Genomic DNA, 55814 nt, shown 5'->3' with positions numbered 1-55814 from the left:
TTGTCCCTTCTCCTCGAACGTCACGGCCAGTGCCTGTGCGGCGCTGTCCAGCTCGATTGTCGCCTCGACAACAGCGACGTATCCGCCTGCCATTGCCAGACCTGTCGCCGCTGGGGCGGCGGTCCGCTACTCGCGGTGGAATGCGCCCAGCCGCCGGTGATCGGCGGTGGCGATGCCCTGGGTATCCACGCCTCGTCCGATTGGGCGGAGCGCGGCTTCTGCATCCACTGCGGGACCCATCTGTTCTACCGCCTCAAGGCCGAGCCGCACTACGCCATTCCGGTGGGCCTGCTCGAAGGCGAAGACTGGAGCCTGGCCAGCGAGGTGTTCATCGAAGAGAAGCCGGCCTGGTACTGCTTCGCCAACCAGACTCGCCAGTTGACCGGCGCGGAACTGTTCGCCGAGCATGGGCAGCCCGACGACGCCTAGTCCTCGGTGGTGTACCGAACATCCTTTTCCACGTGAATCCCCTCACCGGCAGCATCCGCGGTCACCACCGTTCGTCGGCACCGACCGGCCAGTCTCCTACCTCGCGCGCCTGGCGATAGCGACCGGCACGCGGCACCGGCGGTGAGGGAAATACCCCTCCTCTGACCGCAGGGTCACGGCCAACGCCGTGGCTTGCGGCCCTCCTTTGCCCAGTGTCGCGACCGAAGAGTCAGCAATAGACGCCCAAAACCCGCTCTTGGAGCGGTCTACGACTTTTGTAGTGACTATACGAAAGCACTACAAAACTCGGTTGACGACGCCTCAATCTCCTGCAAATCTCTAGCTGCACCGGACGCGAACCCCCTATCCATGCGGGTCGCGCCTGGGCTCCGGGTGACCCTCGGGCCGTCTTGCGTAGTGATGCTCAAGAGGCACTACAAGAGAAGACGACTGAAATGCCGCGCTGCTCGAGGCAGCGTCGCCAGAGGTGACGTCCGGATCCATGCAGGAACGCACGGCGACATGACTCGACAGCTGGCTGACCTTTCGCCTTCGCGACCGGCATCCGGGTGGCAACCGCCATCCCGCTGCCGGACGTTGGGAAAAGACTGGTACCCAAGCCAACCTCATCGAGAAGGATCGACTCATGTCCGCTTACGAGAACGACGTTCAGGCCATCGCCGCCCTCAAGACCACCGCCGGCAATCACTGGAGCGCCATCAACCCGGAATACGCCGCGCGGATGCGTCTGCAGAATCGCTTCAAGACCGGTCTCGACATCGCCCGCCACTGCGCGGCCATCATGCGCCGGGACATGGCCGCCTACGACGCCGACAGCAGCGCCTACACCCAGTCGCTGGGCTGCTGGCACGGCTTCATCGGGCAGCAGAAGCTGATCGCCATCAAGAAGCACCTGGGCAGCACGAAAGGTCGTTACCTCTATCTGTCGGGCTGGATGATCGCCGCGCTGCGCTCGGAATTCGGCCCGCTGCCCGATCAGTCCATGCACGAGAAGACCAGCGTGCCGGCGCTGATCGAAGAGCTCTACACCTTCCTGCGCCAGGCCGATGCCCGGGAACTGGGCATGCTGTTCCGCGAGCTGGACGCCGCCCGCGCCGCCGACGAGAACGCCAAGGCCGCCGCCCTCCAGGCGAAGATCGATGGCTACGAGACCCACGTGGTGCCGATCATCGCCGACATCGACGCCGGTTTCGGCAACGCCGAGGCCACCTACCTGCTGGCCAAGAAGATGATCGAAGCCGGGGCCTGCTGCATCCAGCTGGAAAATCAGGTCTCCGACGAGAAGCAGTGCGGCCACCAGGACGGCAAGGTCACGGTGCCCCACGAGGACTTCCTGGCCAAGATCAACGCGGTGCGCTACGCCTTCCTCGAACTGGGCGTGGACGAGGGCGTCATCGTCGCCCGCACCGACTCCCTGGGCGCCGGCCTGACCAAGCAGATCGCCGTGAGCAAGCAGCCGGGCGACCTGGGCGACCAGTACAACGGCTTCCTCGACTGCGACGAGGTGGACGCCAGCCAGCTGGGCAACGGCGAGGTGCTGATCAGCCGCGACGGCAAGCTGCTGCGGCCCAAGCGCCTGCCCAGCGGCCTGTTCCAGTTCCGCGCCGGCAGCGGCGTGGACCGGGTGGTGCTGGACTGCATCACTTCGCTGCAGAACGGCGCCGACCTGCTGTGGATCGAGACCGAGAAGCCCCACGTCGGCCAGATCAAGGCCATGGTCGACCGCATCCGCGAAGTCGTGCCCAACGCCAAGCTGGTCTACAACAACAGCCCCTCCTTCAACTGGACCCTGAGTTTCCGTCAGCAGGTGTTCGACGCCCTGCAGGCCGAAGGCAAGGACGTGTCCGCCTACGACCGCGCCAAGCTGATGAGCGTGGACTACGACGACACCGAACTGGGGCGTCTGGCCGATGCGCGGATCCAGAGCTTCCAGCGCGATGCAGCGCGGGAAGCGGGCATCTTCCACCACCTGATCACCCTGCCCACCTACCACACCGCGGCCCTGTCCACCGACAACCTGGCCAAGGGCTACTTCGCCGAGGAAGGCATGCTGGCCTACGTCAAAGGCGTGCAGCGCCAGGAGATCCGCCAGGGCATCGCCTGCGTCAAGCACCAGAACATGGCCGGCTCGGACATGGGCGACGACCACAAGGAGTACTTTGCCGGGGAGGCCGCGCTCAAGGCGGCGGGCAAGGACAACACCATGAACCAGTTCCATTGATCACGGCCACTGCGGAGGACACGCTCATGAACCTGAACGACAACCCCAGCCTGGACGATCTCAAGCAACTGTTCGGCCGGCTCAAGGACAAGAACCACACCCACATCCTCTGGGTCTGCGAGAGCGGCGCGGTGCACGTCGACCGCCTGCCCGGCGGCGAGACGCCCGAGCAGTTCGAGGAGCGCCATCCCAGCCTGCGCATCCGCTTCAAGACCTACAACAAGGGCGGCGGCTACGTCGGCAAGTCGGCCGCGGCGGACGACAATTTCATCAGGAGCGTCCACGCCGCCCTGCAGGAGCACTGGCGCCTGGCCGGTCGGCAGCAACGGCCGGCCTATGTGGATCGCTACTGCTAGCCATGAAAAAGGGCGCGTCGGGTGGTTGACCACCCGCCGCGCCCTGCCCCACCTTCGAGGCGACTCGCCTGATCCTGGATGGCCCTCCGGGATCGAGCGAGTCGCCTCTTCTGTTTACAACACGAACAGATCCACGAAGCGATGCACCGGGGTGGCTTCAAGGCCAGCCTGGTCCTTGCACAGCTGGAATATCTGGGCGCAGCGACCGGCCGGGAAGCGCGTCGCCAGGTTGCTCTGGAATTTGCGCTCCAGCAGCGGAATGCCCTCTTCGCGGCGCCGGCGATGACCGATGGGATATTCCACGGCGATCTTCTCGGTGCTGCTGCCGTCGGTGAAGAACACCTGCAGGGCGTTGGCGATGGACCTCTTGTCGGCTTCCAGGTACTCGCGGCTGTAGCGCTCGTCCTCGACGATCTCCATCTTCTCGCGCAGCTGGTCGATGCGCGGATGGGCCTGGTGGAAGGCATCCTCGTAATGCTCGGCGACCAGGTCGCCGAACAGCAGCGGTACGGCGATCATGTACTGCAGGCAGTGGTCGCGGTCGGCGGCATTGGCCATGGGGCCCTGCTTGGAGATGATACGGATGGCCGATTCGTGGGTGGTCACCACGATCTTCTCGATCTGATCGACGCGATCGCGCACCTGGGGATGCAGGATCACTGCGGCTTCGGCGGCGGTCTGGGCATGGAATTCCGCCGGGAAGCTGATCTTGAACAGCACGTGTTCCATCACGTAGCTGCCAAAGGCCTGGGGAAAGCTGAACTGGCGCTGGTCGGCCGGCTTGGTGGCCAGGTCCTTGTTGGTGTGGCTGAAGAGCACGTCGTAGAAGCCCCACTGGGGTGCGCTGAGCACGCCGGGAATGCCCATCTCGCCGCGCAGGGCGATGTCGGCCAGACGCACGCCGCGGCTGGAGGCGTCACCGGCGGCCCAGGACTTGCGGCTGCCGGCATTCGGCGCATGGCGATAGGTGCGCAGTGCCTGGCCATCGACGAAGGCGTGGGACAGCGCCGCCAGCAGTTGCTCGCGGTTGGCGCCCATCAGCTTGGCGCTGACCGCGGTGGAGGCCAGCTTGACCAGGAAGACGTGGTCGAGACCGACACGGTTGAAGGAGTTCTCCAGGGCGAAGACGCCCTGGATCTCGTGGGCCATGACCATGGCTTCCAGCACCTGGCGCATGGTCAGGGGTGCTTCGCCCTGGGCCACGCGGCGCTGGGAGAGATGGTCGGCCACCGCCAGGATGGCACCCAGGTTGTCGGAAGGATGGCCCCACTCGGCGGCCAGCCAGGTGTCGTTGTAGTCCAGCCAGCGAATGATGCAGCCGATGTCCCAGGCCGCCTTGACCGGATCCAGGCGATAGCTGGTGCCCGGCACCCGCGCGCCCTGGGGCACCACGGTGCCCTCCACCTGGGGGCCGAGCAGCTTGGTGCACTCGGGGAAGCGCAGGGACAGCAGGCCGCAGCCGAGGGTGTCCATCAGGCAGTTGCGGGCAGTGTCCAGGGCCTCGCGGGAGGTGACCTGGTAGGTCAGCACGTAATCGGCCAGGTCCTGGATGACCTGGTCGTAATCGGGTCGGTTGTTGAAATCGACGTTGGCGCTCATGAATTTTCCTTTTTATCGTGTCTATCGCGGCCATGGGCCGCTCCTACAAGTTTGGTCATGGATCGCTCCTGTAGGAGCGGCCCATGGCCGCGATCAAACGATCAACGATTGGCGATGGGCGTGAAGGCACGCTGCTCGACGCCGATGTAATCCGCGCTGGGGCGGATGATGCGGTTGTCGGCGCGCTGCTCGAAGACGTGGGCACACCAGCCGGCCGTGCGCGAGCAGACGAAGATCGGGGTGAACAGCGGCGTCGGGATACCGAGGAAGTGATAGGCCGAGGCGTGGTAGAAGTCGGCGTTGGGGAACAGCCCCTTCTCTTCCTTCATGGTGCGGTCGATGGCTTCCGAGACCGGGAACAGCACGCTGTCGCCCACCTCCGCCGCCAGTTGCCGGGCGTAGTCCTTGATCACCTCGTTGCGCGGATCGCTGTCGCGGTAGATGGCGTGGCCGAAGCCCATCACCTTTTCCTTGCGTTCGAGCATCTGCTTGAGGCCGGTGACCGCTTCCTCGGGCGAGGCGAAGCGCTCGATCAGCGCCATGGCCGCCTCGTTGGCGCCGCCATGCAGTGGGCCGCGCAGGGAGCCGATGGCGCCGGTGACGCAGGAATAGAGGTCGGACAGCGTCGAGGCGCAGACCCGGGCGGTAAAGGTGGAGGCGTTGAATTCGTGCTCGGCATAGAGGATCAGCGAGACGTTCATCACCCGGGCATGCAGGTCGCTGGGCGCCTTGCCGTGCAGCAGGGTCAGGAAGTGGCTGGCGATGTCCGGGGCCTCGCTGCTGCAGTCGATGCGGGTGCCGCTCTGGCTGAAGTGATGCCAGTAGAGCAGGATCGCCGGAAAGGCGCCGAGCAGGCGGTCGGCCACCTGCTGCTGGTCGGCGAAGCTGCGCTCCGGCTCCAGGGTACCCAACAAGGAGGCGCCGGTGCGCATCACATCCATGGGGTGGGCACTGGCGGGAATGCGCTCCAGGCCTTCCTTGAGCGGCTGCGGCAGGTCGCGCAGCGCCGCCAGGCGCTGGCGATAGGCGTCCAGTTGCGCCTGGGTGGGCAATTCGCCATAGAGCAACAGGTGGGCGACTTCCTCGAAGTCGGCTCCTGCCGCCAGTTCACGGATGTCATAGCCCCGGTAGGTGAGGCCGGCGCCGGTCTTGCCGACGGTGCAAAGCGCGGTGCGGCCGGCGACCTGGCCACGCAGGCCGGCGCCGCCGAGGGTTTTGCTGTCTGCCATCGTCTCGCTCCTCTTGGAGTTGTTGTGCGAAAAAGCGGGCGTTCAAAGCTTTCTTTACGATCTCGCGAGCTAGCGACAAACAAGGCGGAAGTGGCTGAGGAAGCGGAGTTTACGAGTGGTAAATGAGCATTCCGAAGCCACTTCCAACGCAGTTTGGCCGACGCGCAGCAGATCGTTAGGATTTCTGCTGCTGGAACAGGCGATCCAACTGGTCCTCATACCTGTGATAGTCGATGCGGTCATAGAGCTCGGCGCGGGTCTGCATGGTGTCGACCACCGCCTGCTGGCTGCCGTCGCGGCGGATCGCCGTGTAGACGTTTTCGGCGGCGCGATTGGCCGCGCGGAAGGCCGACAGCGGATAGAGCACCAGGCCGACATCGGCCCCGGCCAGCTCCTCGGTGGTGAACAGCGGCGTGGCGCCGAATTCGGTGATGTTGGCCAGGATCGGCACACCCACCGCCTGGGCGAACTGGCGGTACATGGGCAATTCGGTCATGGCTTCGGGAAAGATCATGTCGGCGCCGGCCTCGACGCAGGCGCAGGCGCGGTCGATGGCGGCCTGTAGACCTTCCACCGCCAGGGCGTCGGTGCGCGCCATGATGACGAAGTCGGGATCGGTGCGGGCATCCACCGCCGCCTTGATGCGATCGACCATCTCCTGCTGGCTGACGATCTCCTTGCCTGGCCGATGGCCGCAGCGCTTGGCGCCGACCTGATCCTCGATATGCATGGCCGCCGCGCCGGCCTTGATCAGCGACCGGGTGGTACGGGCCACGTTGAAGGCCGAGGCGCCGAAGCCGGTGTCGACGTCCACCAGCAGCGGCAGATCGCAGACGTCGGTGATGCGGCGGACGTCGATGAGCACGTCTTCCAGGCCGCTGATGCCCAGGTCCGGCAACCCCAGGGAGCCCGCCGCGACCCCGCCGCCGGACAGGTAGATGGCCTGGAAGCCGGCGCGCCTGGCCAGCAGCGCATGATTGGCATTGAGGGTGCCGACCACCTGCAGCGGGCGTTCGGCGGCGACGGCGGCGCGGAATTTCTGGCCGGGACTGACGGCAGGCATGGCGTTACCTCGACTGAACTTGGACTAGGGGATGGTGCTGCAGATTGCGCTTGGAAGCGGCGATGTGGCGGCGCATCAGCAGTTCGGCCAGCTCGCCATCGCCCTCGGCCAGGGCATCGAGGATGCGATGGTGCTCGGCGAAGGCCTGGCGCGGTCGATTGGGGGTGGCGGAGACCTTGAGCCGGTACATGCGCACCAGGTGATAGAGCTCGCCGCAGAGCAGCCGTACCAGCATGCCGTTGCCGCTGGCCTGGATGATGCGGTAGTGGAAGTCGTGATCGCCTTCCTGCAGGTAGTAGCCGGTGCCGGCCTGGAACGCCGGATCGCGCTCGTGGGTGTCCAGCAGCTGGCGCAACTCGTCGATGCCCTGGGGCGTGAGGCGCTCGGCCGCCAGGCGGCAGGCCATGCCTTCGAGGGATTCGCGGATTTCGTAGAGTTCGACCAGCTCGGCCAGGCTCAGGGCGGCGACCCGGGCGCCGGCATGGGGCACCCGCACCACCAGGCGCTGGCCTTCCAGCCGGTGGATGGCTTCGCGCAGCGGACCCCGGCTGATGCCGTAGGTCCGGGCCAGCTCCGGCTCGGAGATCTTGCTCCCGGGCGCCACATCACCGCGGACGATGGCTTCGCGAATACGCCGGAACACCTGCTCGGAGAGGGTCCCGCTGTCGATCTCGGGCGCTGCGGCCTGGAGGGGGCTATCGATCATTGTCGACACCTTTTGTGTTTATGGGCTGAATAACTACGCCTGAACGCCTTTCCCGTCAATCTTTGTCGACAATCCAGCTGTGACAGCCCGTATCTCGCCCCGCCAGGAGCGGTTCGCTACACTAGCGCGCCGTCCCTCCCAGCCGATTTCGCCATGCCCCTCTGCCACCTGCATCCCCTGCCCTACCACGCCGATCCCACGGCGCGTTTCGCCCTGCTGCAGGGCGAGCCCGGCGCGGTGCTGCTGGACTCCGGGCGGCCAGTGGCCGAGCGGGGTCGCTACGACCTTATGGCAGCCTGGCCGCTGCAGGTGCTGCAACCCGCTTCCGGGGAGACGGGCCAGGCCTTCTTCACGCGGACGCGCGCGGCCCTGGCCAGCCTGGGTCGCGCCGACCTACCGGCTGGTGCGGACCTGCCCTTCGCCGGCGGCCTGCTGGGTTATCTCGGTTATGACTTCGGTCGGCGCCTGGAGCGCCTGCCCGCGGGCGCCCGCGCCGACCTGGCGCTGCCCGATGCCCGCCTGGGTCTCCATGCCTGGGCGCTGGTCAGCGATCACCAGGCGCGGACCAGCCAACTGGTCTGCCATCCGGCGCTGGACGCCGGGGAACGCCAGCGCCTGATCGCCCTGTTCGATGCCGGGGAAACGCCCAAGGCCGAAGGCTTCCGGCTGACCGCCCCCTTCGCCGCCGACATCGACGAGCCCACCTATCGCCAGCGCATCGAGGCCATCCAGGCCTATATCGCCGCCGGCGACTGCTATCAGGTCAACTTCGCCCAGCGCTTTCGCGCGCCCTTCCAGGGTTCGCCCTGGACCGCCTACCAGGCCCTGCGCGCGGCCTGTCCGACGCCCTTCTCCGGCTACCTGGCGCTGGACAATGGCGCCCTGCTCAGCCATTCGCCGGAGCGCTTCCTGCGGGTGAGCCGCGGCCAGGTGGAAACCCGGCCGATCAAGGGCACCCGGCCACGCCGCACCGATCCCGCCGCCGATGTCGCCGAAGCCAAGGCCCTGCTGGCCAGTTCCAAGGATCGCGCCGAGAACCTGATGATCGTCGATCTGCTGCGCAACGACCTGGGGCGCAGCTGCCGGATCGGCTCGGTGCGGGTGCCCGAACTCTTCGCCCTGGAAAGCTACCCCAACGTCCATCACCTGGTCAGCGCCGTCACCGGCGAACTGGCCACGGGCCTCGACGCCCTCGACCTGCTGGCCGGCAGTTTCCCTGGTGGCTCCATCACCGGCGCACCGAAGATCCGCGCCATGCAGATCATCGACGAGCTGGAAGAAACCCGCCGCGGCCCCTACTGCGGCTCGCTGCTCTATCTGGACGTGCGCGGCGAAAGCGACAGCTCCATCCTGATCCGCAGCCTGCTGGCGGAAGACGGCATGCTCAGTTGCTGGGGCGGCGGCGGCATCGTCATGGATTCCCACTGGGCCGACGAATACGCCGAATCCCTGGCCAAGGTGCGGGTGCTGCTGGAGACGCTGGAGACCCACAGCTGATCCGGCTTTGCTACCATGGCGGCATCTTCTCCCTGCCTGGAGCCCGCCATGTCTCTCGATCTCGCCCGCATCAACGCCGACCTCGGCCGCGATCCCGAAAAGCTCGTCGCCTGGGCTTTGGGCCTGGGTAAAAGCGCCATCGTCACCACCAACTTCCGCCCCTTCGAGGCGGTGATCCTGCACCTGGTCAGCCAGGTCAAGCCGGACATCCCGGTGGTGTGGATGGACAGTGGCTACAACACCCCGGCCACCTACCGCTGCGCCGACGAGATCGTGCGCAAGCTCAATCTCAACCTGGTGACCTACCTGCCCAGGCGCTCGCGCGCCCACCGCGAGGCCATCGACGGCCCGGTGCCGGGGCTGGACGATCCGCGCCACGCCGCCTTCACCGAAGAGGTCAAGCTGGAACCCTTCGCCCGCGCCCTGCGCGAGACGGCGCCCGAGGTCTGGTTCACCGCCCTGCGCGCCACCGACACCGCGGTGCGCGCCCAGATGGACCCGGTCAGCGTCAACCCGGACGGCCTGATCAAGGTGGCACCGCTGCTGCACTGGACCTCCAAGGACCTCTACCAGTACCTCACCGCCCACGACCTGCCCAACGAATTCGACTACTTCGACCCCACCAAGGGTGGCGAGAATCGCGAGTGCGGCCTGCACCTCGCTCACTGAGTCGACGACTCCTGCGCGCCCGGCCCCGGGCGCCTACCCTGCCCCGCTGAACCACCGCCCATGATCGCTTCCCGCCCAACCCATTCCCGCAAGGGCGTCTTCGCCGTGGTGCTCGGCAACGCCGTGGAGTTCTTCGACTTCGGCGTCTACGCCACCTTCGCCGTGCTCATCGGCCAGGTGTTCTTTCCCTCGGAGAACGCCTTCGCCAGCCTGATGGCCAGCGTCATCACCTTTGGCGTCGGCTTCGTCGTCCGCCCGCTGGGCGCCATCCTCATCGGCGCCTGGGCCGACCGCGTCGGGCGCAAGCCGGCGATGCTGCTGACCATGGTGTTGATGGCCCTGGGCACCGGTGGCATCGCCGTGCTGCCCGGCTACGAGCAGATCGGCATCGCCGCCCCCATCCTGCTGGTGCTGACCCGGCTGCTGCAGGGGCTGGCCTGGGGTGGTGAAGCGGGTCCGGCGACCACCTACATCCTCGAAGCCGCGCCCCTGCACAAGAGAGGCACCTACGCCTGCTGGCAGGTGGTGGCCCAGGGGCTGGCCGCGGTGGCGGCCGGTCTGATCGGCTATGGCCTGACCCTCTGGCTGACGCCGGAGCAGTTGCTCGCCTGGGGCTGGCGCCTGCCCTTCCTGCTGGGCCTGGCGATCCTGCCCATCGGCCTCTATATCCGGCGTGGCCTGGTGGATACCCACGTCGGCGAAACCCGGGGTACCGGAGCGGTGCTGGGCGAGGTGCTGGCCACCCAGCGGCGGCCACTGCTGCTGGGGCTGCTGATCCTCTCCGGCAGCACCATCACCCAGTATTTCCTCAACTACATGACCACCTTCGCCCTGGTGGAGCTGAAGCTGCCCGCCGGGATCGCCATGCTCGCCACCCTGGTGATGGGCGCCGCCATGGCGGTCTGCTCGATCCTGGGCGGGGTGCTCAGCGATCGCTACGGTCGACGCATCGTGCTGATCCTGCCGCGATTGCTGTTGCTGGTGCTGCTCTATCCGGCGCTGGAGCTCATCACCCGGGCACCCAGCCCGGGCATCTTCCTGCTCACCCTGGCGGTGCTCTCCGGCCTGCACGGCATGAGCGGCGCGGCCCTGATCGTGCTGCTGGTGGAAAGCTTTCCCCAACGGGTGCGGGCGACCGGCTTCTCGCTGGTCTATGCGCTAGGGGTGGCGGCCTTCGGCGGCACCGCCCAGATCGTGGTGACCTGGCTGCTCGGCGCCACCGGGGATCCCATGGCGCCGGCCGCCTATCTGCTGGTGGCCAACCTGGTCTGTCTCGGCGCCGCCTGGTTCGCCGCCGAGACCTGTCCGGGGCGTCAGCCGGCGGAACGCTCCGCGGCATAACCCTCTTCCCGCCGGTTCTTGCGCTCCAGGCAGGTGTAGACGATGCCGGTGAGCAAGAGGCCGAACAGCAGCACCGCGGCCAGCAGATAGAGCCCCGAGGCCAGGGTGCCGGTGGCCGCCTTGAGCGCACCGATGCCATAGGGGCCGAGATAACCGCCGAGATTGCCCACCGAGTTGATCAAGGCGATGCCGGCGGCAGCGCTGGCCCCGGCGAAGAAGCGACCCGGCAGGGTCCAGAACAGCGCGGTGAGGGAAAACAGACAGAAGGCTACCACCGACAGCGCCGCCAGCTGCAGCACCGCGGTGCCGAACCAGGCACTGCCGGCCATGGCCAGGGCACCCACCCCATAGAGCACCGCCAGATGACCGTAGCGGTCGCCCAGCCGATCCGAGCTGCGCGGCACGATGAGCAGTCCCAGGATGCCAAAGGCATAGGGAATGGCCGAAACGAAGCCGGTAGTCAGATCGCTGCCACCGAACTGGTGGATCAATGTCGGCAGCCACAGGCCCAGCCCATAGATGCTCAGGGTCACCGGCAGGTAGTAGAGCGCCAGCAACAGGACGCGGCGATCCTTGAGCGCATGCAGCGGATTGCCGTGGCGGGTCTGGTCGAACAGGTGCAGGTCCTTCTCCAGCTCCGTGGCCAGCCAGCGCTTTTCGTCGGCGTCCAGCCAGGCAACCTGCTGCGGGCCGTCCGGCAACCGGGTCAAGGTCGGCCAGGCCAAGAGCACCGCGGGCGCGCCGATGCAGAGGAACAGCCACTGCCAGCCGTGCAGGCCGAGCGCCCCGTCCAGTTGCAGCAGCATGCCCGACAGCGGCCCCGTCACCAGCATGGCGATGGGCTGGGAGAGGATGAACAGGCCCATGATCTTGCCGCGATGGCGGACCGGGAACCACTGGGTGAGGTAGTAGAGCACCCCGGGAAAGAAGCCGGCCTCGGCCACGCCCAGCAGGAAGCGCATGACATAGAAGCTGGTGGGTCCCTGGACGAAGGCCATGCCCATGGTGATGGCACCCCAGGTCACCAGGATGCGGGCGAACCAGCGGCGCGCGCCGAAGCGTTCCAGCAGCAGGTTGCTGGGCACCTCGAAGAGGAAGTAGCCGATGAAGAACAGACCGGCACCGAGGCCGTAGGCGGCATCGCCGATGCCGACATCGGCGCCCATGTGCAGCTTGGCGAAGCCGACGGCAGAGCGGTCGATGTAGGCGACGAGATAGAGCAGGACGAGGAAAGGGATCAGCTTCGAGGTGATCCGACGGATGAGGACGGACTCAGGGCGCATGGCGGTCTCCGACTTGTTGTTTTTATGCGGACAAGAGCGATAAGGGAAAAGACTAACGTAATATCATTAAGGTATGGAATTGCCTTTTATCGCCAATTTCCGCCAAATTTTTCAGCTTTGATACGACAAAAAAAGAGTTACGAATTAGGAAATCATACGTCTTTACATCCGCTAATCCCCATTCCAGAGCCGTCCAGCCCTCCACGCCAACGGTTATCGCGCTGATGGTGTTATAGTGATGGCACGATGATTCGGATGCCTTTCGATGAATTACCAGACCCCGTTGCCGCGTAAAAGCCGACACGCCCGCATCGTCAATGAGCTGGGAACCCAGATCGTCTCGGGCCGCTTCCAGCCCGAGCAGCGTCTGCCCCCCGAGGCTCAACTGTGCGCCGATTACGACGTCAGCCGCCCCGTCTTGCGGGAGGCCACCCGAGTGCTGGTCGCCAAGGGCTTGGTGAGATCCAAGCCCAAGGTCGGCACCGTGGTGAAGCCTCGCCACGAGTGGCACCTGCTCGACCCGGACGTCCTGCACTGGCTGCTGCAGAGCGATTCGCGGCACAGTTTCTACGAAACCCTGATCAAGGTGCGCAACATCGTCGAGCCGGAGGTCGCGGCCATGGCCGCCGCCAACGCCCGTCCGGAAGACATCGCGACCATCGAAGAGGCCTATGCCCGGATGGAGCTCGCGGAAGACCTGGTCGGCATGGCCGAACCGGACATGGACTTCCACATGGCCATCGCCAATGCGACGCACAACGAGCTGCTGATCCACCTTTATTGTGTCCTGCTGCTGCCGGTGCGCGACTACATCGAAAACTCAGCGACGATGTTCGACGAGGACGCCCTGAGTCTGCTGGTTCCGCGGCACAAGGCGATCCTCACGGCCATCCAGCACCGCGATCCGCTCTGCGCACGCCATGCCGCCATCGCCCAGCTGGCTGGGGTGGACAACCTGGTCACCGAGGTCATGCGGTCGGAGCCCTTGTCCAAGGACGAGATTTCGTATGATCATTGAGAAGAATCCTCTAGCGGTACGACCTCATGTCCAGCAGCTACCACGCCTCTACCGTCGAACAGCTCGGCCAGCGTCTCGCCGCCGGGCAGTTTCCTCCGGGTAGCGCGCTCAAGGTAGAGGCGGACCTCTGCCAGGAACTCGGCGTGAGCCGTACCATCCTGCGCGAAGCCATCAAGACCCTGGCGGCCAAGGGCATGCTGGAAGTGGGTCCCAAGGTCGGCACCCGCGTGCTGCCGCTGAGCCGCTGGAATCTGTTCGATACCCAGGTGGTGGGCTGGCTGGCCACCGGCGGCCTGCCCGCCCATTTCGTCAAGGACCTGCTGGACCTGCGCCACGCCATCGAACCGGCCGCCGTGCGCTGGGCCTGCGAGAGAGCCACGCCCGACCAGGTCCAGGCGATCCTCACCGCCTATGAGTACCTGGAAGCCTCTTTGGACGGCGGCGACTACAACGCCGCCGACCAGCATTTCCACGAATGCGTCCTGGCCGCCAGTCACAACCAGTTCATCGAGCAGATGGTGCCCGCGCTCGGCGCTCTGCTGGCCGCTTCCTTCACCCTGTCTTCCGCCGATCCTGCCGAATTGCGGCGCACCCTCCCGCTGCACAAGGACCTGGCCAATGGCATCGCCTCCCGCGATTCCGCCCGCGCCGTCTGGGCCTGCATGATGCTGATCGACAGCGCCGCCGTGACCCTGGCGCGCTACACCGATTGACGCCCCGCCTGCGCAACCTCCTCGCTCGTCCAGGTTCCTAGTGTGGTGTTCCAGACGTTCGCGCAAGAATTGGCGAGTGATTTTTTGTCGGTTCGGCGCTCCGACTGGGCTAGGCGCCGCGACGAGTCATAGCAGGGCTATGGCGAGGAATGGCAACGCAGTCCGGGCCGAAAAAGCACCGCCAAGATTGTGCAGTCAACTGCTGAAACACCACACTAGGCCTGGATTTCCCGTCACGCCACAACAAGAGAGGTGAACGATGGACTGGCAGCCGCTGCTTCCCCAGCGCTTCAAACTGGCGGAAGGCCCCTTCTGGGATCAGCAGACCCAGGCGCTCTACTGGGTAGACATCGCCGGCTTCAAGGCCTGCCGCCTGCACGGCGAGCAGTATCAGGAATGGCAACTGGATCGCCCCTGCTCCGCCTTCGTGCCCACGGTGCGCGGCGACGCCCTGGTGACCCTGCCAGACGGCGTCTTCCGTCTTGACCTGGATTCGCCACCGGACCGCCCCGCCCTGGAGCTCTTCTGCGTCGCCGATCCAGACCCGGGCAATCGTGGTAACGAAGCCCGTTGCGATGCCCAGGGCCGGCTCTGGCTGGGCACCATGCAGAACAACCTGGATGCCCAGGGCGGCGACGTGGCCATCGACCGGCATTCGGGCGGGCTGTTCCGCATCGATCCCGACGGCAGTGTCAGTCGCCACGCCAGCGATCTCGGCATCGCCAACACCCTGGTGTGGAGCGCGACGGACCACCACGTCATCAGCGCCGACACCCTGAAGGACACCCTCTATCGCTATCCGCTGGATGCCGCCGGCAACCTGGGTACGCCCACCGTCTGGGCCGGTCCCCACGAGCGCGGCTCGCCGGACGGCTCGGCCATCGACAGCGAAGGCTGCGTATGGAACGCGCGCTGGGATGGCAACTGCCTGCTGCGCTTCTCACCCGAAGGCGAGCTGCTGGAGATCGTCGAACTGCCGGTGCAACGCCCCACCAGTTGCGTCTTCGGTGGCCCGGACCTGCGCACCCTGTTCGTCACCAGCGCGGCGGCCAACGGCGCCCTCGACGGCGCCATCCTGAGTGCGGCTGCCCCTGTCGCCGGCATGCCCTGCCACCGCTTCGCCGGCTGATTCATCCTACCGACCAGGGCGCCTCTCTGCGGCGCCTTTTCACGCAAGAACCTATGTAACAGCTTGGTGACAGAGGTGACGAAAATCTCGTCACCTTTTTCTTGCGCCCGCACCCATCCAATCATAATATCAATACAGAGCGGTATCGTCTGACCTCCACCACGACGGCCCGCCGCCTCGCATTGCCTGGCCACACCAATAAAAACAAGGAGTTCCAGCTATGTTCCGCGTCCCGGGAGTTCGTTCCCTGTTGCGTGCCGCCCTCGCCGCCGGTGCCGTCAGCCTGTCTCTTTCCGCCTTCGCCGCCGATCCGGTCAAGATCGGTTTCCTGGTCAAGCAACCCGAGGAGCCCTGGTTCCAGACCGAGTGGGCCTTCGCCGAGAAAGCCGCCAAGGACAAGGGTTTCACCTTACTCAAGATCGCCGTGCCGGATGGCGAGAAGACCCTCGCCGCCATCGACAGCCTGGCCGCCAACGGCGCCAAGGGCTTCGTGATCTGCCCGCCCGACGTCTCCCTCGGCCCGGCCATCGTGGCCAAGGCCAAGCTCAACGACCTCAAGGTCATGGCCGTGGACGACCGCTTCGTCGACGCCAAGGGCAAGTTCATGGAAGACGTGCCCTACCTGGGCATGGCCGCCTTCGAGGTCGGCCAGCAACAGGGCGCCGCCATGGCCGCCGAAGCCGAGAAGCGTGGCTGGAAGTGGGATGACACCTATGCGGTGATCAACACCTACAACGAGCTGGATACCGGCAAGAAGCGCACCGACGGTTCGGTGGAAGCCCTGAAGAAGGCCGGCCTGCCCGCCGACCACATCATCTTCGCGCCGCAGAAGACCCTGGACGTGCCCGGCAGCATGGACTCCACGACCTCCGCCCTGGTCAAGCTGCCGTCGGGCGCCAAGCACCTGATCATCGGCGGCATGAACGACAACACCGTGCTGGGCGGCGTCCGCGCCACCGAAAGCGCCGGCTTCAAGGCCGAGCAGGTGATCGGCATCGGCATCAACGGCACCGATGCCATCGGCGAACTGAAGAAACCCAACAGCGGCTTCTTCGGCTCCATGCTGCCCAGCCCCCACGAAGAGGGCTACCAGACCGCCAGCATGATGTACGAGTGGGTGACTACCGGTAAGGAACCGCCCAAGTACACCGCGATGGACAAGGTCACCCTAATCACCCGCGCCAATTTCCAGCAAGAGCTGGAAAAGATCGGCCTCTGGAAGTGATGACCCCGGCGGCGCCCGTGCTGGCGCCGCTACCCCCTTCTTTCTGACAGGAGTGGCCTCCTCATGGCAGCCCTGGAACAAACCACCGCCCAGAGCGCCGACAGCCTCGGTTTCGTCGGCATCGGCAAGACCTTTCCCGGCGTCAAGGCGCTCGCCGACATCTCCTTCACCGTGCGGCCCGGCTCGGTGCACGCCCTCATGGGCGAGAACGGCGCCGGCAAGTCGACCCTGCTGAAGATCCTCAGCGGCTACCACGCCCCCACCACCGGCCACCTCAACATCGACGGCCAGGAACTGGTGTTCAAGAGCACCGCCGAAGCCATCCGCGCCGGCGTCGCCGTGATCCAGCAGGAACTGCAACTGGTGCCGGAGATGACCGTCGCCGAAAACCTCTTTCTCGGTCACCTGCCGGCGCGCTACGGCATCGTCAATCGCGGCCACCTGCGCCGCCAGGCGCTGGACCTGCTCAAGGGCCTGGCCGAAGAGATCGACCCCAACACCAAGGTCGGGCGCCTGTCGCTCGGTCAGCGCCAGCTGGTGGAGATCGCCAAGGCGCTTTCCCGCGGCGCCCGCGTCATCGCCTTCGACGAGCCCACCAGCTCGCTGTCCGCCCGCGAGACCGATCGGCTGATGACCATCATCGCCCGGCTGCGCGACGAAGGTCGGGTGGTGCTCTATGTCTCCCACCGCATGGAAGAGGTCTTCCGCATCTGCGACGCGGTGACGGTGTTCAAGGACGGTCGCCACGTGCGCACCATCGAGCGCCTGGCCGACATCACCCCCGACCAGCTGATCACCCTGATGGTCGGCCGCGACCTCGCCGACATCTACGACTACCGCCCGCGCGAGATCGGCGGCGGCTGCCTCAAGGTCGAGGGCCTGCTCGGTCAGGGCCTGCAGCAGCCGGTGGGCTTCGAGGTCTGCCAGGGCGAGATCCTCGGCCTGTTCGGCCTGGTCGGCGCCGGCCGCACCGAGCTGCTGCGCCTGCTGGCAGGCCTGGAAAAGCACAAGGCCGGCAGCCTGAGCCTCAAGGGCGCCCCGGTCAGCCTCAGGTCGCCGCGCGACGCCATCGCCGCCGGCATCCTGCTCTGCCCGGAAGATCGCAAGAAGGAAGGCATCGTGCCCCTGGCCAGCGTGGCCGAGAACATCAACATCAGCGCCCGTGCCCACCATGCCAGTCTCGGCTGCCTGATCCAGGGCCGCTGGGAAAAGGCCAACGCCGAAAAGCAGATTCGCGCACTGAACGTGAAGACGCCCCACGCCGGGCAGAAGATCAAGAATCTCTCCGGCGGCAACCAGCAGAAGGCCATCCTCGGTCGCTGGCTGTCGATGCCCATGCAGGTCCTCTTGCTCGACGAACCCACCCGCGGCATCGACGTGGGCGCCAAGTCGGAGATCTACGCCATCATCCATGACCTCGCCGCCCGCGGCATCGCCGTGGTGGTGGTGTCCAGCGACCTGATGGAAGTCATGGGCGTGGCCGATCGCATCCTGGTGATGAGCGAAGGCGCCATCACCGGCGAGGTGGCCCGCGCCGAGTTCAACGACGAGCGCCTGCTGCAGCTCGCCCTGCCCCGTACCCGTGCCTGAACGGCCTGACAACAAGACAAGAACAGAGGTCCAGCCCATGTCCGCCCAACCCCACAGCCTGACCCCGCCGCGCCGCGGCTTCGACATGCGTCGCTTCCTCGACGACTGGGCCATGATGCTGGCCGCCGTCGTCATCTTCACCCTCTGCGCGCTGTTCGTGCAGAACTTCCTCTCGCCGCTGAACATGCGCGGCCTGGGCCTGGCGATCTCCACCGTCGGCATCGCCGCCTGTACCATGCTGTTCTGCCTGGCTTCCGGCCACTTCGACCTCTCGGTGGGGTCGGTCATCGCCTGCGCCGGCGTGGTCGCCGCGGTGGTGATGCGCGACTTCGACAGCGTCTTCCTCGGCGTTGCCGCCGCCCTGGCCATGGGGCTGGTGGTGGGCCTGATCAACGGCCTGGTGATCGCCAAGCTCAAGATCAATGCCCTGATCACCACGCTGGCGACCATGCAGATCGTGCGCGGCCTGGGCTATATCTTCTCCGACGGCAAGGCCGTGGGCGTCTCCCAGGAGCAGTTCTTCGTGTTCGGCAACGGCCAGCTGTTCGGCCTGCCGGTGCCCATCGTCATCACCCTGCTGTGCATCCTGTTCTTTGGCTGGCTGCTCAACTACACCACCTTCGGCCGCAACACCATGGCCATCGGTGGCAACGAGGAAGCCGCGCTGCTGGCCGGCGTCCACGTCGATCGCACCAAGATCATCATCTTCGCCATGCACGGGGTGATCGGCGCCCTGGCCGGCGTGGTGCTGGCCTCGCGCATGACCTCCGGCCAGCCGATGATCGGCCAGGGCTTCGAACTCACGGTGATCTCCGCCTGCGTACTGGGCGGGGTATCCCTGGCCGGCGGCATCGGCATGATCCGCCACGTGATAGCCGGCGTGCTGATCCTGGCGATCATCGAGAACGCCATGAACCTGAAGAACATCGACACCTTCTACCAGTACGTCATCCGCGGAACCATCCTGCTGCTGGCCGTGGTGATCGACCGCTTCAAGCAGCGCTGAACCCAGACTCTGTTCCCCCGCGGCGCCCTTGGCGCCGTGCCGGGGACCGCTTTGCCCGTGAAATGCCCGAGGACCAAACAATGACCACGCCCAAACGCCCGCTCCGCTCCGCCCAGTGGTTCGGCAGCAACGACAAGAACGGCTTCATGTACCGCAGCTGGATGAAGAACCAGGGCATCCCGGACCACGAATTCCAGGGCAAGCCCGTCATCGGCATCTGCAACACCTGGTCCGAGCTGACCCCCTGCAACGCCCACTTCCGCAAGATCGCCGAGCACGTCAAGCGCGGCATCTACGAAGCCGGCGGCTTCCCGGTGGAATTCCCGGTGTTCTCCAACGGCGAATCCAACCTCAGGCCCACCGCCATGCTGACCCGCAACCTGGCCAGCATGGACGTGGAAGAAGCCATCCGCGGCAACCCGGTGGACGCCGTGGTGCTGCTCACCGGCTGCGACAAGACCACGCCGGCGCTGCTGATGGGCGCCGCCAGCTGCGACGTGCCGGCCATCGTCGTCACCGGCGGCCCCATGCTCAATGGCAAGCACCACGGGCGCGACATCGGCGCCGGCACCATCGTCTGGCAGATGCACGAGGCCTACAAGGCAGGCGCCATCGACCTCAACGAATTCCTCTCCGCCGAAGCCGGGATGTCGCGTTCGGCCGGTACCTGCAACACCATGGGCACCGCCTCCACCATGGCCTGCATGGCCGAAGCCCTGGGCACCTCGCTGCCGCACAACGCCGCCATTCCGGCGGTGGATTCGCGCCGCTACGTGCTGGCGCACCTGTCCGGCATGCGCATCGTCGAGATGGTGGAAGAAGACCTGCGACTGTCGAAGATCCTCACCAAGGAAGCCTTCGAGAACGCCATTCGCGTCAACGCCGCCATCGGCGGTTCCACCAACGCGGTGATCCACCTCAAGGCCATCGCCGGCCGCATCGGCGTGGACCTGGAGCTGGACGACTGGACCCGGGTCGGCCGCGGTACCCCTACAATCGTGGACCTGCAGCCCTCCGGCCGCTTCCTGATGGAAGAGTTCTACTATGCCGGCGGCCTGCCGGCGGTGATCCGCCGCCTGGGCGAGGCCAAGCTGCTGCCCCATCCCGAGGCCCTGACCGCCAACGGCAAGAGCCTCTGGGCCAACTGCGCCGAGGCCCCCATCTACGGCGACGACGAGGTCATCCGCGCCCTGGACAACCCGCTGCGCGCCGATGGTGGTATCTGCGTACTGCGTGGCAACCTGGCGCCCAAGGGCGCGGTGCTCAAGCCCTCGGCCGCGACCCCGGCGCTCATGCAGCACCGCGGTCGCGCCGTGGTGTTCGAGAACCTGGAAGACTACAAGGCGCGCATCGTCGATCCGGACCTGGACATCGACGAGACCTGCGTGATGGTGCTGAAGAACTGCGGCCCCAAGGGGTATCCGGGCATGGCCGAGGTGGGCAACATGGGCCTGCCGGCCAAGCTGCTGGCCAAGGGCATCACCGACATGGTGCGCATCTCCGACGCCCGCATGAGCGGCACCGCCTACGGTACCGTGGTGCTGCACGTGGCACCCGAGGCCTCGGCCGGCGGCCCGCTGGCGGTGGTCCGCGAAGGCGACATGATCGAACTGGACTGCGCTTCCGGGCGCCTGCACCTGGACATCTCCGACGAAGAACTGGCCGCGCGCCTGGCCGACTGGCAACCGCCGGCCGACCAACTGCTGGCCGGCGGGTATCGCCGCCTCTACGTCAACCATGTACTGCAGGCCGACGAAGGCTGCGACTTCGACTTCCTGGTCGGTTGCCGCGGCGCCGAGGTGCCTCGCCACTCCCATTGACCGGCTCTACCCCCTCTCCCACCGGGAGAGGGGTGGGATGAGGAGCTTCACCGCCTCTCCTCCCTTCCCGGGTCGCCTGACCCACTCTTGCACAACAACAAACCGAAAAGGTGGTCGAGATGAAACGCACGTTAGCCCTCACCGGACTTGGACTGTCACTCATGATCAGCACCCTTACCGCCCAGGCGGCCGGCCTCAGCAGCCAGCAGTCGAGCTTCGGCAAGCTGCCCGATGGCACCCCCATCGAGAAGTTCGTCCTGACCAACAGCCACGGCATGCAGGCCACCGTCATCACCTACGGCGGCGTGCTGCAGGCGCTCAAGGTGCCCGACCGCAAGGGCAAAAGCGAAGACGTGGTCCTGGGCTTCGATGACGTCCAGGGCTATCTCGACAACCCCACCGTGTTCTTTGGCGCCACCATCGGCCGCTTCGGCAACCGCATCGCCGAGGGCCGCTTCAGCCTCGACGGCAAGAGCTACCAGATCCCCCAGAACGACAAGACCAACGCCCTGCACGGCGGGCCCCAGGGCTTCAACACCAAGGTGTGGAAGGCCGAGCCGGCCAAGGGCGACGGCTGGGTCGGCGTGACCCTGAGCTATGTCTCCCCCGATGGCGAGATGGGCTTTCCCGGCACCCTGACCACCCAGGTGACCTACCAGCTGGACGAGCACAACCAGCTGACCCTCAAGTACCGCGCCACCACCGACAAGCCGACGGTGCTCAACCTGACCAACCACAGCTACTTCAACCTGGCGGGCGCCGGCAGTGGCACCGTGCTCAAGCAGGTGGCGATGCTCAATGCCGACAAATACACCCCGGTGACCGCCAAGCTGATCCCCACCGGCGAATTGCCGCCCGTGGCCGGCACGCCGATGGACTTCCGCAAGCCGACCGCCATCGGCAAGCACATCGCCGACGACAACCAGCAGCTGAAGTACGCCGAACCCAAGCAGGGTGGCTATGACTTCAACTGGGTGCTCAACACCGCTGGCGATCTGCAGAAGGCCGCCGCCGTGGTGACCGATCCGGGCTCCGGCCGCACCCTGACCCTCTATACCACCGAACCGGGCGTGCAGTTCTATACCGGCAACTTCCTGGAAGGGAACATCAAGGGTAAGGCGGGCAAGACCTACGGCCACTGGGGTGCCTTCACCCTGGAAACCCAACACTATCCGGACGCGCCCAACCAGCCGAACTTCCCCAGCACCCGCCTGGACCCGGGCCAGACCTACACCCAGACGACGATCTTCAAGTTCGCCGGCAAGTAGGACTTTCTCCGACTCAGGCAAAGGCCGCTCCCGGGAGCGGCCTTTGCTTTCCCAACCCTCTCCTGGAGGGAGAGGGGGCAGGAGCGGCGCACCTCTCGCCTCCGTGCTCCGTAGCGTGGAAAACCGCACTCCCTCCCCCACTCGAACCCTACCCCCGTAGCATGGAAAACGGCGCAGCCTTTTCCACAGTGCCCCCCGCCTTTCCACCACCCAATAAAAAACCCGGCGCCTTGCGACGCCGGGTCTCTTACCTACTCAGGACCGCGCGATCAGATCGCCGCCTTGGTGTTCTCGCCGTTCACCAGGCGCTGGATGCCCAGCGGGTTGGCGTTCTGCAGGGCTTCCGGGAGGAAGGCGTCCGGGTAGTTCTGGTAGCACACCGGGCGCAGGAAGCGGTCGATGGCCAGGGTGCCGACCGAGGTACCGCGGGCATCGGAGGTCGCAGGATAGGGACCGCCGTGGACCATGGCGTCGCAGACCTCCACGCCAGTGGGATAGCCGTTGAGCAGCAGGCGTCCGGCTTTCTGCTCCAGCAGGCCGATGATGGCCTCGAAGCGCTGCAGATCGGCCGGCTCGGCCAGCAGGGTGGCGGTCAGCTGGCCGTGCAGGCCTTGCAGCGCCTGGTGCAGCTGGGCTTCGTCAGCCACCTCGACCACCACGGTGGTGGGGCCGAAGACTTCTTCCTGCAGCAGCTCGTCGTTTTCCAGCAGCAGGCTCACGTCAGCCTTGAACAGCTGCGGGCGCGCCTGGTTGCCTTCCTGACTGGCACCGGCCAGGTGCTGCACGCCGGAATGGGCCAGCAGCGCCGCGACGCCCTTCTCGTAGCTCTTCAGGGTGCCCGGATTGAGCATGGTCTGGGGCGTCTGTTCGTTCATGAAACCGGCCAGGCGCTCCAGGAAAGCGCTGAACTCCGGCGAACGCACCCCGATGACCAGGCCCGGATTGGTGCAGAACTGACCGCAACCCAGCACTACCGAGGCGGTGAGTTCGTTGGCAATGGTCTCGCCGCGCGTCTTGAGCGCCTCGGGCAGGACCACTACCGGGTTGATGCTGGACATCTCGGCGAACACCGGGATCGGCTGCGGACGGGCCGCGGCCATGTCGCACAGGGCACGACCGCCACGCAGGGAGCCAGTGAAGCCCACTGCCTGGATGGCCGGGTGCTTGACCAGTTGCTCACCGACGCCACCGCCGTAGATCATGTTGAACACGCCCTTGGGCATGCCGGTCTTCTCGGCGGCGCGAATGACGGCATCGGCCACGTATTCGGCGGTCACCATGTGGCCGCTGTGGGCCTTGAACACCACCGGGCAACCGGCGGCCAGGGCCGCGGCGGTGTCGCCGCCGGCGGTGGAGAAGGCCAGCGGGAAGTTGCTGGCGCCGAACACGGCCACCGGACCCAGACCGACGCGGTACTGCCGCAGGTCAGGACGCGGCAACGGCTTGCGGTCGGGCAGCGCGGTGTCGATGCGCGCACCGTGGAAGTCGCCCCGGCGCAGCACCTTGGCGAACAGGCGCATCTGGCCGCTGGTACGGCCACGTTCACCCTGGATGCGGCCGGCCGGCAGTGCGGTTTCCTGGCACACCAGCTGGACGAAGTCATCGCCCAGGGCATCCAGTTCGTCGGCGATGGCGTCGAGGAAGGTGGCGCGCTTTTCCGCGCTCAACTTGCGGTACAGGGGCGCGGCCTGCTCGGCGGCGCGGGCGGCGGCGTCGACCTCGGCGGGCGATGCCTGGAAGAATTCGTAGGGCAGCTGTTCGCCGGTCGTAGCGTCGATGCTGTAGACCCGCACCTCGCCCTCGCCGCTGCGAGCGCCACCGATGTAGTTCTTGCCTTGGATCTGCATTGTTCTCGACTCCTTATACCTAGGGGTTCAGGGAAGACCACCCGCCGGGCAGCCTTCGAAAGGGTGGCACGCCCAGCCTCTGGGCGTCCGGACCAACCTGTGCGATACCCACTCTAGCATTCGCATAGTCAGCAGTCATCATACAACTATTAGAGCTGGCGGACCTGCCCGGGCTGGAAGGCTGCAGTGTTCGCCTTGACGCCATTGCTCAGTGGCTCGCCGAATTCCGGTACCGCGATCTCGAATCTGTCGCCTGGCTCGACGCGCACGCCATCGGCGAAGGACAGGGTCGCCGTGCCGAAGAAATGCACATGGACATCGCCCGGCCGCAGGAACTGCGCGTACTTGAAGTGGTGATACTCCAGGTTTTCCAGGCTATGGCACATGTTGTCCTCGCCCGAGAGGAATTCCTTCTCCCAGACCACCTGCTCACCGCGACGGATCCGGCTGGTGCCCGCCAGATGGCGCGGCAGCTCGCCGGTGCGCAGGGCCGGCCCGAAGCTGCAGTAGCGTAACTTGGAATGGGCCAGGTAGAGATAGTTCTTGCGTTCCATCACGTGGTCGGAGAATTCGTTGCCCACCGCATAACCCAGGCGATAGGGCTTGCCGTCGTCGCCGATCACATAGAGGCCGGTCAGCTCGGGCTCTTCGCCGGCATCCTCGGCGAATTCCGGCAGCGGGATGTCGCCACCCGGACGCACCAGGATGCCGCCGTCGCCCTTGTAGAACCATTCCGGCTGGGCACCGGCGGTGCCGGCCGCCGGACGTCCGCCCTCCACGCCCCATTTGAACATGCGCATGGAGTCGGTCAGCTTGGCCTCCTCCTGGCTATTCTGCTGGTGCATCTTGTCGCGGGTGGCGGCGCTGCCCAGGTGGGTCAGACCGGTCCCGGTAACCAGGCAGTGCGCGGGATCTTCGTGATCCAGCGGCGGCAGCAGGCGGCCGGCGTCGAGCAGCTCGGCATAGGCCGGTCCGGGCTCCAGGCCCAGGGTCTGCACCTGAGACTCCAGCGATACACCGGCGCGGATGGCCTGCAGCGCCAGGGCCCGGGTGCTGGTCGCTCCCCGGACCTGCTGGATTTCGCCGCGCTCGACCACGCCAACGCGGCGCTGGCCCTGTTGGTCTTCGAACTGAATCAGGTGCATGGCATTCTCCTTGTTGGTTATCGCCTGAAGGAGACTTTACTCGGCGCTACGGGGCCTGCCTAATGAGACCTCCCTATCCCGCGATAACCAACGGTTATTCCCATGCTGCCATCCCTGGGCTCCATCGCCTCCCGTCTGCGCCTGCGGCAACTACGCCTGCTGATCGCCCTCGACGAGGAAGGTTCGCTGCACAAGGCCGCCGAACGCATCGCCATTTCCCAGCCCGGTGCCACCAAGGCTCTGCACGAAATCGAAAGCACCCTGGGCGCCACCCTCTTCCTGCGTACCCACCAGGGGCTGCAGCCCAACGACCTGGGCCGCTGCGTGATCCGCTATGCGCGGCTGATCGAGAGCGACCTGGCCCATCTGCGCGAAGAGATGCTCGGCATTCTCCAGGGCGAAGGGGGCCGGCTGGCGGTGGGGGTGATCATGGGCGCCGTGCCCCGCCTGATCGCCGCGGTGTCGCGCCTGGGGGCAGCGCAACCCCAGCTGGGGATCGAGATCATCGAGGACACCAGTGTGCGCCTGCTCGACCTGCTCGACGCCGGGCGCATCGAAGTGGCCATCTGCCGCAGCAGCGTCAGCCGCCGGCCGGACGCCTATGACTGCCTGGAGGTGCGTGAAGAGCGGCTGGAGATCGTCTGCCATCCCCGCCATCCGCTGGCGGAGTCGAAGACACTGACCCTGGCCGAGCTGGTCGACAGTCGCTGGATCGTCTATCCGGCCAACCTGCCCATGCGCCTGACCCTGGAGCGGGAGTTTCGCGCGGCGGAACTGGAGTTCCCGCGCTATCCGGTAGAGACCGCCTCTACCTTCACCCTGCTCGGCCTGCTGCAGGAAGACGCCAACCAGGTGGCCATGCTGCCCAGCGACATCGCCTTGTTCGGCGAAAGACACGGCCTGCTGCGCCGCCTGCCGGTGGTACAGCGTACTCGCAACGAGCCCTATTCGATCCTGGTGCGCCAGGGCGCGGGGTTGTCGGCGGCCGCGCAGTTGCTGCTGCAGCAGTGGCGGCTTGAAGGGTGACGCAAGGTGGATAAAAGCATCGCGGCCGTGGGCCGCTCCTACAGGAAGAGGTACGCCGGTTTGACGTGATCTTTGCCGCGGCTGATGAAACTGAACGCCTGCTCGGATAGCCCCCTCTCCCCTCGGGAGAGGGTTGGGGTGAGGGCCTCCTCGCTACCAAGTCTCCAGTGGAAAAGGCTGCGCCGTTTTCCACGCTACGGGAGGTATCCCCACAGCGATAAGACAGTTGCTCCTACGAGTAAATAGAACTCCTGTAGGAGCGGCCCATGGCCGCGATACCAGCCAGGGAAAAACTCAATACGTCGGCAACGTCACCCCATGGAACAGGGTCTCCAGCTCCTGCCGCGACGGTGTCTGCATGGCCTCGGTGAGGACATCGCGGGTCAGGTGCGGCGCGAAGCGGCCGATGAAGTCGCACATGAAGCCGCGCAGGAAGGTGCCGCGGCGCAGGCCGATCTTGGTCACGCTGGCCTCGAAGAGGTGGCTGGCGTCCAGGCAGACCAGGTCGGCATCGGCCTTGAGATCCACCGCCATGTCGGCGACGATGCCCACGCCCAGGCCAAGCCGCACATAGGTCTTGATGACGTCGGCGTCCGCCGCGGTCAGCACCACGTTGGGCTCCAGGCCGTGGCGGGCGAAGGCCTCGTCGAGCTTGGAACGACCGGTGAAGCCGAAGACGTAGGTCACCAGCGGCTGCTCGGCAAGCTGCTCCAGGGTCAGGTTCTCCACCTTCGCCAGCGGATGGCCCTGCGGCACGATCACGCAACGGTTCCAGCGATAGCAGGGCATCATCACCAGGTCGTTGAAGCGCTCCAGGCCTTCGGTGGCGATGGCGAAGTCCACGGTGCCGTCGGCGGCCATCTCGGCGATCTGGGTCGGCGAACCCTGGTGCATGTGCAAGGCCACGTCCGGGTACTGCTTGATGAATTCGCTGATCACGTCCGGCAGGGCGTAACGCGCCTGGGTGTGGGTGGTGGCGATGGACAGGGTGCCCTTGCGCTCGTTGGAGAACTCCTGGGCGATCTGCTTGATGCTCTCGCACTTGCGCAGGATCTCACCGGCGGTCTGGATGATCCGCTCGCCCGCGGGCGTCACCCGCGTCAGGTGCTTGCCACTGCGGGCGAAGACCTCGACGCCCAGCTCGTCCTCGAGCAGGCGGATCTGCTTGCTGATGCCGGGCTGCGAGGTATAGAGACTCTGGGCGGTGGCGGAAACATTCAGATCGTGATGGGCGACTTCCCAGATGTATCGCAACTGTTGCAGCTTCATGCCGGCTCCTCGCTAACCCGTGCGCAAGCATATAACAGTAATGCAGCCATTCAGCTTTTTCTAGACGAAAATCGAATTAAGTCGCATACAGGCATGAGCGACCGTCCACCGCTCAGCCCTGACGCAGCGGCACCAAGTAGATGGGGATACGGGCCGTCTGCAGCAGGCGGCTGGCCGTCCGCCCCAGCGGCGCGATCTGATCGTCGCCCTGGCTGCGACTGCCGATCACCAGCAGATCGGCGGCGAAGTCCTGGGCCTGCTTGAGGATGATCACCGGCGGATCCCCCTGGAGTACCCGCACGGCCCGCACCAGGCCCAGGGTCGCCGGGGTCTCCAGGAGGTCCTGGCGCAGGGATTCGAAGACCTGCTGCTCGATGGTCTCCAGCACCAGATCCAGACCGCCATTGCGCAGGCGATCCAGGGACTCCCCGTCCAGGTGCTGTTGCAGCAGGGTGGAGGCCAGCAGGCCAAGGGGCTCTACCACATGGACGACATACAGCCGCGCCTGGTGGATGCGAGCCAGGTTCAACGCGTGCTGGAAGACATAGGACGAACACAGGCCCAGGTCCGTGGCGTAGAGCAGGGAACGGATCACGATTCCTCCTGGCGAGGTCACCCGACCTGACCGGTCCGACGCGGGATAGCTCTTTCAGCGTAGCAGCCTATTGCCAGTTTCGCCGGGAGCCACGCCCTAGAGGCCCTCGGACGTTCGTCGGTCAAGGGCTATCGCGGTCCGCCCCCCCAACCCAGGCAGCCGCTCAGGGCAACTCCTCCGGCTCGCGGTCTGCTGCCACCTCGATGGCAGCCACCAGCGCCGGCTCCCGCAGCGGCGCCTGCACCGGGCCGAGGAAGTCGCCGTCGCGCACCAGGAACAGCGCCGGCAGGTGAAAGACGCCATAGCGCTGCACCAGACCGCCGCTGCGTTCGGCATCCACCCAGTACAGTCGCTCCACCGGCAGCCGCGCGGCCGGCAGCACCTGGCGCGCCACACGGCAGCTGGCGCAGCCGACGCTGGTGAAGATCAGCAAGGAGCGCCCCGGCGCCGCCAGCAACTCGGCATCCGCCGTCCCATCATCCAGTTCCATCGCCAACCCCGGTGCGATCATCGCCAAAGCACGCCATTGACGCGGCCAATCGCGTCGTAGCCATTGTGAGTGGGCGGTACAAGCGTTAAGGTGCCCCACCCTTCCTTCTGCATTTTGCCTGCACGGGCCCCGACCTGTCGCAGCGCCGTGACCGACGAGTAGCACCATGGCCGCACAGCCCCGCCTTAACGACCTCAACATCGAAGCCAACGAGCCGCTGATCACCCCCGAGCAGCTCAAGCAGGAGATCCCGCTGAGCGATCTCGCCGCCGACACCGTCGCCCAGGGCCGCCAGGTCATCCGCGACATCCTCGACGGCAAGGACCATCGCCTCTTCGTGGTGATCGGCCCCTGCTCGATCCACGACATCAAGGCCGCCCATGAATACGCCGAGCGGCTGAAGACCCTGGCGGCCACGGTCAGCGACACCCTCTATCTGGTCATGCGCGTCTACTTCGAGAAGCCCCGCACCACCGTGGGCTGGAAGGGCCTGATCAACGACCCCTACCTGGACGACTCCTTCAAGATCCAGGACGGCCTGCACATCGGCCGCCAGCTGCTGCTGGACCTGGCGGAAAAGGGCCTGCCCACCGCCACCGAGGCCCTGGACCCGATCTCCCCCCAGTACCTGCAGGACCTGATCAGCTGGTCGGCCATCGGCGCCCGCACCACCGAATCCCAGACCCACCGCGAGATGGCCTCGGGCCTCTCCTCCGCGGTCGGCTTCAAGAACGGCACCGATGGCAGCCTCACGGTCGCCATCAACGCCCTGCAGTCGGTCTCCAGCCCGCACCGTTTCCTCGGCATCGACCAGCGCGGCCAGGTCTCGGTGGTGATGACCAAGGGCAACCCCTACGGCCACGTGGTGCTGCGCGGTGGCAACGGCAAGCCGAACTACGATTCGGTCAGCGTCACCCTCTGCGAACAGGCGCTGGTGAAGGCCAAGGTCAAGCCCAACATCATGGTCGACTGCAGCCACGCCAACTCCAACAAGGACGCCGCCCTGCAGCCGCTGGTGATGGACAACGTCGCCAACCAGATCGTCGAGGGCAACACTTCCATCGTCGGCCTGATGGTGGAAAGCCACCTGGGCTTCGGCAACCAGCCGATCCCGGCGGACCTGTCGCAGCTGGAGTACGGCGTCTCGGTGACCGATGCCTGCATCGACTGGGCCATGACCGAGAAGAGCATTCTCGACATGCACCGCAAGCTCAAGGACGTGTTGCCGCGTCGCGCGCGCGACTGACTGATCGACGGCACAGACGAAAACGCCGGGCCAAGCCCGGCGTTTTTTTGCGTTCCACTTCAGGCCAATGGCGTAACCTGGCCGCGACGCTCGAGATAGTGCTCGACGTAGGAGCAGGAGGGGATGACGCTGTAGCCGCGGCTCTCGGCGTAGTTCAGCGCATGCTCGGTCAGCCGCGCGGCCAGGCCGCGCCCGCGCAAGGCATCGGGGACGAAGGTACGGTAGAAATCCATGGTCTGCTTGCCCAGATCCATGTATGCAAGATAGGCGCGCTGGCCGTCGACAGAAAGGTGGAATTGATGATTGGCCTCATCGTGCTCCACGTGCAGGGACTCGTTCATGACTACTCCTTGGCGGTTTGGCTCCGCCTTATCCATTGTTATCGATGATACCCGAAGACGAGAACGCACCCTTCCTGTGCAGGACTGAGCCACAGCGCGTCAGACCCCTGCGGAAGAGGCAGGTTCTAGGGTCTGTACGAAAAATGCCTGCGCTCGGTGATGCTTCGTTGAAAAAGGCTTCGGAGTGCTCATTTACCACTCGTAAACTCCGCTTCCTCAGCCTTTTTCGCCTCGCCTAACCTTCGCTCGGCGACTTTTCGTACAGAACCTAACCAGCCGTCGCACCGTGAAAACCGACTATAACAGGCGCCATCGCCCACACGCAGCCTCAGCTGGCTTGACATCTTCCGCCCATCCTCTAACGTTTTGAAACGTTCGAGGCTTTCCGCCCTCAAAGCTGTGGCTGATAGCGGTCGCAAGCCTGCTTGGCGAGCGCGCGGAGACTGAGAGAAGACTTTCCGCAAAAATTCCTCCTTCAAACGGGCTCGCTCAGTTTACTTACGACCGGTAATGAGTAGTATGTAGCCGCAATTTTCCACTTGGAAAATTGACCTTAAAACAGGATGTCTACCTCAAGGGGTTTACGATGAACAATGCTCTGAAATTCGCCGCCCTGGCTCTGGCCGCTGCTCTGGCCACTGGTTGCAGCACCGCTAACAAGGAAAGCGAAGCTCGCCTGACCGCTACCGAAGACGCCGCTGCCCGCGCTCAGGCTCGTGCTGACGAAGCCTACCGTCACGCTGACGAGGCCCTGGCCGCCGCTCAGAAAGCTCAGCAAACCGCTGACGAAGCCAACGAGCGCGCCCTGCGTATGCTGGAAAAAGCCAGCCGCAAGTAAGCGCCCCGGCTGGGAAGGCGAGTGGCAACAGTCGCCTTTCACGGAGCAAACGAAAAGCCCGCCATTTCGATGGCGGGCTTTTTGTTTGGCTGCTCGGAGGCGCCTCGATTGGGCGCCTCCAGCCTGGATCACAGGGTCTTGGCAGGCGCCTTGGCCACCGTCCCCGGAGCCACGCCGGCGGGCAGGTCGGCGATTTCCACCGGCAGGCCGTCCTGGCCCTGCACCACGTCACGCACGGTATTCCAGTTCACCGCGCTGTTGGCCTGCAGCAGGTCGTCACGCTTGATCAGCGCATTGACCACCGCGGCCTGGCGGTCGATCTCGGTCGGGTCGCCCTTGAGATTCACCGGCTGGTGGGCTTCCAGGTAGAGCTTGCCCTGGCTGACGCCGAACTTGTAGGGCTCGTCGATGATCCGCACCGGGGTGCCGATCGGCAGCATCTGCACCAGCTCGGTGACGTTGAAGTTGTACATGCGGAAGCAGCCATGGCTGGTCTGGGTGCCGATACCGAACTTCCGGTCCGAACCATGGATCAGGTAACCCGGCATGGTCAGGCGGATCTTGTAGGGTCCCAGGGGATTGTCCGGACCGGGCGGCACCACCTTGGGCAGCGGATCGCCTTCGGCGGCGTGCTCGGCGCGAATCGACTCAGGCGGATACCAGGCCGGGTCCTTGATCTTGTCCACCACCTTGGCGACCCCGACCGGCGAGCCCCAGCCCTCACGGCCGATACCCAGCGGATAGGTGAACACCGTGTGCCCACCCTTGGGGTAGTAGTACATCCGGTATTCGGCGATGTTGATGACGATGCCTTCCCGCGGCCCCGGCGGCAGGATGAAGCGCGTCGGCAGCACGATCTCGGTGCCGGCGCCCGGCAGCCAGGCATCCACGCCCGGGTTGGCGGCGACCATCTCGTTGTAGCCCAGGTCGTACTTCTGGCCGAGGTCGGCGAAGGTGTCTTCGTAGGCGGCCTTGATGACCTGAACCTCACCGACCAGGTCTTCGCCGGGCGGCGGCAGCGGCAATTCCAATGCCTGCGCCGTACCCGCGCTCAACAGACCAAACAGCGAGAGGGAACCGACCAGGGTCGAAACGCGCGCGGGCATGGGATGAATCCTTGCAAGGAGCAGTGAGGTGAAGGCGCGAATTGTACACGCCCCGATCCACGTCCGGCAGAGCCTAGAGCCTGTTCAAAGGCTCGCGAGCTAGAGCCAAACAAGGCGAAAAGACCTGAGGAAGCGGAGTTTACGAGTGGTAAATGAGCATTCCGAAGGGCTTTTCAACGCCGTTTGGCCGACGCGCAGCAGACTTTGAGCAGGCTCTCAAAAAGCCTGTAACGGATTGGGCAGGCCGCGCTTGGCGCCCTGCAAACGCTCCATGCAGGCCGGGCACAGGGTCTTGAGGCCCAGCGCGCGACGATCCAGCGGATGCAGGCGCGGCCGCGCCGGCAGCAGGGTGCCGCACAGGGTGCGGTCGGTGGGCGAGCCCAGCTCCAGTTGGCGGGCGACGATATGGACCCGGCCCTCGCGGCAGGCGAACAGGTCGAGCTGGGCATCGGGCTGGATCAGCTGATAGCCATGCATGGACCGGGAAAGGCGGGACATCGGGATACTCCAGGGGCGGTTCCGCCGAGCGGTCGATCGGCCGGACCGGCGGGGGCGCGCAACCTTAGCGGAAAGGCCCGCCGGGGAAAAGTCCGGCGTTCAGTCGCGCAGCACGCGCTGTAGTTCCGGCCAGGCGTTGTCCAGCAGGCGCTGCTGGGCATTGGCCCGCGGATGGATGCCGTCCGGCTGCATGAAGGACGGATCGCCCCCTACCCCGTCGAGCAGGAAGGGCACCAGGGACACCCCTTCGGCCTTGGCCACGTCGACATAGACCTGGGCGAAGCCATCGGTGTAGCGCGGCCCGTAGTTGGGGGGCAGGCGCATGCCCAGCAGCAGCACCCGGGCACCGCTCTGCTTGGCCTGCTGCACCAGGGCGGTGAGGTTGCGCTGGAACTGGGCCAGCGGCTGGCCGCGCAGGCCGTCGTTGCCACCCAGTTCGATGGCCACCACGTCCGGCCGGTGCTCGGCCAGCAGCGGCGGCAAGCGGGCCAGGCCACCGGCGGTGGTATCGCCGCTGATGGAGGCATTCACCACCTGGTAGTCGCTCTTCTGTGCCTGCAGTCGCTGCTCCAGCAGCCGCACCCAACCCTGACCCTCGGCCAGGCCATAGCCGGCGCTGATGCTGTCGCCCACCACCAGCAGGGTGCGCGCCAGGGCCAGCGGCGTCATGACCAGGCAGAGCAGCGCCAGCAGCCAGGCAATGCCTTGCCGCAAAGGCGCGCTGGACTTCGCCCGGATTTTTGACTCTAACTCGCCACAACCGCCCGTCTGCGGGCCTTTCGGATACGGCATTGGAAACCTCATGAGCGAAGTCATCTTGATGGCGCGAAACCTTAGCAAGGTCGTCACGGGCGCGGAAGGCGCCCTGCCGATCCTCCAGGCGCTGGATCTGGAGATACGGGCCGGCGACAGTTTGGCCATCGTCGGCAGTTCGGGTTCCGGCAAGTCCACCCTGCTCGGCCTGCTGGCTGGCCTCGATCTGCCCAGCGCCGGCGAGGTGCATCTCGCCGGACAGCGCCTGGACGCCCTCGACGAAGATGCCCGCGCCCGGCTACGCGCGGAGCGAGTGGGCTTCGTCTTCCAGTCCTTCCAATTGCTCGACAGCCTCACCGCCCTGGAGAACGTGATGCTGCCGCTGGAGCTGGAAGGCGCACGCGAGGCCCGCGCGGAGGCCAGCGCCCTGCTGGAAAGAGTCGGCCTGGGCGAGCGGCTGCGCCACTATCCGCGCCAGCTCTCCGGGGGCGAGCAGCAGCGGGTGGCCCTGGCACGGGCTTTCGCGCCGCGACCGAGCATCCTCTTCGCCGACGAACCCACCGGCAATCTGGACAGCCGTACCGGCAACCACATCTGCGACCTGCTGTTCGAGCTCAACCACGAGCGCGGCACCACCCTGGTCCTGGTGACCCACGACGAACGCCTGGCCGCCCGTTGCGCCCGCCAACTGCGCCTGGAAGGCGGCCGGCAGGTCGCGGCATGAGGACGACCGGTCTACCGTTCGCGCGGCTGTTCGCGCTGGCCTGGCGACAGAGCCTGCGCGAGATCCGCGCCGGCGAAATCCGCCTGCTCTGCCTGGCCCTGGTGGTGGCCGTGGCCGCCAGCGTCGCCATCGGCTACTTCACCGCGCGCCTGGGCGCCGGCATGGAAAATCGCGCCAGCGAATTCCTCGCCGCCGACCTGGTGCTGCTCGGCAGCGAACCGGCGCGCCCCGAGCAGGTGGACGCCGGCCTGCGCCTGGGCCTCGCGCACAGCCGGACGCTCAATTTCAGCACCATGGCCGCGGGTGCCGAGGCCTTGCAGCTGGCCAGCGTCAAGGCGGTCCAGGCCAACTTTCCCCTGCGCGGCGAGGTGCGCAGTGCCGCGGCACCGGACGCGCCCGACCAGCCGGGCGGCGCTCCGGCAAGCGGCGAGGCCTGGGTGGAGCCCCGACTGCTGCTGGCGCTGGACGCCAAGGTCGGCGACCGCCTCGACATCGGCCGCAAGTCCCTGAGCATCACCCGGATACTCACCTACGAGCCGGATCGCGCCGGCGACTTCTACAGCCTGACGCCCCGGGTACTGATCAATCTCGACGACGTGACCGCCACCGGGGTCATCCAGCCCGGCAGCCGGGTGCGCTATCGCGAGCTCTGGCGCGGCGAACCGGCGGCCCTGGCGGCCTACCGTCAGGCCCTGACGCCGCAGCTGGCCGCCAACCAGCGCTTCGAAGGGCCGGGCGACGGCAATCGGCAGCTGGGCAACGCCCTGGAGCGCGCCCAACGCTATCTGGGCCTGGCGAGCCTGGTGGCGGTGCTGCTGGCCGGCGTGGCCGTGGCCCTGTCGGCCAATCGCTTCGCCACCCGGCGCTTCGATGCCAGCGCCCTGCTGCGTTGCCTCGGCCTGACCCGGCGCGATGCCCTGACGCTCTACGGCCTGCAACTGGGGCTGCTGGGCCTGGCAGCCAGCCTGCTCGGCGCCCTGTTCGGCTGGTTGGCGCAGCTGGTGCTGTTCGAACTGCTGCATGGCCTGCTGCCGACGCGACTGCCCCCGGCCGGGCTCGGCCCGGCACTGGCCGGCATGGGCACCGGGCTGGTCGCCCTGGTCGGCTTCGCCCTGCCACCGCTGGCCGCCCTGGGCCGGGTGCCGCCCTTGCGGGTGCTGCGCAGCGATCTGCAACCGGTGCCTCTGCGGACCTGGGCCGTCTATGGCTGCGCCCTGCTCGCCCTCGGGCTGATCATGTGGCGCCTGTCGCTGGATCTGCGCCTGACCCTGGCGCTGCTGGTCGGTGGCCTGATCGCCGGGCTGCTGTTCGGCAGCCTGCTCTACCTGGCCCTGCGCAGCCTGCGCCGGGTCATGCAGGGGGCGCCTTTGGCCTGGCGCCTGGGTCTGGGCCAACTGCTCCGTCATCCCCTGGCGGCGGTGGGCCAGACCCTGGCCTTCGGCCTGATCCTGCTGGCCATGAGTCTGGTGGTGCTGTTGCGCGGCGAATTGCTGGAGCGCTGGCAGGCGCAACTGCCGGCCGAGGCGCCCAACCACTTCGCCCTCAATGTTCTACCGGACGAACGCCAGGCCTTCGCCACGGCGGTGGCCGGTCTCTCGCCCCATGCCAGCCCGCTCTACCCCATCGTCCAGGGCCGCCTGGTCAGCGTGAAGGGCCATCCCGCCCAGGAAGGCCTGGAAGACGACTCCCGCGGCGGACGCGCCACCCGGCGCGACCTCAACCTGACCTGGTCGGCCGAGCTGCCGGCCGGCAATCGGCTGGAAGCCGGCCAGTGGTGGGATGCGGTGCCGACGGGCGACCTGCCCGGTGTCTCGCTGGAAAGCGAGCTGGCGCGCAGCCTGGGGGTGGGCCTCGGCGACACCCTGGGCTTCGTCATCGGCGACCGCCAGATCGAGGCGCGGATCACCAGCCTGCGCCAGGTCGGCTGGGACAACTTCCAGCCCAACTTCTTCGTCATCTTCGCCCCGGGGGCCTTGGAGGGCGTGCCGGTGACCTACCTGGGCAGCTTCTATCTGCCGCCCGGCCACGACCGCGAGCTGCTGGCGCTGGCGCGGCAATTCCCGGCGGTGACCCTGCTGCCCATCGACGCCCTGCTCGATCAGTTGCGCAGCATCCTGCGCCAGGTCAGCGTGGCGGTGGAGTTCGTGCTGCTCTTCGTGCTCGCCGCCGGCATCGCCGTGCTGCTGGCCGGCCTGCAGGCGACCCTCGACGAGCGCATCCGCCAGGGTGCCCTGCTGCGCGCCCTGGGTGCGCGGCGCGAGCTGCTGCAACGGGCGCGACGGACCGAATTCATCCTGCTCGGCGGCGCCAGCGGCTTGCTCGCCGCGCTCGGTTGCGAGATCGTCAGCGCCCTGCTCTATCGGCTGGCCTTCGACCTGGACTGGCAGCCCCACCCCTGGTTGCTCCTGCTGCCGGTGCTGGGCGCCCTGCTGGTGGGCACGGCCGGCCTGCTGGGCACGCGGCGGGCCATCACCGCCAGTCCGTTACTGATCCTGAGAGAAAGCTGATCCATGAGTCGTTACCGACCACCGCGCACCGCCGGCACCCCCCTGATCACCCCCGCTGGCGAGGCCCGGCTACGCGCCGAGCTCCATGAACTCTGGAACGTGCGCCGGCCCCAGGTCACCCAGGCGGTGAGCGAGGCGGCGGCGCTGGGCGATCGTTCGGAAAACGCCGAGTACATCTACGGCAAGAAGATGCTGCGCGAGATCGACAGCCGGGTACGCTTCCTGCGCAAGCGCCTGGAGAATCTCAAGGTGATCCGCGAGCGCCCGGCCGATCCGGGCAAGGTCTATTTCGGCGCCTGGGTCACCCTGGAGGACGACGAGGGCGTCGAGGCGCGCTATCGCATCGTCGGCCCGGACGAGCTGGACCTCAGGCAGAACCTCATCAGCATCGACTCGCCCCTGGCGCGGGCCCTGGTGGGCAAGGCAGTGGACGCGGAAGTGCGGTTGCAGACGCCGGCCGGCGAGCAGCGCTGGTATATCGTCGAGATCGACTACCTCGATGATTGATCGCTTCGACAGGTACTCCCGTCAGAAAAACGTGATGCAGATCACATAAATCAGGCAAATTTGCGGCATGAACGGCGGAGGACCGCCATCTCCAAGCAGGATTCGCTGCATGAGAGCGCCAACGCTCTACGCTTTGCCCACCAACCGCCGCTTGCGCTGGCTCGTTACCAATCGGGATCCGCTTGATGAAAACCTGCTGCGGCAACTGCTGGGCGGCCCGTTCTCTTCACGCAGCGCCCTCTTCGCCGGCGCCCTGAACAGCCTGCTGATCAGTTGGACCTGTGCCTTCCTGAATCCCACCCCGGTGTTCATTGGCTGGATGATTCTCGATACCCTGATCTGGCTCGCGCGCCTGGTACTGGTGCATTGCATCCAGCTGATGGGGGGGCTGGCGCCGCCGCTGCTCAGCGAAGTATCCCTGATACTCGGGCTGCTCTGGACGGCCACCCTGGGCATGGGTACGGCCGCCTGCATCCTCAGCGGCGATGCGGTGCTGCAGATGCTGGGCTGTACCTCGGCGGTGGCCATGAACGGCGCCATCACCATGCGCAACCAGGGTATCCCGCGCTACGCCTTCCTGCAGATCCTGCTGACCGACGTGCCGATGAAACTGGCCACCCTGTTCCAGCCCGAACCGATGCTGCGGTTGTTCCTGTTGCAGGCGCCGCTTTACCTGAGTGCCAACTGGATCCTGTTGAACAATCTCAACCGCAATCTGCTGCGGTCGCTGACCGCCGAGGCCGATAGCCGCTGGCACGCCACCCATGATGACCTGACCGGGCTCTACAACCGCGCCGGCATCCTCGCTCTGCTCGAGGGCGCCCTGCGCCGGCCCCGCTCATGGTCCGCTAGCGTGGCGGTCTTCTATCTCGATCTGGATGGCTTCAAGGGCGTGAACGACTCACAGGGCCATGCCGCGGGCGATCGCCTCCTGCGAGCCTGCGGCGCCCTGTTGGCCGGCAGCGTGCGGCAAAGCGATTTCGCCGGACGCCTGGGGGGCGATGAATTCCTGCTGGTGATGCAGGACGCCACCGAAGAGGGCGCTCGGGAGCTGGCACAGCGCATCCTCGAACGCCTGTCGGCGCAGGGTATGAACGCGAGCATCGGCATCGCCCTGCAGCAGCCCCTGGAAGACGGCCCGAGCCTGCTGGCACGGGCGGATCAGGCGCTCTACACCGCCAAACTGGCGGGCAAGGGCGGCTTCCGGGTGGCCCACCCCACGGTTAGCGCCGCCGAGTGATCACACCCTGGCGCGCCACCCGGGTCAGTTCCCGCACCAGGGGTTCGAGACCGGCCCGGCCGGGCGACTGCACCACGGCGAAGTCGAAGCTATCGTCGCCGAAGGCACGCAGCTGTTCGACCTGATCGGCGAAGCGGATCTGCAGGGTGCGGCTGTGGGGCCAGCGCTTGGGCCAGCCTTCGAGATAGCGCAGCAGCGTGGGCTGGTCGGGACCACCAAGGAGGATGGCGGGATGGCAGGCGAGCTTGCCCTGGGTCAGCGGGGTAAGGCGTAGCGGGAGAGGGAGCATGGGACGAAATTCCGCCTCGTAGATCCAGCTGGGCGGTAGTACGAGGCCTGTTCCGTCCAGCGCTTTAGCGGTATTTGGGAGCGCCCCGCAAGTTGCTGTTTAAATCGGCGCGGGATCATCCTAGGGAGGGCCCGGCGGCCCTGTCAAGCGGGCTTCAACCATCCTCGTGCCTGGCATCCTTGGTGCCCGTCGCCGCCACGGCCGGCGCCTCCAGGCGCGCGCGCTCCCGACTGAAGGCCACCCGGTACTTGTTGACGCTGGCCACGTAGTTGACCACCCCGATGCCCACCTCCTCCGCGGCGATGCGTTCGACCTGGAAGAACCAGCGGTCGCCGTCCAGCCCCTGCTGGCGCGCCTTGGCCCGCAGCGCCTGGACACGTTCCGGACCCAGGTTGTAGGCCGCCAGGGTGAAGGCGCGACGTTCCCGCTCGGTCAGCCGCGGACTGGCGAAGAATTCCCGCCGCAGCCGCGCCAGATAGCGGGTGGCGGCCTTGACGTTGTCGTCGGCGGAATGCAGGTTGCGCACCCCGACGCTGCGCGCTGCCCGCGGGGTGATCTGCAGTAGCCCCGCCGCACGCCCGGCGCCCCGCGCTTGGGGATCGAGACCGGATTCCTTGTAGGCCATGGCAGCCAGGGTCAGCCAGTCGAAGTCGTAAGCCTTGGCATAGCGCTGCAGGAGCGGCCGCACCTGGGCCAGTCGCTTGCGGTCATGGGCCTGCAGTGGATCGCGCACCTGGTAGCGACGGGCGGACGCCTGGCGAAAAGCCTTGTCGTCGTCGCGTGCCTGGGGTTGTCGGGCAAAGGCGCGCACCCGTTCGGCGAGTTGCTGCGCCGGGCCGCGCAGATACCAGAGCTGTACCTGGTCATGGGCAACTACAAGCCGATCAGCCACCCGCAGGCGCGGCAGTACCCGCGCCCAGCGATGGGCCAGGCCGGATTCGACCACCGTGAGCGGATAGATACCAGCCTGGGTCAGCTCCAGCACGTCTTCCACCGCCAGGGTGGGATCGGCCCACTCGATCTGCACCGGTTTCAGCTTGCGTCTTGCCAACTGGGTATTGAGCCGCGCCAAGGCCGAACCGGCCTCGCTGCCCTGGGGCAGGACCACCCGCCGCCCCGCCAATAGCTCCAAATGCCGCGGTAGGCGCTGGCCACGACCGCTGACCACCACCAGATTGGTGGGCGCCGCCACCGGCGCGGCGATCAGGGCCGAATGCGCTGGCGGCAGCAGGGTCTCCCCGGGTGCCACCAGATCGCCCTCGCCCCGTTGCAGCGCCGGCAGCAGGTCTTCCTTGGCCTTGGGTACGAACACCAGACGCAGCGGCCGGCCACCGGGTTGATGCTGGAGATAGCGAGCGAAGGCTTGCAGCCGCCGATACTCGATGCCCAGTGCCTGGCCGTTCCATTCACCGGAGCTGTGGCGGCTCTGGTTGACCAGCACACGCAATTCCCCAGCGCGCTCGATGGCGACCAGATCGCGCGCCGCGACGTGACGCGGGGCTTCGGGCGGCAAGGCACCCAGACGGGCCTGGACGGAACAGGCGAATAGGCAGCCGAGCACAGCCAGGGTGAATCGAAACGGCATCCAGGACTCCTGACCTGGCCGGGACAGCGCCGATAGCACCCGGACTATGGATAGAATGAAGAAATAAAGTCTGCAGAAGGCCAGCACCATGCAATTGATCGACATCGGCGTCAACCTTACCCACCCCAGCCTGCTCAAGGAGGTGGACGCGGTGATCGAGCGGGCCCACGCCGCCGGCGTGTTGCAGTTGGTGCTCACCGGCACCACGCTCGAAGACAGCGAAAACGCCCTCAATCTCTGCCTGCGCCTGGACGCCGGTGACGCCCTGTTCAGCACCGCCGGGGTCCATCCCCACGAGGCCTCGACCTGGGATGCCGCCGCCGCCAAGACCCTGCGCGACCTGGCCAGCCAGCCCAAGGTGCGCGCCCTGGGGGAATGCGGCCTGGACTTCAATCGCGACTTCACGCCCCGTCCACAGCAGGAACGCTGCTTCGAGGAACAATTGGCGCTGGCCGCCGAATTGCGCCGCCCGGTGTTCCTCCACGAGCGCGACGCCAGCGAGCGCATGCTGGCGATCCTGCGCGACTACCGCGACCACCTGCCAGCCGCGGTGGTGCACTGCTTCACCGGCGAGCGCAAGGCGCTCTATGGCTACCTTGATCTGGACCTGCACCTGGGCATCACCGGCTGGATCTGCGATGAGCGTCGCGGCCTGCACCTGCACGAACTGGTCGGGCAGATCCCGGTCGGTCGGCTGATGCTGGAGACCGACGCCCCCTACTTGCTGCCACGCACCCTCAGACCCAAGCCGCGCCATGGTCACAACGAGCCGGCCTTCCTGCCGGAGATCCTGCGCACCGTGGCCCGCCTGCGTCACGAAACACCCGAGCAGACCGCCCTGCACACAACGGCCACCGCCCGCGCGTTCTTCGCGCTGCCGGAAAGCGCCATACCAGAGCGGGCCGAGGAGTTCGAGTAAGGGCCCGGCGCCGTTACGCTAAAGTCGAGATCGCGCAGGCCGTTAACCTCAGGGCTTATTCCACGGCGTCGCCCTCCTCCCTGCAGGATGTTGACGCCAGTCAAGATTCGAGGCGCGCCGGCCTGTCAGGCTGTGCGGCCCCGCCGACTGGATGCCCCCTATGTTCGCCTGGCTGCGTGATCTCTCTCTCAAGTACAAGTTCTGGGCGGTGAATGCCGTCGCCTTCCTCACCAGCCTGTTGCTGGTGCTGTTCGCCATGCAGCTGGAAGTATCCGGCCGCGCCGAGCAGCTCAAGGCGGTCAAGGCCGCCCTGGGCGAGGCAGCCGCCTCGCTCAGCGCCCCGACCTTCGGCGACGTCTTCCTGGCCCGGGCGCCGGAATACGCGCTGGCCGTGGGGGTGCTGATGCTGGCGCTGCTGGTGGCCTCGCAATTGCTGATCCGCTTCATCCTGGGCAATCTGCAACGCCTCAAGGACACCATGCTGCGGGTGGAACGCGACGGTGATCTCACCGCCCGGGTCGAGGTGCGCGGGCGCGACGAGGTCGGGCAGATGACCCAGGCCTTCAACGCCATGCAGGACAGCTACACCCGCGTCGTCGGTACCGTCGCCGCCAGCGCCGCCCAACTGGACGAAGGCGCCGGGCGCCTGGTCAGCGGCATGCAGGGCGTACGGTGTGGCATGCAGGATCAGCAGCAGGAGACCGACCAGGCTGCCACGGCGATCAACGAGATGAGCGCCACGGTGCAGCAGATCGCCGAACACGCTGCCGGTACCCGTGACCAGTCCCAGGAAGCCGACCGCCTGGCCAATGCCGGCCAACAGGCGGTGGAGCGTGTCAGCCATTCCATCGCCGACCTCTCCCAGGGCGTGCAGCAGACCGCGGTGATGATCCAGGAGCTGGCCGAGAACAGCGAGCGCATCACCAGTGTGGTCAACGTCATCCACGGTATCGCCGAGCAGACCAACCTGCTGGCCCTCAACGCCGCCATCGAGGCGGCCCGCGCCGGCGAGGCCGGCCGCGGCTTCGCCGTGGTCGCCGACGAGGTCCGCAACCTGGCCAAGCGTGTCCAGGGCTCCACCGACGAGATCACCCGCATGGTCGACGGCCTCCAGGCCGGTACTCGCGACGCCGTGGAATTCATGCGCGACAGCTCGCTCAAGGCCGACGACTGCGTGATCCAGGCCGGCGCCGCAGGGCAAGCCCTGGCCGACATCACCGCCGCCGTGACCCTGATGCGCGACAGCAATACCCAGATCGCCGTCGCCGCGGAACAGCAAGCCCAGGTGGCGGAAGAGATGAGCAGGTCGGTCGTAGGCATCCGCGACGTCACCGAAAGGACCATGCTGCTCACGCAGGAGTCGGCCGCCACCAGCACCGAACTGGCCGGTCTTGCAGGAACCCTGAACCAGGCGATCCGCCAGTTGCGCCTATAGCCCCCATAGCGAGAGCGCATTCGCACGGTTGCCCGACAGGCGGCAAGATGCCCGCACCTTTTCGGAGACCCGTCATGCGCTCGGTCACTACCTTCACCTCCGCCGTCCTGCTGTTCCTGGGCCTGGGTTGCGTTGCCCAGGCCCTGGGCAGTGCCCATCCTCAATCCTCGATCCTGGCCGGTCTAGTCTGCCTGGTGGCCTTCGCGCTGCAGGAGCCGGACCGCCTGCCCGCGGGCGTATCGCTGCGCGCCTAGCGCCCGTACCTAGCCCGCACGCAGCTGCCGCCGCAGCCGTTTCAGCGCCCGCTCGAGCGCCGCCGGGTCTTGCGGCCGGCCGGCATAGCGCTGCGCCTGGAAGGCCTCGGTGAAGGCCGCGATCTCCGCCTGCGCCGCCGGCAAGGACTGCATCGCTCGCCGGGCGAAGGCCCCGGCCGCCTCGCCACCCTGGCGCGCCACCCCCTGGCGAGCCAGCAGCCGCTCGAACTGCCCGAAGCGCGCCAACAGCGGATCGGGGGAGCGTTGCCAGGGTCGCAACACCAGCAGCGCCATGAGTCCGAGCACCGCCAGTACCAGCAGCGCCAGCACCAGGCCTAGGCGCTGCAGGCCGCCTTCACCCAGTAGCCGCTTGAACAGGTCGCCCTGGGTCTCCCCTTCGTAGTTGAGTACCCAGCGCTGCCAGCCATAGTTGATCCGGTCCCAGCCCAGCCGCAGGCTGGTGAGCCAGGCCAGGTTGCGATAGCGATTGGCGGCGAAGGGATTGTCGGCGAGGAACTCGTTGGCGGCGCCCTGGGCGGCCAACGCTTCCTGCAAGCCGCGCTCGATTCGCGTGGGCGCCACCTGTGCAGTGGGATCGACACTCACCCAGCCGCGCTCCGGCAGCCAGAACTCCACCCAGGCATGGGCATCGAATTGCTGCACCAGCAGGTAGCCACCCGCAGCGTTGAATTCGCCACCCTGGTAGCCCGCCACCACCCGCGCCGGAATGCCTGCCACCCGCAGGGCAAAGGTCATGGCGCCGGCATAGTGGGCACAGAAGCCGCGGCGATTGTCGAACAGGAAGGCATCGATGGCATCGACACTGGCGGTCGGCGGCTGCAGGGTATAGACGAAGGGCTGCTGGCGGAAATAGGCGAGGATCGCCTCGGCCAGGGCCTCGGGCCGTGGATCGCGCGCCTTGAGCCGGGCCACCCAGGCGCGGGTACGGGGTTCGCCGCCAGCGGGTAATTGCAGCGCTCGCCGCTGGCTGGAGGCGGACAGCCGCCCCGCCTCGCGCACCGCCTGCGGCCAACTGGTCACCTGGTAGCGCAGGGCCTGGTCCACCGGCCGCCGGCGTTGCAGATGGAAGTCGCTGGCCAGCCGCACGTCCCGCTGATCGCTGCGCGCCACGTCCAGGCCATAGAGCCAGGGTCGCCCACTCGGCTCCATGATGATCTGGTAGCCGAGAGTGGGCCCCTTGGGGGTCCAGGTCGGCTCCGGGCCCCAGGCCGTATCGGGATCGACCGACCAGCGGGCCCCGTCGAAACGCTCGTAGGTGGTGGCGCGCCAATAGAGGTCGCGCTGGGCGGGGCGCTCGCCGTCGAAGCTGACGCGGAACACCCGCTCGGCGGACTGCGAGAGCTGGGCGATCTCCCCCGGTGCCATGCTGTCGCCCAGCCCGGTACGCGCCTGGTCGCCCGGCTGTGGCAGCGACCAGAGCGGGCCGAGCCGAGGGAACACCAGGAACAGCAGTATCATCAGCGGCACCGCCTGCAACAGCAGCTTGGCGGCCACCCCCAGGGTCGCCAGCGGACGCGTGGCCAGGACGCTCTGCTGCAGACCGATCAAGGCCGCCACCAGGGCGGTTACCGGCAGCAGGCTGTAGAGCGCGGCGAGCAGGCCGTCTTCGAAGAGGTAGGCGATTACCACGGCGAAGAAGCCCAGGTAGATCACCACCAGGGCATCGCGCCGGCTGTGCATCTCGATCAGCTTCAGGGCGAAGGTGACCAGCAGCAGCACGGCGCCGGCATCCAGGCCGATGAAGGAGCCGCGCGACAGCCAGATGCCCCCCATGGTCAGCAGCAGCAGCCCGCCCTTCTCGATCCGCGTCGGCGCCCGCACCTGCATGCGGAACAGCAGCACCCGCCAGCCGGCGCAGAAGGCCCAGAGCAAGCCGACCCAGGGCGGCAGATGGGTGAGGTGCGGCAGGATCACCAGCGCCTGGGCCACCAGCAGCCAGATCAGGGCGATGCGCGGAATGGGTTGCGACACGGCGGTGCTCATGTCGGCCGCCCGAACAGGGCCAGGGCCTGCAGCGCCGCATCGCGATGGCTCTCGCCGCTAGCGGGCGCCAGCTCCAGCCCGGGCAGGCGCAAGCCAAAGCGCAGCTGGCGGGCACTGCAGTCCAGCACCGCCTGGCACAGCCAGGACAGCCGGGTCTCGGTATCGCCATCGAGCACGCTGAAATCCAGCCAGAGTTCGCTGCCCACCAGGGCGCTGAAATCCTTCACCAACAGCCCCTGCCCGCGGGAAAACGCCTTCCAGTCGAGGCGGCGGCGGGAATCGCCCGGCTGGTAGGCTCGCAGCCCCTGGAAGTCATCGGCGCCCTGACCGGCGCTGCGCTGCCCTTCCTCGCCACCCGCATCCAGCCCGCTGCGCGGCAGGGGTGCGTTCAGCAGGGGCGACGGATAGACCAGACCGCGTACGTCCAGGTCCAGCCAGCTCCAGGCGACGAACAGGCCCAGGGGAAACCGGCTTTCCACCCGCAGGCGTCCGGGCCGCAGCCAGCCACGGTTCGGCGCCGGGTGGAACAGCTGCAGGGCCACTCCCTCGCCGGCAGGCACGTCACTCAGCACCAGCGGCTGGTCACGCCAGCCCAGCCCGATGGCCTGGTGCGCCCCTCGCTCGCTTTCCAGGCGCACGCGAAAGCCCGCCGACTCGCCAGCGAACACCGGGCTGGCACCGCCACCCGCCAGGTGCAGGCCGGCCAGGTTGCGATAGGTGTGCAGCATGGTCACCAGGGCCAGGGAGAACAGCAGGAAGGTCAGGCCATAGGCCAGGCTGTTCTGGTAGTTGATGCCGGCCAGCAGCATCAGCGCCAGGGCCAGGCCGAAGGCCGCCCCCTGGCGAGTGGGCAGGATGAAGATGCGCCGCTGATCGAGGGTGATGCGATTGGCCGGTGGAATTCGCCGGGCCAGCCAGCCGTCTCGATAGCGCTGCCAGGCGCCGCCGGTCACAGCGCCGGGACTTCGCGCAGCAGCCACTGCACCAGGGCGCCACCCCCATGCCCGGCGGGATCGGCGATGTCGCGCAGGCGATGCCCGGCCACCGCCGGGAGCACTGTCTGGACGTCCTCGGGTAGCACATGGTCGCGCCCCGCCAGCAGTGCCCAGGCCCGCGCCGCGGCCAGTAGCGCCAGGCTGCCACGGGGTGACAGGCCCAGGGCGAAGGTAGCCTGGCTGCGGGTCGCCTCGACCAGGCGTAGGACGTAGTCCACCACCGCCTCGCTGGCATGGATGCGCGGCACCTCGGCCTGGATCAGCCGCAGCTGGGCGTGGTCCAGCAGGGGCTCCAGCCGCGGCAGCTGCTCGCGCCCGGAACCGCCGAGCAGCAGCGCCCGTTCCGCCGCGCGGCCCGGATAGCCGAGCGACAGGCGCATCAGGAAGCGGTCGAGCTGGGACTCCGGCAGGGCGAAGGTGCCGCCCTGGGAGATGGGATTCTGGGTGGCGATGACGAAGAAGGGCTCGGGCAGCAGCCGGGTGGCGCCCTCGATGGTCACCTGGCCCTCCTCCATGGCTTCGAGCAGGGCGCTCTGGCTCTTGGGCGTGGCGCGGTTGATCTCGTCGGCCAGCAGCAACTCGGCGAACACCGGCCCGGGATGGAAGACGAACTGGCCGCTGTCGCGATCGAACACCGAGGTGCCGAGGATATCGCCGGGCAGCAGATCCGAGGTGAACTGGATGCGCTGGAAGGACAACCCTAGCACCTTGGCCAGGGCATGGCTGAGGGTGGTCTTGCCCATGCCGGGCAGGTCTTCGATCAGCAGGTGCCCCCGTGCCAGCAGGCAGGCCAGCGCCAGCCGGACCTGGGTTTCCTTGCCCAACAAAACGCCGTCTACCGCCTTGAGACAGGCGTTCAACCTATCGTGCATACCCTGAGGTCTCTCGCCTTGCGCCGACGCGAGAAGGCGTCGGCCTGCAGAACGAGAATAGCAGCACCTGCTGCCGGCAGCCTCGCGCCGGAGGTTTAACGCTTATTTCAGGGTGGCGAGGATGTCTTCCACGGCGCGGGCCGGATCGGCGGCGCGGGCGATGGGACGGCCGATCACCAGGTAGTCGGAGCCGGCGTCGAGGGCCTCGCGGGGGGTGAGGATGCGACGCTGGTCGTCGAGGGCGCTGCCGGCCGGACGGATGCCGGGGGTGACCAGTTGCAGCCCGGGCTGCGCGGCCTTGAGCGCCGGTGCCTCTTGGGCCGAGCAGACCAGGCCGTCCAGGCCGGCGCGAGCCGCCAGACCGGCCAGGCGCAGCACCTGCTCCTGGGGATCGACGTCCAGACCGATGTCGGCCAGGTCCTCGCGCTCCATGCTGGTCAGCACGGTCACGCCGATCAGCAGCGGTTTGGGAACGCTCAAGGCCTCCAGGGTCTCGCGACAGGCGGTCATCATGCGCAGGCCACCCGAACAGTGGACGTTGACCATCCAGACGCCCATTTCCGCCGCGGCCTTCACCGCCATGGCGGTGGTATTGGGGATGTCGTGGAATTTGAGATCGAGGAAGACTTCGAAACCACGCGCGCGCAGGGCCTCGACCACACCGGCGGCGCTGGCGGTGAACAGCTCCTTGCCCACCTTGACCCGGCAGGTGGCGGGGTCGAGCCGGTCGGCCAGCGCCAGGGCGGCGGACGACGAGGGGAAATCCAGGGCGACGATGATCGGAGACGGGCAGGCGGACATGGGGGCTCTCGGCAAAACGGCAAAGGCCGGCATTTTCGCAGAAAAGCGCGGCGCGGGCACTGGTCGGCCGCCCGCCAGGGTCTCGGCGCAACGCTCTACCCGTGCCTCAACCGGGCTTGAGCAGGCGTTCGCGTAGCCAATTGCCCGCCGGGCCCAGCGGGCGCCGACGCGACCAGACCACATCCACCGCCACCTGTTGCGGCCAGCCGGGCACGACCAGTTCCGCCAGTCGCCCCTGGCCGTAGCCCGCCACCAGCCAATGCGGCAGCTCCGCCCAGCCGAAGCCCTGCACGCCCATTTCCAGCAGCAGCAGGTAGTCGGGCGCCGACCAGCAGCGTCCGCGGGTATCCGGCAGTCGGCAGGCCGGCGGCGGCGCCTCCGTCACGGTACTCAGGCGCAACAGCCGATAGGGCGCGAGATCAGCCTGGGTGAGCCCCTGGCACCCGGCCAGCGGATGATCCTTCGCTACGTAAAGTCCCAGCGTCACCAGGCCGTCCAGGGTAGCCGCCTCGATGTCCGCCGGATAGGGCGGCTGGGCGGCCAGCAGGCCCAGGTTGGCCCGCCACTGCACCAGGCTGAGCACATCGGCATCCTCGGCGATCAGGCACTCGAATTCGAGATCCGGATAGCGCTGGTCCAGCTCCGTCAGCAGGGCCTCGTAACGCGTGGGCTGGTAGGTATCGGAGATTACCAGGGTCAGCCGTGGCTCCACGCCAGCCGCCAGCTGGGTGGCGCGATTAGCCAGGCGATCATGAGCCGAAAGCACTGCGCGGGCCTGGTCCAGCAGTTGCTCGCCGGCAGCCGTGAGCACGGGATAGCGCCCCTGGCGGTCGAACAGCACCACCCCCAGCTCATCCTCCAGCCGGGCGATGCTCTCGCTGATGCTGGACTGGCGCTTGCCCAGCATCCGCGCTGCCGCACTGAAGGAACCCGTCGCGGCGGCTTCGACGAAGGCCTCGAGGGCCTCGGCATTGGGATACATATCGGCCTAGCCTATGGATACCACTTTGATCTCCCTAGCTTAACCGATGAGACTGAAAGCCTGTCCACCAAGGGAGAAGCTTTCATGTCCATCCATCTGACCCAGCGTCCCGCCAGTGCCCGTCTGCTGCATGCCGTGTTGTTCGAAGGTATCGCCATTCTGCTCTGCGCCCCGACCCTGGCCTGGCTGCTGGACCGTTCCCTGGCGCACATGGGTCTGCTCACCGCGGCCTTTTCCGCCATTGCCATGATCTGGAACCTGATGTTCAACCTGGCTTTCGACCGCCTGCAGCAGCGCCTTGGCTTCGACCGTGGGCTAGGGGTGCGTCTGCTGCATGCGCTCGCCTTCGAAGCGGGGCTGATCGTGGTGCTGGTACCGCTGGCCGCCTGGTGGCTGTCCATCGGCCTGTGGCAGGCCCTGCTGCTGGACCTGGGGCTGATCCTGTTCTTCCTGCCCTACACCCTGGCGTTCAACTGGCTCTACGACCTGGGTTACGCCGCCTGGCTCAAACGCGCTAACGCCTCCTGCCAGGCGCACTGATAAGCTCTCCTGTGGTCGAACGACCATAGCCACTCAAGGAGAAGACAGATGCCCTGGTATGCCTGGTTGATCCTGCTGGTCGCCATCGGCTCCGTGGTCGGCGGCCTATTCATGCTCAAGGACACCGCCCGCAAGGTGCCCCTGACCGAGGAACAGAAAGCCAAGATTCGGCAGCGCAATGCCGAGATGGACGCCAAGGAAGCGCAGGATCGCTGAGCGCCTATCCTGGCTTCGTGAGCGAGGCCCTGCCGCACATCGGTGCCGCAGGGCCTCGTCGCCTCAGAGACTGTTCAAAATCCGCTGCGCGTCGGCCAAACCGCGTTGAAAATGGCCTGGATCGCCAGCCCCGCCTGGGCGGCCCCGTCGCAATGCTCATTTACCACTCGTAAACCCGAGCGCGGGTCCGATCCGCTTCCTCAGCTATTTTCCCGGGGCCGCCTAGGCCTTGTTTGGCTCTAGCTCGCAAGATTATGAACAGGCTCTCAGGACTCCAGCGGCTCCTTGGTATTGACGTACTCCGGCACCTTGGCCAGCGGCAGGCTGCGCGCCTGTTCGCGAGTCGGCCCCTGGCGCTTGGGTAGCGGCTCGAGGCGCTGGGTCTCACCGCTCTCCAAGGCCCGTTCGATGGCCGCCAGCACCCGCACGTCACGCCACCCCTCGTCGCCATCCATCTCCGGCCGACGATCCTGGAGGATGCAGTCGGAGAAGTAGGCCGTCTCGCCGCCGAAATGATCGACCACCGGCGCCTTGTGCTCACTGGTCTCGCCGTCCACCGTCAGGCGATAGCCGATGGCGACGCCTTCACCGAAGCCGAAGCACGGCGACGCCTCGATCTCGCCCTTGCTGCCCACCAGCTGGAAGCGCTCGGTGTTGGGGCCGCTGAAGCTGACGGTGAACGTGGCCAGCCGCTCCTGCGGAAACCTCAGGGTCACGGTCACGGCATCCCAGGTGGTGACGTCACGCCCAGGTGTCCGCGCACCCACGGCACTGACCTCGCTGGGCTCGTCGCCGAACAGCCCGCGCACGGCATTGAGCGGATAAGGCCCCATGTCGGTGACCGGCCCCGCCCAGAAACCGTGCTGGGCGCGATGGTTGGCGGTGTCGAGGGGCTGGACGAAGGTGGAGGTGAACAAGCGCGGATCACCGATCTCGCCGTTGCGCACCCGCTCGATCATCGCCACCGTGCCCGGCTCGCAATGCAGGCGGTAGGCGATCATCAACTTGGCGCCGGAGCGCTCCGCCGCGGCCTTGATCGCCTGGCACTCGTCCTCGCTGATCGCCATCGGCTTTTCCAGCAGCACATGGATGCCCGCGTCCAGCGCCGGCACGGCGAATTCCAGATGGCGGAAATTGGGCGTCGCCAGATAGATCGCATCGATCTCGCCTGACGACAGCAGCGTCGGAAACTCTTCGTAGGTATAACTCTTGAGACCGTACTTGGCGGCCAGGTCCCGCGCCTTGACAGGATCGCCGGTGACCAGGGCGGTCATCTCGGAATTGCTGGTCTGGCCGACCCCAGGCATGAAGGCACCCTGGGAAATCCAACCACCGCCTACCACCGCATAACGAATCTTGCCTGTCGCACTGGGCATGGAACGCTCCCGAAGCCAGGCGGACGACATGTCCGCCACCTGAACTGTCGGCAAGCGCGGGGCCGATGAAGTTCCGAGAACGGTTTCAGCAGCGGCCCCACTCAGCGCCGGAAGCGCAGCTCCACCTCGGCCCCCTCGAAGTCGTCGCTGCGATCGCGACTGATGACCCGCCCGCCCAGCTGGAAGCGACCGGGGTCGTCTTCACTGCGAAACAGCTGCGGCAGCAGACCTGACTCGGCCACCGTCTGCCCGGCATGGCCCGCGGCACGGTGGGAGGTCAGGGCCTGAGGCTTGTCGAGATCGCCAGGCACACTCAAATCCAGCGGTCGCTGGATCACCGGGGCTTCCTTGGCCGGCGCGGGCTTTTTCAACTGGGTATTCTTCGCCAGGTCCTTTTTCCTCGGCGGCGGCTCCGGCAGGACCAAGGCCCTGGCGGGCAGCGGGTCCAGGCGCAGGGCGCGCAATTCCGCGGCGCTGGTGGAGCTCTCGCTCGCCACAGGCGGCGCCTTGGCGACCGGCGACACCGGAGTGGCCGGTGCCTTGGCTGCAGGCGGCGGGGAATCGCCATCGCAGCCGGGCAGTAACAGGATCGCCGTCATCGCTACCGCAGCCAGATATCCGCGCATAGGGTCCACCACCAGCCAGGGCCGTGCTCGCCACCTGGCGAGCAACGGCAGGATCAGTCCCTACAACCGACCCAGCGCTTCTCGGCGGGTTCCAGGGACGCCGCTAGGCGGCCAGGGTTTCCTGGCAGAGCTGACGGGCGAGCAGGCCCAACGTCATCAGCGCCCGCTGGGCGTCACGTCCCCAGGGCAGGCCACAATTGAGACGGATGCAGTGGTTGAACTGATCGGTGTTGCTGAAGATCATCCCCGGCGCGATGCTCACCCCCTGGTCGAGGGCGCGCTGGTGCAGCAGCCGGGTATCCACCCGCACCGGCAGGCTGACCCAGAGGACGAAGCCGCCACCGGGTCGGCTCATCTGGGTCCCTTCCGGGAAGTGTTCCTGGATGGCCAGCTGGAAGGCCGTCATGTTGCGCCGGTATTCCTGGCGGATGGCCCTCAGGTGGCGGTCGTAGCCGCCATTCTCCAGGTAGGCGGAGACCCCCATCTGGGTCACGCTGCAGGCCGAGTGGGTGGTGAAGGTCTGCAGCCGCCGAATGTCGTCCTGGTAGGGGCCGGCCACCACCCAGCCGATGCGGACCCCGGGCGACAGGGTCTTGGAAAAGCTCGAGCAGTAGATGACGCGCCCCTGCTTATCGAGGGCCTTGAGCGCCTTGGAGCCGCTCTCGTAGGTCAGCTCGCCATAGATGTCGTCTTCGATGATGGCGATGTTGCGTTCGGTGGCCAGCTTGAGCAGCTGCTTCTGCCGTGCCTCCGGCATGCTGCTGCCCATGGGATTGCTCAGCCGGGCCGTCACCACCAGCGCCTTGACCGGCCACTGACTGGCCGCCAGCTGCAGCGCTTCGACACTGAGGCCGGTCTCGGGATCGCAGGGGATCTCGATCACCTTGAGACCCAGCACCTCGGCCAGCTGCAGCAGGCCGTAGTAGGACGGCGATTCGGTGGCGATCAGATCGCCCGGCTTGGTCAGCACCCGCAGCGACATCTGCAGGGCATCCACACAGCCATGGGTGATCACCACCTCTTCAGGGCCTACCACCACGCCGGCATCACGCAGGCGGATCGCCACCTGGCGGCGCAGGGGTTCGAAGCCGGGGCTGTGCAGATAGGAGAAGGCCGCGCGGGCCTGGAAGCGGGTGACCTTGGACAGTTGCTGGTGCAACGCCCTCAGGGGCAGGTAATCGGTCTGGGGCACCGCCATGCCCAGGGGCACCACCCCTTCACGACGCGATTCGGCCAGCACCTGGTTGATGATGCCGGCGCGGGTCACCAGACTGGGCCGCTCCACCGTGGCGATGTCCGGTGTCGGTGCGGTCAGGGCCGGTGTCTGGTGCACATAGAAACCGGACTGCGGCCGGGCGCGGATCAGCCCCTGGTCTTCCAGGGTGGCGTAGGCCTGCAGGACGCTGGCATGGCTCACCCCCAGTTGCTGACTCAGCTTGCGTACCGAAGGCACTCGCTCGCCGGGCTTGTAAACACCCTTGCGGATGTCGTTCGCCAATTGCTGGGCGATACGCTGATAGAGCAACAGGTTGGTCATGGGGCGTCTTCCTGGACGAGGCGCAACAGTAGCAGACTACTTGTGAAGTGAACCGGTACAGATGGGCCTGACCTTAGCGCGTCCGTTCCGGCGCGGGCAATGTCCAAAAACGACAAGGCGTCGGCGGCCTGGACACTGACACCATCCGTCCTGGCCCGCCGTTCGTCGCGCCCATGAAAAAGCCCGCCGGGTGGCGGGCTCTTGCGCAGACCTGGGAGCCTTAGATGGCCTTTTCCAGTTCCGGAACCAGCTCGAAGAGATCGCCTACCAGGCCATAGTCGGCCACCTGGAAGATCGGCGCCTCCTCGTCCTTGTTGATGGCGACGATCACCTTGGAGTCCTTCATGCCCGCCAGATGCTGGATGGCGCCGGAGATGCCCACGGCGATGTACAGCTGCGGCGCAACGATCTTGCCGGTCTGGCCGACCTGCATGTCGTTGGGCACGAAGCCGGCGTCCACCGCAGCGCGCGAGGCACCCACCGCCGCGCCCAGCTTGTCGGCCAGGGCGTAGAGAATCTTGAAGTTGTCACCGTTCTGCAGACCGCGACCACCGGAGACCACCACCTTGGCGGCGCCCAGCTCAGGACGGTCGGACTTGGCCAGCTCTTCGCCGACGAAGCTGGAGATGCCGGCATCCTTGACCAGGCCCACGGCCTCGATGGCAGCGGAACCGCCCTCGGCGGCGACCGGATCGAAACCGGTGGCGCGCACGGTGATCACCTTGATCGGTGCCGTGGAGCGCACGGTGGCGATGGCGTTGCCGGCATAGATCGGCCGCTTGAAGGTGTCGGCGGATTCGACGGCGATGATCTCGGAGATCTGGTCGACGTCCAGCAGGGCGGCGACGCGTGGCAGGAAGTTCTTGCCATTGGTGCTGGCAGCGGCCAGCACGTGGCTGTAGTTGGCGGCCAGCTCGACCACCAGCGGTGCGACGTTTTCCGGCAGTTGGTGGGCATAGGCGGCGTTGTCGGCCAGCAGCACCTTGCCGACGCCGGCGAGCTTGGCGGCGGCGTCGGCGACCGGCTGGGCGTTCTGGCCGGCGACCAGTACATGGATGTCGCCGCCGATGGCCTGGGCCGCGGCGACGGTGTTCAGGGTAGCGCCGAAGAGGTTGGCGTTGTCGTGGTCGGCAATGACGAGAATGGCCATCAGATCACCTTCGCTTCGTTCTTGAGTTTTTCGACCAGTTCGGCCACGGACTTGACCTTGATGCCGGCCTGGCGACCCGCCGGGGCTTCCACCTTGACCACCTCGTAGGAGGCTTGCACCGCCACGCCCAGGGCATCGGGGGTCAGGGTTTCCAGCGGCTTCTTCTTGGCCTTCATGATGTTGGGCAGCGAGGCGTAGCGCGGCTCGTTGAGACGCAGGTCGGTGGTCACCACCGCCGGCAGCTTGAGCGAAACGGTCTGCAGGCCGCCGTCGATCTCGCGGGTCACGTTGAGGCCGTCACCGGCCTGCTCCACCTTGGAGGCGAAGGTACCCTGGGCGAAACCGGTCAGGGCGGCCAGCATCTGGCCGGTCTGGTTGTTGTCACTGTCGATGGCCTGCTTGCCGAGGATCACCAACTGCGGCTGTTCCTTGTCCACCACGGCCTTGAGCAGCTTGGCGGTGGTCAGCGAGGACAGCTCGGCAGTGCCGGTGTCGATCAGCACGGCGCGATCGGCGCCCAGGGCCAGCGCGGTACGCAGCTGCTCCTGCGCCTGGGCGGGACCGGCGGTCACCACCACGATCTCGCTGGCGATACCCTTTTCCTTCAGGCGCACCGCTTCTTCCACGGCGATCTCGCAGAAGGGGTTCATGGACATCTTGACGTTGGCCAGGTCGACACCGGTCTGGTCGGCCTTGACGCGGACCTTGACGTTGTAGTCCACCACGCGTTTGACAGCTACGAGAACCTTCATGAATCCCTCGATTTATTCTGGTGAATAAACAGGACGCCAAGGCGGCCTTGCGTTGGACACGACCCCTGTCGGCCCACACCTTGTTGCAAATTCTTCCTATGTTGACCTCCACGGCAGCAGGGGTCAACGCGACAGTCCGTCAGGGGCCGGTGCTACCGAGTCTAACAGGCTTGCAGAAAATTTAAACAAACGTTTGAATGGGTGCCAGGGAGCATGCTGGATATAATGAAGTCTTTTGTTGCGCCCCCACATACATAACCAGATCGTGAGTTTTGCCTGAGGAGAAGTGAGCCGTGGAACGCGAATACATGGAATTCGACGTGGTGATCGTCGGGGCCGGCCCCGCGGGCCTGTCCGCGGCCTGTCGCCTCAAGCAGCAGGCCGCCGAGAACGGCCAGGAGATCAGCGTCTGCGTGGTCGAGAAAGGCTCCGAGGTCGGTGCCCATATCCTCTCCGGGGCGGTCTTCGAGCCCCGTGCCCTGGACGAGCTCTTTCCCAACTGGAAGGAACTGGGCGCGCCCCTGAACACCCCGGTCAAGCGTGACGACATCTACCTGCTAAAGGACGAACGTCAGGCCACCAAGGTGCCCAACTTCTTCGTGCCCAAGCCGATGCACAACGAGGGCAACTACATCATCTCCCTGGGCAACCTCTGCCGCTGGCTGGGCCAGCAGGCCGAAGCCCTCGGCGTGGAGATCTATCCGGGTTTCGCCGCCCAGGAGCCGCTGATCGATGACCAGGGCGTGGTGCGCGGCATCATCACCGGTGACCTCGGCGTGGATCGTGAAGGCCAGCCCAAGGAAGGGGTCTACACCCCCGGCATGGAACTGCGCGGCAAGTACACCCTCTTCGCCGAAGGCTGCCGTGGCCACCTGGGCAAGCAGCTGGGCCAGAGATTCAAGCTCGGCGAGGGCGCCGATCCGCAGCACTACGGCATCGGCATCAAGGAGCTGTGGGAGATCGATCCGGCCAAGCACGAGCAGGGCCTGGTGATCCATACCTCCGGCTGGCCGCTGGACAAGGAGAACCCGGGCGGTTCCTTCCTCTATCACCTGGAAGACAACCAGGTAGTGGTCGGTCTGATCGTCGACCTGGCCTACAGCAATCCGCACCTCTCGCCCTACGACGAATTCCAGCGCTACAAGCACCACCCGGTGGTGGCCCGG

52 protein-coding genes and 1 pseudogene (1 of these 53 cut by a window edge) are annotated in these 55814 nt (G+C 66.6%); 27 read left to right on the top strand and 26 right to left on the bottom strand.

The annotated features are described in order from the left end of the window. The 3 genes from AR540_RS05035 (at window position 1) to AR540_RS05025 (ending at window position 3027) form a co-directional block, all read left to right on the top strand. Entirely contained in the window at window positions 1-429 is a 429-nt protein-coding gene (locus AR540_RS05035) for a GFA family protein (RefSeq protein WP_059226732.1), read from the top strand. A 646-nt stretch (window positions 430-1075) separates the two neighbouring features. Then, window positions 1076-2671 (top strand): isocitrate lyase, encoded by a 1596-nt coding sequence (locus tag AR540_RS05030; protein WP_059226731.1) that lies wholly within the window; start codon window positions 1076-1078, stop codon window positions 2669-2671. A gap of 26 nt (window positions 2672-2697) precedes the next feature. After that, the gene (locus tag AR540_RS05025; protein ID WP_059226730.1) at window positions 2698-3027 is read left to right on the top strand and encodes a hypothetical protein; all 330 of its coding nucleotides are present in this window, start codon (window positions 2698-2700) and stop codon (window positions 3025-3027) included. Window positions 3028-3141: 114 nt separating this feature from the next. On the opposite strand, the gene prpD is transcribed toward AR540_RS05025, so the two are convergent. The 4 genes and pseudogenes from prpD to AR540_RS05005 form a co-directional block, all read right to left on the bottom strand. After that, window positions 3142-4626, bottom strand: a complete 1485-nt coding sequence (gene prpD, locus AR540_RS05020; RefSeq protein ID WP_059226729.1) for a 2-methylcitrate dehydratase — start codon at window positions 4624-4626, stop codon at window positions 3142-3144. A gap of 101 nt (window positions 4627-4727) precedes the next feature. Continuing rightward, window positions 4728-5855: a bifunctional 2-methylcitrate synthase/citrate synthase gene (gene prpC, locus AR540_RS05015; protein WP_059226728.1), complete on the bottom strand. Its 1128-nt coding sequence runs from the start codon at window positions 5853-5855 to the stop codon at window positions 4728-4730. Between the two features lie 175 nt (window positions 5856-6030). After that, the gene (gene prpB, locus AR540_RS05010; protein WP_059226727.1) at window positions 6031-6918 is read right to left on the bottom strand and encodes a methylisocitrate lyase; all 888 of its coding nucleotides are present in this window, start codon (window positions 6916-6918) and stop codon (window positions 6031-6033) included. A gap of 4 nt (window positions 6919-6922) precedes the next feature. Beyond that, a pseudogene (locus AR540_RS05005) lies at window positions 6923-7613 on the bottom strand (GntR family transcriptional regulator); the annotation flags it as partial. A gap of 164 nt (window positions 7614-7777) precedes the next feature. On the opposite strand from AR540_RS05005, the gene pabB reads away from it, so the two are divergent. The 3 genes from pabB to AR540_RS04990 are packed head-to-tail and all read left to right on the top strand — an operon-like array spanning window position 7778 to window position 11131. After that, entirely contained in the window at window positions 7778-9121 is a 1344-nt protein-coding gene (pabB, locus tag AR540_RS05000) for an aminodeoxychorismate synthase component I (RefSeq protein WP_059226725.1), read from the top strand. A gap of 48 nt (window positions 9122-9169) precedes the next feature. Continuing rightward, on the top strand, window positions 9170-9790 hold the full coding sequence (locus AR540_RS04995; protein ID WP_059226724.1) for a phosphoadenosine phosphosulfate reductase domain-containing protein: 621 nt from the start codon (window positions 9170-9172) through the stop codon (window positions 9788-9790). Window positions 9791-9850: 60 nt separating this feature from the next. Beyond that, complete coding sequence (locus tag AR540_RS04990) at window positions 9851-11131, top strand: MFS transporter (protein WP_059226723.1); 1281 nt, start codon at window positions 9851-9853, stop codon at window positions 11129-11131. Here AR540_RS04990 and AR540_RS04985 read toward each other — a convergent pair. Further along, window positions 11104-12414 carry an MFS transporter gene (locus AR540_RS04985; protein WP_059226722.1) on the bottom strand — a complete coding sequence of 437 codons (1311 nt, stop codon included), beginning with the start codon at window positions 12412-12414 and terminating at the stop codon, window positions 11104-11106. The genes AR540_RS04990 and AR540_RS04985 overlap by 28 nt on opposite strands. A gap of 265 nt (window positions 12415-12679) precedes the next feature. Between AR540_RS04985 and AR540_RS04980 the strand changes: the two genes are divergently transcribed. From AR540_RS04980 to AR540_RS04945, 8 genes are all read left to right on the top strand, one after another. After that, window positions 12680-13432 carry a FadR/GntR family transcriptional regulator gene (locus AR540_RS04980; RefSeq protein WP_059226721.1) on the top strand — a complete coding sequence of 251 codons (753 nt, stop codon included), beginning with the start codon at window positions 12680-12682 and terminating at the stop codon, window positions 13430-13432. Between the two features lie 26 nt (window positions 13433-13458). Continuing rightward, complete coding sequence (locus tag AR540_RS04975) at window positions 13459-14145, top strand: FadR/GntR family transcriptional regulator (RefSeq protein WP_059226720.1); 687 nt, start codon at window positions 13459-13461, stop codon at window positions 14143-14145. Window positions 14146-14404: 259 nt separating this feature from the next. Then, on the top strand, window positions 14405-15274 hold the full coding sequence (locus AR540_RS04970) for an SMP-30/gluconolactonase/LRE family protein (protein ID WP_059226719.1): 870 nt from the start codon (window positions 14405-14407) through the stop codon (window positions 15272-15274). 220 nt (window positions 15275-15494) lie between these two features. Then, entirely contained in the window at window positions 15495-16499 is a 1005-nt protein-coding gene (locus tag AR540_RS04965; protein ID WP_007160547.1) for a substrate-binding domain-containing protein, read from the top strand. Window positions 16500-16562: 63 nt separating this feature from the next. Then, on the top strand, window positions 16563-18089 hold the full coding sequence (gene araG / locus AR540_RS04960) for an L-arabinose ABC transporter ATP-binding protein AraG (protein WP_059226718.1): 1527 nt from the start codon (window positions 16563-16565) through the stop codon (window positions 18087-18089). Window positions 18090-18126: 37 nt separating this feature from the next. Next, entirely contained in the window at window positions 18127-19095 is a 969-nt protein-coding gene (gene araH, locus AR540_RS04955) for an L-arabinose ABC transporter permease AraH (RefSeq protein ID WP_059226717.1), read from the top strand. Between the two features lie 80 nt (window positions 19096-19175). After that, complete coding sequence (locus tag AR540_RS04950; RefSeq protein ID WP_059226716.1) at window positions 19176-20915, top strand: IlvD/Edd family dehydratase; 1740 nt, start codon at window positions 19176-19178, stop codon at window positions 20913-20915. Window positions 20916-21034: 119 nt separating this feature from the next. After that, window positions 21035-22183, top strand: coding sequence for an aldose epimerase family protein (locus AR540_RS04945; protein WP_059226715.1), 1149 nt, complete (start codon window positions 21035-21037; stop codon window positions 22181-22183). Window positions 22184-22452: 269 nt separating this feature from the next. On the opposite strand, the gene AR540_RS04940 is transcribed toward AR540_RS04945, so the two are convergent. Together AR540_RS04940 and araD1 are read right to left on the bottom strand one after the other, a co-directional pair. Next, window positions 22453-24030, bottom strand: a complete 1578-nt coding sequence (locus AR540_RS04940; RefSeq protein WP_059226714.1) for an aldehyde dehydrogenase (NADP(+)) — start codon at window positions 24028-24030, stop codon at window positions 22453-22455. Window positions 24031-24179: 149 nt separating this feature from the next. Further along, window positions 24180-25175 carry an AraD1 family protein gene (gene araD1 / locus AR540_RS04935; RefSeq protein ID WP_059226713.1) on the bottom strand — a complete coding sequence of 332 codons (996 nt, stop codon included), beginning with the start codon at window positions 25173-25175 and terminating at the stop codon, window positions 24180-24182. A gap of 102 nt (window positions 25176-25277) precedes the next feature. Between araD1 and AR540_RS04930 the strand changes: the two genes are divergently transcribed. Further along, on the top strand, window positions 25278-26201 hold the full coding sequence (locus AR540_RS04930) for a LysR family transcriptional regulator (RefSeq protein ID WP_059226712.1): 924 nt from the start codon (window positions 25278-25280) through the stop codon (window positions 26199-26201). A gap of 294 nt (window positions 26202-26495) precedes the next feature. On the opposite strand, the gene cysB is transcribed toward AR540_RS04930, so the two are convergent. The 3 genes from cysB to AR540_RS04915 all read right to left on the bottom strand — a co-directional run bounded on the left by cysB (window position 26496) and on the right by AR540_RS04915 (window position 28555). Beyond that, on the bottom strand, window positions 26496-27470 hold the full coding sequence (cysB, locus tag AR540_RS04925; RefSeq protein WP_059226711.1) for an HTH-type transcriptional regulator CysB: 975 nt from the start codon (window positions 27468-27470) through the stop codon (window positions 26496-26498). Between the two features lie 112 nt (window positions 27471-27582). Continuing rightward, the gene (locus tag AR540_RS04920; protein ID WP_059226710.1) at window positions 27583-28065 is read right to left on the bottom strand and encodes a universal stress protein; all 483 of its coding nucleotides are present in this window, start codon (window positions 28063-28065) and stop codon (window positions 27583-27585) included. A 163-nt stretch (window positions 28066-28228) separates the two neighbouring features. After that, window positions 28229-28555: a thioredoxin family protein gene (locus tag AR540_RS04915; protein ID WP_082706911.1), complete on the bottom strand. Its 327-nt coding sequence runs from the start codon at window positions 28553-28555 to the stop codon at window positions 28229-28231. A gap of 166 nt (window positions 28556-28721) precedes the next feature. On the opposite strand from AR540_RS04915, the gene AR540_RS04910 reads away from it, so the two are divergent. Continuing rightward, the gene (locus tag AR540_RS04910; protein WP_059226708.1) at window positions 28722-29801 is read left to right on the top strand and encodes a 3-deoxy-7-phosphoheptulonate synthase; all 1080 of its coding nucleotides are present in this window, start codon (window positions 28722-28724) and stop codon (window positions 29799-29801) included. A gap of 59 nt (window positions 29802-29860) precedes the next feature. Here AR540_RS04910 and AR540_RS04905 read toward each other — a convergent pair whose 3' ends face one another. Beyond that, window positions 29861-30142 (bottom strand): GNAT family N-acetyltransferase, encoded by a 282-nt coding sequence (locus AR540_RS04905; RefSeq protein WP_058790539.1) that lies wholly within the window; start codon window positions 30140-30142, stop codon window positions 29861-29863. A gap of 586 nt (window positions 30143-30728) precedes the next feature. Here AR540_RS04905 and AR540_RS04900 point away from each other — a divergent pair. After that, window positions 30729-30980: an Lpp/OprI family alanine-zipper lipoprotein gene (locus AR540_RS04900; RefSeq protein WP_007160560.1), complete on the top strand. Its 252-nt coding sequence runs from the start codon at window positions 30729-30731 to the stop codon at window positions 30978-30980. 128 nt (window positions 30981-31108) lie between these two features. Here AR540_RS04900 and AR540_RS04895 read toward each other — a convergent pair whose 3' ends face one another. The 3 genes from AR540_RS04895 to AR540_RS04885 all read right to left on the bottom strand — a co-directional run bounded on the left by AR540_RS04895 (window position 31109) and on the right by AR540_RS04885 (window position 33253). Continuing rightward, a complete protein-coding gene (locus AR540_RS04895) occupies window positions 31109-32086 on the bottom strand; it encodes a L,D-transpeptidase family protein (protein ID WP_059226707.1) in 978 nt (325 codons plus the stop codon). Window positions 32087-32302: 216 nt separating this feature from the next. Beyond that, complete coding sequence (locus AR540_RS04890) at window positions 32303-32584, bottom strand: hypothetical protein (RefSeq protein WP_059226706.1); 282 nt, start codon at window positions 32582-32584, stop codon at window positions 32303-32305. Window positions 32585-32683: 99 nt separating this feature from the next. Beyond that, window positions 32684-33253 (bottom strand): arylesterase, encoded by a 570-nt coding sequence (locus AR540_RS04885; RefSeq protein ID WP_236712024.1) that lies wholly within the window; start codon window positions 33251-33253, stop codon window positions 32684-32686. A 133-nt stretch (window positions 33254-33386) separates the two neighbouring features. Here AR540_RS04885 and AR540_RS04880 point away from each other — a divergent pair, with 133 nt between their 5' ends. From AR540_RS04880 to AR540_RS04865, 4 genes are all read left to right on the top strand, one after another. After that, window positions 33387-34061, top strand: a complete 675-nt coding sequence (locus tag AR540_RS04880; protein ID WP_059226704.1) for an ABC transporter ATP-binding protein — start codon at window positions 33387-33389, stop codon at window positions 34059-34061. After that, window positions 34058-36568 (top strand): ABC transporter permease, encoded by a 2511-nt coding sequence (locus AR540_RS04875; RefSeq protein WP_059226703.1) that lies wholly within the window; start codon window positions 34058-34060, stop codon window positions 36566-36568. Before AR540_RS04880 ends, AR540_RS04875 begins: the two co-directional genes overlap by 4 nt. Before the next feature lie 3 nt (window positions 36569-36571). Continuing rightward, on the top strand, window positions 36572-37075 hold the full coding sequence (gene greB / locus AR540_RS04870) for a transcription elongation factor GreB (RefSeq protein ID WP_059226702.1): 504 nt from the start codon (window positions 36572-36574) through the stop codon (window positions 37073-37075). A 109-nt stretch (window positions 37076-37184) separates the two neighbouring features. Next, window positions 37185-38315, top strand: coding sequence for a GGDEF domain-containing protein (locus tag AR540_RS04865; RefSeq protein ID WP_065242504.1), 1131 nt, complete (start codon window positions 37185-37187; stop codon window positions 38313-38315). Here AR540_RS04865 and AR540_RS04860 read toward each other — a convergent pair. Continuing rightward, window positions 38299-38604 (bottom strand): hypothetical protein, encoded by a 306-nt coding sequence (locus tag AR540_RS04860; RefSeq protein WP_059226700.1) that lies wholly within the window; start codon window positions 38602-38604, stop codon window positions 38299-38301. The two genes, AR540_RS04865 and AR540_RS04860, sit on opposite strands and share 17 nt — an antisense overlap. Window positions 38605-38758: 154 nt before the next feature. Further along, complete coding sequence (locus AR540_RS04855) at window positions 38759-40189, bottom strand: transglycosylase SLT domain-containing protein (RefSeq protein WP_059226699.1); 1431 nt, start codon at window positions 40187-40189, stop codon at window positions 38759-38761. An 88-nt stretch (window positions 40190-40277) separates the two neighbouring features. Here AR540_RS04855 and AR540_RS04850 point away from each other — a divergent pair, with 88 nt between their 5' ends. The 3 genes from AR540_RS04850 (at window position 40278) to AR540_RS04840 (ending at window position 42797) form a co-directional block, all read left to right on the top strand. Next, complete coding sequence (locus AR540_RS04850) at window positions 40278-41108, top strand: TatD family hydrolase (RefSeq protein WP_059226698.1); 831 nt, start codon at window positions 40278-40280, stop codon at window positions 41106-41108. A 160-nt stretch (window positions 41109-41268) separates the two neighbouring features. Beyond that, window positions 41269-42543, top strand: a complete 1275-nt coding sequence (locus tag AR540_RS04845) for a methyl-accepting chemotaxis protein (protein ID WP_059226697.1) — start codon at window positions 41269-41271, stop codon at window positions 42541-42543. Window positions 42544-42617: 74 nt separating this feature from the next. Further along, window positions 42618-42797, top strand: a complete 180-nt coding sequence (locus tag AR540_RS04840; RefSeq protein WP_059226696.1) for a hypothetical protein — start codon at window positions 42618-42620, stop codon at window positions 42795-42797. 9 nt (window positions 42798-42806) lie between these two features. Here AR540_RS04840 and AR540_RS04835 read toward each other — a convergent pair whose 3' ends face one another. The 5 genes from AR540_RS04835 to AR540_RS04815 form a co-directional block, all read right to left on the bottom strand. Further along, window positions 42807-44801 carry a transglutaminase TgpA family protein gene (locus tag AR540_RS04835; RefSeq protein ID WP_059226695.1) on the bottom strand — a complete coding sequence of 665 codons (1995 nt, stop codon included), beginning with the start codon at window positions 44799-44801 and terminating at the stop codon, window positions 42807-42809. After that, entirely contained in the window at window positions 44798-45781 is a 984-nt protein-coding gene (locus AR540_RS04830; protein ID WP_442963756.1) for a DUF58 domain-containing protein, read from the bottom strand. The genes AR540_RS04835 and AR540_RS04830 overlap by 4 nt, the downstream gene beginning before the upstream one ends. Beyond that, window positions 45751-46668, bottom strand: a complete 918-nt coding sequence (locus AR540_RS04825; RefSeq protein ID WP_059226693.1) for an AAA family ATPase — start codon at window positions 46666-46668, stop codon at window positions 45751-45753. Before AR540_RS04825 ends, AR540_RS04830 begins: the two co-directional genes overlap by 31 nt. Before the next feature lie 102 nt (window positions 46669-46770). Continuing rightward, window positions 46771-47469, bottom strand: a complete 699-nt coding sequence (gene pyrF / locus AR540_RS04820; RefSeq protein WP_059226692.1) for an orotidine-5'-phosphate decarboxylase — start codon at window positions 47467-47469, stop codon at window positions 46771-46773. A gap of 106 nt (window positions 47470-47575) precedes the next feature. After that, a complete protein-coding gene (locus AR540_RS04815; protein ID WP_059226691.1) occupies window positions 47576-48451 on the bottom strand; it encodes a LysR family transcriptional regulator in 876 nt (291 codons plus the stop codon). Between the two features lie 84 nt (window positions 48452-48535). On the opposite strand from AR540_RS04815, the gene AR540_RS04810 reads away from it, so the two are divergent. Together AR540_RS04810 and AR540_RS24370 are read left to right on the top strand one after the other, a co-directional pair. Then, window positions 48536-48991 carry a multidrug/biocide efflux PACE transporter gene (locus AR540_RS04810; RefSeq protein ID WP_059226690.1) on the top strand — a complete coding sequence of 152 codons (456 nt, stop codon included), beginning with the start codon at window positions 48536-48538 and terminating at the stop codon, window positions 48989-48991. A 48-nt stretch (window positions 48992-49039) separates the two neighbouring features. Beyond that, window positions 49040-49207 carry a DUF2897 family protein gene (locus tag AR540_RS24370; RefSeq protein WP_065242503.1) on the top strand — a complete coding sequence of 56 codons (168 nt, stop codon included), beginning with the start codon at window positions 49040-49042 and terminating at the stop codon, window positions 49205-49207. Between the two features lie 266 nt (window positions 49208-49473). On the opposite strand, the gene AR540_RS04805 is transcribed toward AR540_RS24370, so the two are convergent. From AR540_RS04805 to AR540_RS04785, 5 genes are all read right to left on the bottom strand, one after another. Further along, on the bottom strand, window positions 49474-50583 hold the full coding sequence (locus AR540_RS04805) for a Gfo/Idh/MocA family protein (protein ID WP_059226689.1): 1110 nt from the start codon (window positions 50581-50583) through the stop codon (window positions 49474-49476). Window positions 50584-50684: 101 nt separating this feature from the next. Further along, the gene (locus AR540_RS04800) at window positions 50685-51209 is read right to left on the bottom strand and encodes a hypothetical protein (RefSeq protein ID WP_236712005.1); all 525 of its coding nucleotides are present in this window, start codon (window positions 51207-51209) and stop codon (window positions 50685-50687) included. 103 nt (window positions 51210-51312) lie between these two features. Continuing rightward, window positions 51313-52746 carry an aminotransferase-like domain-containing protein gene (locus tag AR540_RS04795; protein ID WP_059226688.1) on the bottom strand — a complete coding sequence of 478 codons (1434 nt, stop codon included), beginning with the start codon at window positions 52744-52746 and terminating at the stop codon, window positions 51313-51315. 220 nt (window positions 52747-52966) lie between these two features. After that, window positions 52967-53896 (bottom strand): electron transfer flavoprotein subunit alpha/FixB family protein, encoded by a 930-nt coding sequence (locus tag AR540_RS04790; RefSeq protein ID WP_059226687.1) that lies wholly within the window; start codon window positions 53894-53896, stop codon window positions 52967-52969. Further along, entirely contained in the window at window positions 53896-54648 is a 753-nt protein-coding gene (locus AR540_RS04785; protein WP_059226686.1) for an electron transfer flavoprotein subunit beta/FixA family protein, read from the bottom strand. The genes AR540_RS04790 and AR540_RS04785 overlap by 1 nt, the downstream gene beginning before the upstream one ends. 293 nt (window positions 54649-54941) lie before the next feature. Between AR540_RS04785 and AR540_RS04780 the strand changes: the two genes are divergently transcribed. Next, window positions 54942-55814, top strand: partial view of an electron transfer flavoprotein-ubiquinone oxidoreductase gene (locus AR540_RS04780; protein ID WP_059226685.1) — the 5' portion only. It continues 777 nt past the right edge of the window; 873 of the gene's 1650 nt are visible here — the first part of the coding sequence; its start codon is at window positions 54942-54944; its stop codon lies beyond the right edge, outside the window.

This window comes from Pseudomonas sp. EpS/L25 (assembly GCF_001512295.1).
Classification (GTDB): Bacteria; Pseudomonadota; Gammaproteobacteria; order Pseudomonadales; family Pseudomonadaceae; genus Chryseomonas.
The sequence above is the reverse complement of the archived record's forward strand: the minus strand, read 5'-3'. Positions and strand labels throughout refer to the sequence as shown.

Bases quoted from the DNA above. Each gene is read 5' to 3' on its own strand.
- AR540_RS04880 (WP_059226704.1), top strand. From the start codon at position 33,387: ATGAGCGAAGTCATCTTGATGGCGCGAAACCTTAGCAAGGTCGTCACG.
- AR540_RS04805 (WP_059226689.1), bottom strand. From the start codon at position 50,583: ATGCCCAGTGCGACAGGCAAGATTCGTTATGCGGTGGTAGGCGGTGGT.
- AR540_RS04840 (WP_059226696.1), top strand. From the start codon at position 42,618: ATGCGCTCGGTCACTACCTTCACCTCCGCCGTCCTGCTGTTCCTGGGC.
- AR540_RS04910 (WP_059226708.1), top strand. From the start codon at position 28,722: ATGGCCGCACAGCCCCGCCTTAACGACCTCAACATCGAAGCCAACGAG.
- AR540_RS04930 (WP_059226712.1), top strand. From the start codon at position 25,278: ATGCTGCCATCCCTGGGCTCCATCGCCTCCCGTCTGCGCCTGCGGCAA.
- AR540_RS04905 (WP_058790539.1), bottom strand. From the start codon at position 30,142: ATGAACGAGTCCCTGCACGTGGAGCACGATGAGGCCAATCATCAATTC.
- AR540_RS04915 (WP_082706911.1), bottom strand. From the start codon at position 28,555: ATGGAACTGGATGATGGGACGGCGGATGCCGAGTTGCTGGCGGCGCCG.
- AR540_RS04800 (WP_236712005.1), bottom strand. From the start codon at position 51,209: ATGCGCGGATATCTGGCTGCGGTAGCGATGACGGCGATCCTGTTACTG.
- AR540_RS04890 (WP_059226706.1), bottom strand. From the start codon at position 32,584: ATGTCCCGCCTTTCCCGGTCCATGCATGGCTATCAGCTGATCCAGCCC.
- AR540_RS04945 (WP_059226715.1), top strand. From the start codon at position 21,035: ATGAAACGCACGTTAGCCCTCACCGGACTTGGACTGTCACTCATGATC.
- greB (WP_059226702.1), top strand. From the start codon at position 36,572: ATGAGTCGTTACCGACCACCGCGCACCGCCGGCACCCCCCTGATCACC.
- AR540_RS04940 (WP_059226714.1), bottom strand. From the start codon at position 24,030: ATGCAGATCCAAGGCAAGAACTACATCGGTGGCGCTCGCAGCGGCGAG.
- AR540_RS04835 (WP_059226695.1), bottom strand. From the start codon at position 44,801: ATGAGCACCGCCGTGTCGCAACCCATTCCGCGCATCGCCCTGATCTGG.
- AR540_RS04790 (WP_059226687.1), bottom strand. From the start codon at position 53,896: ATGGCCATTCTCGTCATTGCCGACCACGACAACGCCAACCTCTTCGGC.
- AR540_RS04975 (WP_059226720.1), top strand. From the start codon at position 13,459: ATGTCCAGCAGCTACCACGCCTCTACCGTCGAACAGCTCGGCCAGCGT.
- AR540_RS04815 (WP_059226691.1), bottom strand. From the start codon at position 48,451: ATGTATCCCAATGCCGAGGCCCTCGAGGCCTTCGTCGAAGCCGCCGCG.
- AR540_RS04895 (WP_059226707.1), bottom strand. From the start codon at position 32,086: ATGCCCGCGCGCGTTTCGACCCTGGTCGGTTCCCTCTCGCTGTTTGGT.
- AR540_RS04985 (WP_059226722.1), bottom strand. From the start codon at position 12,414: ATGCGCCCTGAGTCCGTCCTCATCCGTCGGATCACCTCGAAGCTGATC.
- AR540_RS04860 (WP_059226700.1), bottom strand. From the start codon at position 38,604: ATGCTCCCTCTCCCGCTACGCCTTACCCCGCTGACCCAGGGCAAGCTC.
- AR540_RS04950 (WP_059226716.1), top strand. From the start codon at position 19,176: ATGACCACGCCCAAACGCCCGCTCCGCTCCGCCCAGTGGTTCGGCAGC.
- AR540_RS04885 (WP_236712024.1), bottom strand. From the start codon at position 33,253: ATGACGCCGCTGGCCCTGGCGCGCACCCTGCTGGTGGTGGGCGACAGC.
- AR540_RS04845 (WP_059226697.1), top strand. From the start codon at position 41,269: ATGTTCGCCTGGCTGCGTGATCTCTCTCTCAAGTACAAGTTCTGGGCG.
- AR540_RS04900 (WP_007160560.1), top strand. From the start codon at position 30,729: ATGAACAATGCTCTGAAATTCGCCGCCCTGGCTCTGGCCGCTGCTCTG.
- AR540_RS04990 (WP_059226723.1), top strand. From the start codon at position 9,851: ATGATCGCTTCCCGCCCAACCCATTCCCGCAAGGGCGTCTTCGCCGTG.
- AR540_RS04850 (WP_059226698.1), top strand. From the start codon at position 40,278: ATGCAATTGATCGACATCGGCGTCAACCTTACCCACCCCAGCCTGCTC.
- prpD (WP_059226729.1), bottom strand. From the start codon at position 4,626: ATGAGCGCCAACGTCGATTTCAACAACCGACCCGATTACGACCAGGTC.
- AR540_RS24370 (WP_065242503.1), top strand. From the start codon at position 49,040: ATGCCCTGGTATGCCTGGTTGATCCTGCTGGTCGCCATCGGCTCCGTG.
- AR540_RS04965 (WP_007160547.1), top strand. From the start codon at position 15,495: ATGTTCCGCGTCCCGGGAGTTCGTTCCCTGTTGCGTGCCGCCCTCGCC.
- araD1 (WP_059226713.1), bottom strand. From the start codon at position 25,175: ATGCACCTGATTCAGTTCGAAGACCAACAGGGCCAGCGCCGCGTTGGC.
- pyrF (WP_059226692.1), bottom strand. From the start codon at position 47,469: ATGTCCGCCTGCCCGTCTCCGATCATCGTCGCCCTGGATTTCCCCTCG.
- AR540_RS04810 (WP_059226690.1), top strand. From the start codon at position 48,536: ATGTCCATCCATCTGACCCAGCGTCCCGCCAGTGCCCGTCTGCTGCAT.
- prpB (WP_059226727.1), bottom strand. From the start codon at position 6,918: ATGCCTGCCGTCAGTCCCGGCCAGAAATTCCGCGCCGCCGTCGCCGCC.
- AR540_RS04785 (WP_059226686.1), bottom strand. From the start codon at position 54,648: ATGAAGGTTCTCGTAGCTGTCAAACGCGTGGTGGACTACAACGTCAAG.
- AR540_RS04865 (WP_065242504.1), top strand. From the start codon at position 37,185: ATGAGAGCGCCAACGCTCTACGCTTTGCCCACCAACCGCCGCTTGCGC.
- AR540_RS04825 (WP_059226693.1), bottom strand. From the start codon at position 46,668: ATGCACGATAGGTTGAACGCCTGTCTCAAGGCGGTAGACGGCGTTTTG.
- AR540_RS05025 (WP_059226730.1), top strand. From the start codon at position 2,698: ATGAACCTGAACGACAACCCCAGCCTGGACGATCTCAAGCAACTGTTC.
- AR540_RS04795 (WP_059226688.1), bottom strand. From the start codon at position 52,746: ATGACCAACCTGTTGCTCTATCAGCGTATCGCCCAGCAATTGGCGAAC.
- AR540_RS04875 (WP_059226703.1), top strand. From the start codon at position 34,058: ATGAGGACGACCGGTCTACCGTTCGCGCGGCTGTTCGCGCTGGCCTGG.
- AR540_RS04855 (WP_059226699.1), bottom strand. From the start codon at position 40,189: ATGCCGTTTCGATTCACCCTGGCTGTGCTCGGCTGCCTATTCGCCTGT.
- AR540_RS04980 (WP_059226721.1), top strand. From the start codon at position 12,680: ATGAATTACCAGACCCCGTTGCCGCGTAAAAGCCGACACGCCCGCATC.
- AR540_RS04995 (WP_059226724.1), top strand. From the start codon at position 9,170: ATGTCTCTCGATCTCGCCCGCATCAACGCCGACCTCGGCCGCGATCCC.
- cysB (WP_059226711.1), bottom strand. From the start codon at position 27,470: ATGAAGCTGCAACAGTTGCGATACATCTGGGAAGTCGCCCATCACGAT.
- araH (WP_059226717.1), top strand. From the start codon at position 18,127: ATGTCCGCCCAACCCCACAGCCTGACCCCGCCGCGCCGCGGCTTCGAC.
- araG (WP_059226718.1), top strand. From the start codon at position 16,563: ATGGCAGCCCTGGAACAAACCACCGCCCAGAGCGCCGACAGCCTCGGT.
- prpC (WP_059226728.1), bottom strand. From the start codon at position 5,855: ATGGCAGACAGCAAAACCCTCGGCGGCGCCGGCCTGCGTGGCCAGGTC.
- pabB (WP_059226725.1), top strand. From the start codon at position 7,778: ATGCCCCTCTGCCACCTGCATCCCCTGCCCTACCACGCCGATCCCACG.
- AR540_RS05030 (WP_059226731.1), top strand. From the start codon at position 1,076: ATGTCCGCTTACGAGAACGACGTTCAGGCCATCGCCGCCCTCAAGACC.
- AR540_RS04970 (WP_059226719.1), top strand. From the start codon at position 14,405: ATGGACTGGCAGCCGCTGCTTCCCCAGCGCTTCAAACTGGCGGAAGGC.